Source organism: Paraburkholderia sp. J67, from assembly GCF_905220265.1.
Lineage (GTDB): Bacteria > Pseudomonadota > Gammaproteobacteria > Burkholderiales > Burkholderiaceae > Paraburkholderia.
In genome coordinates this window covers 401,746-459,416 of record NZ_CAJMZK010000001.1, presented here as the reverse complement: position 1 = coordinate 459,416, position 57,671 = coordinate 401,746, and the positions used below count along the sequence as shown (strand labels likewise).

Sequence of the window (57,671 nt, the reverse complement as noted above, 5' to 3'; positions counted from 1 at the left end):
GTCGCTAACCTACCCGATGTTTGCGTGGCTCAAGACCCATCCGACCCTTGGGTGGCTGCTCCTGCTGCAAGGCGCGGCGGGGATTTTCAAGGCTGCCTACTCCGGGCCGATGCCGGCGCTCATGTCCGAGATCTTTCCCGTACGCGTGCGCTCCACCGGGCTCTCCATTGCGTACAGTCTTGGCGTGACCTTGTTTGGCGGCTTTGCGCCGACTATCGCTGAACTGTTGATTCACTGGACTGGCGACACGCTTGCGCCAGCGTATTACGTGGCGTTTGCCGCTGTCGTCTCGGGATTGTCGCTGGTCGTGGTGGGCCTGCGCATGCGTCGGCCCGCGCCTGTGCTGACGATAGCGTGAACCGGTTTGTCTGGCGTTCGACACCTGAATTCATTGGCCCCGCCCGCTGAAGGCGATACGCAGCAGTGCTATATTCGCAGATGGCAGTGCGATGCAGCAAAGAATGCTTACGTTTTTGTCAGGAAGCGGGGAGTGATATGGCGATCGAATACCGAGGCTTTCAAATCAATGTCGATACGAAAGCGGACGCGACGGACACGCAATGGCTGTGTCGCGCGGATATCAACGGCGTGGCAGACGAGGTCCGCAATGTGGCGCTGCCTGTCGTCGAGCTGGAGTTTCCCAAGCTCAAGATCGACGTGCTGATGGTGGTCAGCATGGTCGAACACAAGGCGCGCCAGTCTGTGGACGATTGGTACGCTGCGCATCCCACTGCGGCCTGAGTGGCGTGACGGCGATCGTGCCGTCAGGTTGTCCGATGCAAACGAAGGGGCCCGCAAGGGCCCTTTGTCGTTGATACACGCAATCAATCCGGCTTCACGACATGACGCGGCTGCCCTGCATGGAAAGCGGCGATATTGTCGATCAGCTGATCGGCGAGCGCCTGCATCGCTTCGTCGCTGGCCCATGCTACGTGCGGTGTGAGAATAAAGCCCGGATGCCCGAGTATCGCCTGGAAGGGATGTTGTGCGGGCAACGGTTCTTCCGAAACGACATCGAATCCCGCCCCGGAAATCTGCCCCGACTTCAACGCATCGACCAGCGCGGCTTCGTCCACCAGACCGCCGCGCGCGGTGTTGATCAAGAGCGGTCGCCGCGTCATGCGCGAGAACGCCGTGGCGTCGATCAGATGCCGCGTGTCCGGCGTGAGCGGGCAGTGCAGCGAAACGATGTCGCTTTGCGCCAGCAGCGTGTCGAGCGGCACGTAATCGTCGTCGCCACTCGCGCGATTGCCGTGCGCGGCGAACAGCACGCGCAATCCCAACGCGCGTCCGATCGCAGCCGTTGCTTGCCCGAGCGCGCCCGCGCCGACGATGCCCAGCGTCGACCCCTTCAGATCGCGGATCGGAAAATCGAAGAAGCAGAACTGACCCGACGCGAGCCAGCGGCCCTTGCGCACGGCTTCGCGATAGGCCACGAGGCTGCGCCGTAACGCGAAGATCAGCGCGAACGTGTGTTCCGGCACGGTGTTGAGCGCATAGCCGCGGATATGGCTCACGACGATACCGCGCGCCGCGCAGGCATGCAGATCGATATTGTCCGTGCCCGTTGCGGCGACGGCGATCATGCGCAGTCGCGGCGCTTGCGCGAGATCCTGGGCCGTGATGGGCGCCTTGTTGGTGACGACGATTTCTGCGTCGCAAATGCGTTGCGCGATCTCGGCGGGCGAGGAGCGTTCGTACGTTTGCATCTGATGATCGAACGGCAGGGGGCGCAGGCGGATATGCGGGGAAAGCGTCGCGCGGTCGAGAAAGACAACGCGGGGTGGCGCGGACAAGTCGGTCATGGGCGGCTGGGGCAATAACACGCAGTAGCGAGCAGTAACGAGCGGATCGGAAACCAGGAAAACTTTTCGCCGCCATTCAGCAAGCGATGTGGACGACGAGGCATTGTGCGACGCGCCTCTGCCGAATGGTTTGCGCAATTCGCCACATGACTTTCCGATACGGAAAATCACGGCTCGAGCCCGCGAAACAAAGAGCCTTTCCATTTGCTCAACCCCGATTGAGCAACCGTCGATTATCAAAGCGCCCGATGCGGCCCATGATGGCGTCCAGAGTCAAAACCAGCCTGGAGACAATCATGTCACGACCCCTCTCGGGTATTCGCGTTCTGGAGCTTGGGCAACTGATCGCGGGCCCGTTCGCCGGCAAAATGCTCGCCGAATTTGGCGCGAGCGTCATCAAGGTCGAGCCGCCCGGCACGGGCGATCCGTTGCGCAAATGGCGCCTGCTGCACGAAGGCACCTCGGTCTGGTGGGCCGCGCAATCGCGCAACAAGCAGTCGCTCACGCTCGATCTGCGCTCGCCCGAAGGGCAGGACGTGATCCGGCGTCTCGTATCGGAAACAGACGTGCTGATCGAGAATTTCCGTCCCGGCACGCTCGAAGGCTGGGGGCTGGGTTGGGACGTGCTCAGCGAGATCAATCCGGGCCTCGTCATGCTGCGCGTGTCCGGCTACGGTCAGACTGGCCCGTACCGCGACCGGCCCGGTTTTGGCGTCGTGGCGGAAGCGATGGGCGGCCTGCGCCATTTGAGCGGCGAACCGGAACGCACGCCGGTGCGCGTGGGCATTTCGATCGGCGATTCGCTGTCGGCGCTGCACGGCGTGATCGGCGTCTTGCTTGCGCTGCGTCATCGCGAGCAACAGGGCGGTAAGGGGCAGGTCGTGGACGTGGCGCTCTACGAGTCAGTCTTTAACATGATGGAGAGCCTGCTGCCCGAATACTCGGTGTTCGGCGCGGTGCGGCAGCCCGCAGGCAGCAGCCTGCCCGGCATCGCGCCCAGTAATGCGTATCGCTGCCGCGATGGCAAGTACGCGCTGATCGCGGGAAATGGCGACAGCATTTTCCGGCGCTTGATGGAGCTGATCGAGCGTCCCGATCTGGGCGCCGATCCCGCGCTTGCGCAGAACGACGGTCGCGTCGCGCAGGTCGCGCGCATCGACGAAGCGATTGGCGCGTGGTGCGCACACCGGCCGCTCGACGACGTGCTGGCCGCGCTCAACGACGCCCGCATTCCCGCGGGCCGCATTTACGACGTGGCGGATATCGCCGCAGATCCGCACTACCACGCCCGCGAGATGATCGTCGAGGACAACTTGCCCGACGGCACGCCCGTGCAGGTGCCCGGCATCGTGCCGAAGCTGAATGTGACGCCCGGCGTCATCGAACACAGCGCACCCACGCTCGGTGAGCACACGGATGCCGTGCTGGCGTCGATCGGGGTGGACGAAGCGACGCGCACCGCATGGCGCGCGCGCGGCGTGATCTGAACAGGGAGACGATCATGATGAATCCGGCGAATCTGACGAAGCGCCTGTACCTGAACGAAGTCGCCACGCGCGACGGCTTCCAGAACGAAGCGGCGTTCGTCGACACCGACGACAAGATCGCGCTGATCGACGCGCTGAGCGCATGCGGCTACGCGAAAATCGAAGTGACATCGTTCACTTCGCCCAAGGCGATTCCCGCGTTGCGCGATGCCGAAGCGGTGATGCACGGCATCGCGCGCGTGCCCGGCGTCGTCTACACCGTGCTCGTGCCGAATGTACGCGGTGCGGAACGCGCACTCTCGTGCAACGTGGACGAAGTGAATCTGGTGATGTCCGTGAGCGAAAGCCACAATCGCGCGAATCTGCGCATGACGCGCGAGCAGTCGTTCGCACAACTGGGCGATGTGATCGACGCGGTGCAGGGAACGGGCGTCGCGATCAACGTGTCGCTTTCCACGGCGATGGGCTGCCCGATGGAGGGCGATGTGCCCATCGCGGGCGTGCTCGACTGGATGGCGCGTTTCGCCGAGCGCGGCGTGCACGGCATTACGCTCTGCGATACGACCGGCATGGCGTATCCGAATCAGGTGCGCGAGTTGTGCGAGCGCTCGCGGTCGCAATTCGGCGCGCTGGAACTGACGCTGCATTTCCACAATACGCGCGGCATGGCGCTCGCCAACACGCTCGCCGCGCTCGACGCCGGTATCGTGCGCTTCGATGCGTCGCTTGGCGGCCTGGGCGGTTGTCCCTATGCGCCCGGCGCAACCGGAAACGTCTGCACCGAAGAGCTGGTTCACATGCTGGAACTGGACGGCTACGATACCGGCGTGAATCTTGCCGCTGTGCTCGATGCGGCCACGCGCCTTCCCGCGCTGATCGGGCATGATGTGCCGAGTCAAATCCTCAAGGCCGGTCGCCGTACCGACCTTCATCCGCTGCCGGCCAGCGCGCAGGGCATGCCCGAGCAACGTGCGTTCTCATAAGGAGTCCATTCATGGCATTGATCGATCATCTCGACCATCTGGTCCTGACCTGCGTAGACCCGGAGGCGACGAAGCACTTCTACACCGAAGTGTTGCAGATGCAACTGGAGACATTCGGCGCGGGCCGACTAGCGTTTCGTTTCGGCAACCAGAAGATCAATCTGCATGTGCGCGGCGCGGAGTTCGAGCCGAAGGCACACGTGCCGGTGCCCGGTGCGCTCGATCTTTGTTTCATCGCGGCCGTGCCGCTCGATGCCGTCATCGCGCATCTGAACAAGCTCGACTGGCCCATTATCGAAGGGCCGGTCGAGCGCACGGGCGCGACGCAGAAAATCCGCTCCGTGTATGTGCGCGATCCCGATCTCAATCTCATCGAGATTTCGGAACGGATCTGACGCGCAGCCTTGGCGCGTTTCCGATCGGAGAAAAAGTTTTCTCGCTATTGCCGATCACACGTCGATCGCAATGTTCGATCTTTCGTAGCAGGCCGGGGGGCGCCGGCTCGCTGCCGAAAGCATGAGCCCGACGGCCCATGCACGGACGCGCCATGTGCGCGTCCGTCTCAGACCTCGCCCGTTCCCGCCTTCCCCTGAATATTTCCGATCCGAAACCTGCGCCTGTCACGCTACTTTCGCGTGCGCGCCGGATGCCGCACAATGGCCTGTCGCTTCGGCCTCGCTGGCAAACCTTTCCCTCGCATCATGGTCAATCCGCTTCATTTCGATCTACAGTCGCTGCGCGTGTTTCTGCTCGTTGCCGAGCATGGCAGCCTGACCAAGGCCGCCGAACACGGTCAACTCACGCTGTCCGCCGTGAGCAAGCGTATCGCGGAGCTGGAGAGCGTGACGGACTGTGCGCTTTTTATCCGGCGTGCGCGTGGCGTGGAACTGACGCCCGCAGGCATCGCGTTGCTGGAGCATGCATCGCGCGTCGTCGATCAGGTCAACCGCATGGCGAGCGAGATGGGCGACTATGCCGCCGGTGTGCGCGGCCATGTGCGCATGTGGGCCAATACGTCCGCGATCGTGCAGTTTCTGCCCGTCGATCTCGCAGGGTTTCTGAACGGAAATCCCGGTATCAAGGTCAGTCTGGAAGAGCGTCTGAGCCACGAAATCGTTGAAGCGCTGGGCGCGGGCAAGGCCGACATCGGCGTGTTCGCGGACAACGTGCCGGCACCGGGCATCGAGCGGCGGCTCTATCGGCGTGACGAACTCGTGTTGCTGGTGCCGCAGGGGCATCGTTTCGCGCAGCAGGCGAGCATTCGCTTCGCGGATACGCTCGACGAGGACTATGTTGGTCTGAGCGATGGCAGTTCGCTGCTCGCGCGCATGACCGACGCGGCGTTCGCGGCGGAGCGCTCGCTCAAGCTGCGCATCCAGGCGTCGAACTTCGATGGCGTGTGCCGCATGATCGAAGCGGGGCTCGGTATCGGCATTTTGCCGCGCGATTCGGTGAGCGACGAGCGCGGCAAGATCGGTGTTTCCAAAGTGAAACTCTCGGATGCTTGGTCCACGCGCACGCTCTGGGTGGGCATCAAGGCGGGCAGTGCACCGAGCTCCGATATCGTGAGCCTGTTCGACTACATGTCGGCGCGTAGCTGAAAACGCCAAGGCCGGGCGACGCGCACTACGCGTCGCCCGGCCTTTTGCCATGCGTGTGCGGCACCTGGCAAGCGTGCCGCGAACGCTTCAAACCGGATTGATTTCGTCCTGACTGCGGCGCGTGGTGAGCGGGCCGAGTGCACGCAATGTGATCGCGACGATGGCAAGCGCCGCCGATATCACGCCGAACATCGCCAGCGGTCCGTGCTGCATGAGCACGGGCAGCAGGATGAAGGGCAGGGCGCTGCTGACGATGCGCGAGAGCGAATAGGTACTGCCGATCGCGGTCGAACGTACGCTAGCGGGAAAGATCTCGGCCTGATAGACGTGATAGGCGTTGCTGAACACGTTCGATGCGCACGTCGTCAGGATGCCGAAGCAAATGATCAGAGTCACGTTGTTCGAGTAAGCAAAGCCCAGACCGAAAAGCGCGATCGTGATGAGCGAGGCGATGACCAGCGTGCGGCGCTCGATCCAGCCGAGCAAGGGCACGGACAGCAGCGAGCCGATCGGATAGCCAAGAAACGAGAGCGCCACGAACAGCGTGCTGCCCGTCACATCGAAACCACGACTCTTTACGACAACGCCCGCGAGCGTGCCGAAGCCGTAATAGCCGAAGCCCTGGAACAGGTGAAAGATCACCAGCATCAGATAGCGCTTGTCGTAAGGCGCCTTGCCCAGCAGCGCGATACGTTCGCGCAGGCGCAGTGGATGCTTGCGTTCGCCGGTGGCCTCGAAGCGGGCGGGCATCGCTACGCCCGCACTGTCCGCGAAACGTCGCAGCGTGGCGTAAGCGTCCTGCTCGCGGCCTTGTGCGAGCAGCCAGCGCGGGCTTTCGGGCAGGCGATGCTTCACGGCGAGCACGAAAACAGCGCCCAGGCTGCCGATCGCGAGGATCACGCGCCAGCCCGCAATCCCGTCGTAGTGCAGCGGATTGAGCCACACCGCCAGAAAGCCCACGAGCGGCACCGCGATATACGAGGTCGTGTAAGCCCATGCGGCGAGACGGCCGCGCCGGTCTTTGGGCAGAATTTCCGAGAGGTAGCTGTCCGCCACGGGGTAGATCGCGCCCACGCCCACGCCGGTGAGAAAGCGACAGATCACCAGCATGCCCGCGTTGACCGAGAACGCGCCGAGCAGCGAGAACGCGCTGTACCAGACCAGCGTGAGCAGGAAGGCGCGACGGCGCCCGATGCGATCCGCGAGACTGCCCAGACAGAGCGAGCCGAAGAACATGCCGATGAAGGCCGAGGCCAGTAGCAGCTTGAAATCGGTGCTATGACCATCGAGACCGTATTCGTTCTGCAACGCCGAACCGATCGAACTGACGAGGAAAATCTCGTACATGTCGAAGAACAGCCCGATGCCGATCACCCACACCACGAAGCGGTGCAGTGCGCCCACCGGCATCTCGTCCATGAAGGCGCCGAGCGTCGTGGCCTGCGGGGCGCGATCTGGCGTTGTGGCCATTGCGCCCGTTGGGCCGGACGCATCGCCGTGGGCAGCGTGGCCGCCCAGATCCAGAGGTTGGCTGTTCATCATGTCTCCTGGTATAGGTATGCCGCGGCTTGCCAGGGCCGACGGGTCGGGCGCATGCGTCGTCGCAACGGTCCGGCGTCGGACCGTGTGACTTCGGGCGCCTGATAGCCAGTGTCGGCGATTTTCTCCAGCGCGAAAATTGCGCATGAATCAAGCCTTCTTTCCCGCGGAGAAAGGCTGCCTGCGCCACGCGGGAAACCGCGATTCCCGCTCGCCTAGACGATCTGCATGATCTGCTCGACCGGCGCGCGGCTCGTCTTGAAGTTGTTGACCGGGTGCCCGGCCTGCGCGTAGCCGAACGAGATGCCGCACACCATGTACCGCTCGTCGCCGATGCCGAAATGACGGCGCACGAATTTCGCGTGCTGCGCGAGCGCGGCTTGCGGCGACGTGGCGATGCCGTGCGCGTGCGCGGCAAGCAGGAAGGCGCCGATGAACGCCCCGCAATCGACGGCCGCATAGGGGCCGAGTTCGGCCGGAATCGTCACGATCGCCACATGCGGGGCGCCGAACAGGCGGAAATTCTCGAAGCTCTGCGCGTTGCGCCGCTCCTTGTCGCTGCGCTCGATACCGAGCGCTTCGTAGAGCCGATAACCCGCGTCGCGCCGACGCTCGGCAAAGTGGCCCCGATATTCCTCCGGAAACGGCAGATCCGAATCGACTCCAGTGGCATGCGCCGCGTGTTCCATCAACGCGTCGCGAAAGCGCTCCGTGGATTGCGCCGACGCCACCAGCAGGTGCCAGGGCTGCGTGTTGCACCACGAGGCGGTCTTGCCTGCGATCTCGACGATGCGCTCGATCACGTCGTTGGGCACGGGCGTGGGTTCGTAGGCCCGGCACGTGTACCGGCTCGAGGTCAGGCGGCGAAGGACTTCCAGATCGGCTTCTGAAGCGGGGTTGGCGGACTGGGCATGCACGGGTCAACTCTCCTGGCAACGATGGCAATGATGGAAACAGGGCGGCGACGCAAGACTGTCACGCGGCGAACCGGACGAAACGTCTACTGAATATAGCGGGTGTTGGATCGGTAGTCGCTCGGCACCGAACTTCCGCGGGAATGCGCCAGGTATGCGCCAAACCAGAATCGGCGCAATGTATTGATGCAGGCCAATGTTTTGTAGGGTCATGCGCAGGCGCCCGCGCCCTGCGAGCCCCGCCAGGCGGGCTTATAACGGCCCCAATAAGTTGTCTATGCGAGGATCGCTATGGGAACGCATGATCCTCGATGCCAGAATGCGGGCCGCTCCGCAAGCCGCGACACTCGGTCGCCTTCGTGAGTCGCGCACGCACCTGGAGGTCCCCTCATGAAAAACCACGGCCTGTCACGGCGGGGTTTTCTCAAAGCCAGCATGCTGGCGGGCGTGGCGGTATATGTGGCGCCGTTCGGTAGCCGCGCATTCGCTGCCCTGTTCGAAGAAAAACTCCTCACACCGGTCAAATGGGATGCCGCCACGGGCGCACCCAAATTCCGTATCGACGGTATCGCCAAAGTCACGGGCTCGAAAGTCTTCGCGCGTGACATCCGCGCGGCCGACATGCCGCATTGGCCGCAGCAGCAGGCTCATGCGCTCATTCTGCGCACGACCCAGGCCGATCGCCTCTACACAGGCTTCGATCTGAGCCTGCTCGGCGACGATCTCAAGCCCGATCGCATCGTCACCGCCGACGATCTCGCGCGCGACGGCCTCGCGTTTCCCGCCTTCTATGGCGACGACATGCTGTTGCCCGTGGGCAAGACGCCCGCGTATCTGGGCCACGCGGTTGCGATCCTGATCTATCACGATTTCGCGCGTTTTCGCTTCGCGAAAGATACGCTCAAGTTCCGCGACGACGTGATCCATTATGGCGCGCAGACGGGCCCGCTCGAACGCGATCCGTGGGGTACGTTCCGCTTCGTGCGCGTGGGCGGCAAGACGCCCTATGACGACGATGTCTATTCGAGCCTCAAGGACGCGCCCATTTTCCCGAGCATGATGCGCAAGCACGCGCCGGTCTGGCCGGACGGCAACGAGCACGGCAAGCTCGACGAGCAGGGCATGTTCCACGCCGGGCGCATCGCCGACGAACTCGATCATCCGTCGGCGGACTGGCTCGTGTTCGAACGCGAGTACAACACGCAGTCGATCGACACGGCGGCGCTCGAACCCGACAACGCGAACGGCTGGTACGACGCCGCCACGCAGTCGCTGCACATGGTGGTGCCGACGCAATCGCCGCTCGAAGTGGCGGATGCCGCCGCCGGCATGGTCGCCAAGTGCCGCTTCCCGGTGAAGCAACTGTTCCTGCATCCGTGCTACACCGTGGGCTACGGTTCGAAGGACCACTACAACGTGCCGTTCTACGGGCTCGTGGCCGCGCTCTATGGCGACGGACGCCCGGTGCGCTTCGCCAACGATCGTTACGAGCAGTTCCAGACCTCGATCAAGCGCCACGCGTTCAAGATGCAATACCGCATCGCCGTCGATCGCAAGACGGGCCTGCTGCAATCGTTCAAGGGCGATTTCGAGGCCAATGGCGGTGGCCGCTGCAACTTCTCGCCGTCGGTGGCGATGGTCGGCGCAACGGCGGCGCAATCGATCTATTACTTCCCGAAGAACGACTTCGCGGCCGTGGCCATTGCGTCGCGCGCCATCGACGCGGGTTCGGCGCGCGGCTACGGCACGTTGCAAAGCATGGCGGCCACAGAGATGGCCGTCGACGAAATCGCCGCGCAACTGGGCGTCGATCCCATCGATTTCCGCATCAAGAACGCGCTGCGCTCGGGCATGAAGAACACCCAGGGCGCGATTCCTGGCGGCGCGATTCGCGTGGACGATGTGCTCGAACGCGCGAAGGTTCATCCGCTGTGGGCGCAGCGCGCGAAGCGCAAGGCCGAGTACGAAGCGGCGAATCCGGGCAAGCGTTACGGCGTGGGTTTCGCCTGCGTGCAGAAAGACTTTGGTACGGGGTCCGAAGCATCGCTGGCCAGAGTCGAGTTCGACGAGAACGGCAACATCGCGCTCTATCACACGGGCGCGGAAATTGGCACGGGCATGTCGACCTCGCAGGCCGTGGCGGTGGCGAAGTGGCTGGGCAAGCCAGCCGCCGAGATCCGCGTGGCCGTGACCGACTGGCCCGATCTGCCGGTCGTGACGAGCGGCGATCCCTACATGATGAGCCAGGCCGATCAGGACCGCGCGAGCGTGAACCCGCGCTGGACGCCCAATATCGCCTCGCCGTCGAGCGCCACGAATTCGGCGTTCTACTTCACGCATAGCACGCGCGAAGCTGCGCGCGTGCTGTTCCGCTTCGGCCTCTGGCCGGCGGCGATGTCGATCTGGGGGCAGGGCATCGGCGGTGGCCAGGCCGCGCCGCTGGTGGTGCGTATCGAGGACGCGCGCTGGGTCGACGGCAAGCTGACCGCCGCCGGACTCGAACCGCTGCCGCTCGAACAGCTTGCGAAACAGGCGCATGCGATGGGCCTGCCGACAGGCGCGGCCGTGCACGTGTTCAACCGCTGGCAGTGGGCCGAAGCCGAGTTCGAGATGGGTGGGGCGATCGAACGCATGCCGATCGACGCGCTTTCGCTGCGCTATGGCAAGGGCGATGCGAACGCCAACAACAACGCTGCGCCCACGACGCTGCCGCTCACCGCGAACGGTTATCGCGTGCTGGACCGCAAGCGCGTGTTCATCCCGCCGATGAGCCGCAACAACGCGGCCGTGACTTACTACAGCGCGGTCGGCACGCTCGTCGAACTCGCTGTGCACGAAGCGACCGGCAAGGTCGAACTGCTCACGCATCACTCGATCATGGAATGCGGCAACCAGATTTCGCCGCAGCTCGTTTCGGGCCAGTTGCAGGGCGGTCTCGCGATGGGCATCGGCCATGCGTTGCACGAATACCTGCCGCTCTACGAAGACGGCCCCGGCAACGGTACCTGGAACTTCAACCGTTACCAGCTTCCGCGCGCGTCGGATGTCGCCGTCTGGACGCAGTCCGGCGAGGTGCTGGCGCCGCTGTCCGAGACCGATCCGCCCAAGGGCATCGCCGAAGTGGTGATGATTCCCGTGGTGGGCGCGGTCGTGAACGGTATCGCGCACGCCATCGGCCACCGTTTCACCGATCTGCCGGTGACCCCGCAAAAAATCCAGGAGGTGCTCGCATGACGCAGGCCCAATCCGCTGCTTCCGCGGTGAGCGCCGGCGCCGCCGCGGCTTCCGCCAACGTTGCGTCCGCAACGTCCACGCCAACGACGCCACAGACAGCCGCGCCCGTTGAACGCCCGCTCGTGCAGTACAAGCCGAAGGCGCTCTCGCTCTCGATCAACGGCAAGACCGTCGGCCCGATGCAGGTGCCCGAAGGCCTCATGATGATCGAGTTCCTGCACGAGTACGCGGGCCTCACGGGCTCGCGTCTGGGCTGCGGGCAGGGCGTGTGCCACGCCTGCGTGGTGATCCTCGACAAGCCGGACGGCACGAGCGAGGAGATGCGCACCTGCATCACCGGTGCGCACTTCTTCAACGGCCGCACGATCCGCACGGTCGAAGGCCACGCTAAGCGCAACGACGCAGGCGAAGTCGTCGAACTCTCGCCGATCCAGCAGAAGTTTCTCGAACACTTCAGCTTCCAGTGCGGCTACTGCACGCCGGGATTTGTCAACGCGGCGACCGTGCTGATCGAGCGTCTGAAGCGCGAGCCGGTTGCGAAGGCCGATGTCGAAAGCACGATCCTGAGCGCGCTCGATGGCCACATCTGCCGCTGCACGGGCTACGTGCGCTACTACGAAGCGGTAAAGGACGTGGTGATGACGACGCCCGGACTCGTGAAGGACGCGTCATGAAGCGCGCCCTCATCAACCGCCTCGCGCTCGGCGGGCTGCTCGCCGCGTGCGCGCTCACGCTCGCGGCCTGTGGACAGGACGAATCGTCCACGTCGGGCGCGGCCTTCACGCCCACGCCCGAACAGGTCGCGCACGGCCGCTATCTGGTCAAGGCTGCCGACTGCGCGGCCTGCCACACGTCGCAGGACGGCGCGCCCTTCGCGGGCGGTGTGAAGATCGCCTCGCCCTACGGCGCGTTCTACGGCTCGAACATCACGCCCGACAAGGAGCACGGCATCGGCAACTGGAGCGCCAGCGACTTCTACGCCGCGCTTCACGACGGCAACGCGCGCGGCAAGCATCTGTATCCGTCGATGCCTTATACGTCCTACCGGCAGCTCACGCGGGCCGATTCGGACGCGATCTACGCGTATCTGATGACGGTGAAGCCGGTCGCGGTGGCGAGCCATCCGCACGACCTCAAGTTCCCGTACAACCTGCGCTTCGGCATGGCGTTCTGGGACATGGTGTTTCTGAAGGACGCGTTGCCGGATGCCTCGGCTGGGCAATCGGCGGACTGGCAGCGTGGCCGCTATCTCGCGAATGCGCTCGGCCATTGCGCCGAGTGCCACACGCCGCGTAATTTTGCCGGTCAGCTCGTCGATGCGAAGCCACTCGCGGGCGCTGCGCTCGGGCGCGTCGTCGCCCCGGACATCACGCCGGCGGGACTGGCCGGGCGCGGCTGGACGGCCGCCGATCTGCAGACCTTCTTTAGCGTCGGCATCGCGCCGCAGGGCTCGGCCTTCGGCGAGATGTATCCGGTCGTGCATCTGAGCACGCAATACCTCACGAAGGATGACGTGCGCGCACTGAGCGTCTATCTGCTCGGCGATACGCCGCCCGCCCCGCAGCCGGTGCAGGCCGTCTCCGCCGATGGCGCCGCGCTCGCGGCCGGGCGTTCGGTGTATCTGGCCGTGTGCGCGGGTTGCCACGGACTGGCGGGTGAAGGCAAGCCGCACGTCGCGGTGCCGATGAACGGCAACTCGACGCTGCGTCAGGCCGATCCGCACAATCTGCTGGTGGCGATGCTCGATGGCATCGACACGCAGAAGTTCGCGGGTGTCGAGAACCTTCAGGCGATGCCGGCGTTTTCGTTTACGCTGAGCGACGAGGAACTCGCGCAACTGGCGAATTATCTGCGCGCCACCTGGGGCGGTCAGGCAGCCCATGTCAATGCGGCCGATGTGAAGGCGCTGCGCTGAGGCGCAATGCAATGCAACGCGGCGCGGATGACGTAATCACGTCCCGCGCCGCAAATCGGTATCTGGTGTGGTGGGCAACGCCGATTCCCGGCGCTGCCCGTTCAGCCTGAACAGAAACTCAGTTAGCCTTGATCGTGACGGGTATCTGGACCTGGCTGCTCAGTCCCGAACTGTTGTTCGCGGTGACCGTCAGCGTATAGCTTCCCGCAACCGGCCTGGCCCACGCCACGACGAAGGTACCCGGGCCGCCGACGCCCAACGTCATCCCGGCCGGCGCGCCAGTGATATACAGCGTGATCGGCCCTCCCGCAGCGTTCGAGACGCGAACGTTGGCCGTAAGGGGCGAGCCCGCCACACCGTTGATCGGCGACGCCGTGATGACCGGAGCCAGCGGGTCGACCGAAATCTGCGCGCGTGCCTGCGTCGTCGAGGTTTTGCCGGACTTCGTATCGGTGACCGAAACGGCGAAGCTATAGGTGCCCGCGAGCGGCCACGGCCACGTAATCAAGCCCGTGGCGCTGATCGACACGCCCGCTGGTGCACCGCTGATGGCGAACTTCAGCGGATTCGCCGATTGCGCGATCACCTGATAGCTGAGCGGCTTGCCGGTCGTGCCAACGATCGTTCCGATACTCACGACCGGTATCGACGACGCTATCACAGTGACGGTCGAGACCGTGCTGCCAGACAGCGCGGTGATCGTGTCGGTCGCCTTGACCGTCACGCTATACGATCCAGCGACCGGTTTCGGCCACGAGAGTTGCCCCGCGGCGTCGATCGTCATGCCTTGCGGCGCGCCCGACAGCGACCATGTGACGGGGTCCTGCGCACTCACCGCGACCGAGAAGGCCAGCGCCACACCTTCGGTGGCCTGTATGCTCGCGGGCGTCACGACCGGCGCCTGTTTCGTGCTCAGATTCAGAATCGACGTCAGCAGGCTGGTGGCATTGGGCGTACCGAGCCCGGTGGGCTGGTCGTATCCCACATGCGCGTAGCAGGTCGTACAGGTGCCGTTGCTGCCGGTCGTGATATCGGAAAACGCCGACTTGTACAGACTCGCATTCGTCGAGATTTTCCCGTAGAGAAGCGGCTGCACGAGTCCTACGAAGCCAAAGCCGTTTTGCGCGCGAATCGCATTGGCGATCGCGACGATGCCGGCCCATTGCGGCGTCGAAAGACTCGTTCCGCCGACGCCGTACCAGGCGGGCGTGGACGTGCCGGGCGCGAGGGTGGCGACGTACTGGCCGGTATAGGGGTTCGCGTTGAAGGACACGTCCGAGACGGAGCGCGCCGTCAACGTGCCCATGCCGGGAACGGCCGACGTTTGATAGCCCGGCACCGGCGTGTACCGGCTGATGCCGCCGCCCGTGCCGGACCACGCAGCTTCGGTGCGGGCCGCGCCGTTATAGGTGAGGGATGTTCCGCCCACGGCGAGCACGTTCGGCGAAACCGCAGGCCATTCGACACTCGCGCCATCGTCGCCCGCGGCGGCCACGTAGGTCATGCCGGTACCGGCAAAGGCCGAATTGGTTTGTGCGGTCCATGAACCCTCGGCGCCGCCAAAGCTCATCGAGACTACGCCTGGCCCCATCGCGTTCGCGAGGCTGACGCCAGCCAGCAGCGCGTCGCTCATATTGCCCGGCGCCTGGATGAGGACGATGCGGGCGAGCGGCGCAGTCGCATGAGCCCACTGGACGTCCAGAGCGATCTCGGTTGCCCATGCCGAGTCATAGGCGGGGGCCGTGGCCGTCATGCCTCCAGCCAGCGTCGAATTGACGACGGAGAACTGACAACTGGCGCTGGGCGCCTTCGGCAAGGGGAGCGTGGCCGATGGCGAGATCGCTGTCGTCGCGCACGCGGGCAAGCCGAACTTCTGATTGAACGCCGCCAGCTCCGCGGCGATGTTCGGATCGCTCATCGCATCGACGATATAGAGCGTCTGGCCGGCGCCCATCTGGGCGAGTTGGGTCGCGCTCAATCCTGTCCACGAGGTGGGGAGCGGCGGGAGGCCATAGGCTGCCCGAATCTGGGCCGGCGTGTAGGTCGTGACGGCCGTCGCCGTGGCTGCCGGTGCGACCGCGCCACTTGCATCCGGGCCAGGTCGCGCCGCGCGCACTACGGCCTTCGTCAAACGCAATTCCTGAACGGCCGGCGTCAACTGCGATGACGCGGCGGGCGAACTACTGTCGATATCCGCGGGTGCCGGCAATTCGTTGGGCACCAGCTCGAAAGAAGGCACGACCTGGGCGCTGGCTTCGGTGCTCGACAGCGACGACAACGAAAGGACGTGAACCGCAGAGCTGCTGACTGCACTGGCCGAAGTACCTGCGTCAGAAGACGACGGGTCACCCCCGCCGCAGGCAACGAGGCACGCCGACGCCAGCGCAGTCAGAAGGTAATTACTTCGTATGGCTAAATATTTAGTAGGCGAAAAAAGGTTCATGGTTATTTTTCTTGTGAGGGTGGTTCGACCGGGATAATCAGCAAGGGCGGCGACACTGCCGAGGCGGCCGACTCAGGCACGCGGTGTTCCCAGCCTCCCGGGCACTGCCGGACGCTGGGGTAATAGCCCTCGGGCTTCGCGCACCAGAGCCTGAATTGCTCGGGGACGTGCGCGACGGGCGCTTCCTCCCGGGCTTGCGAACTGCATCCGGGTAACAGGCAGAGCATGCTGATCGCGCAAATGGCCAGTGCCGGTTTCCTGAAGATTGCCGGTTGATGCGTGCTCCTGCGGCGTGCGTCGTCGTCCATCATTTTCCGTTTCGGCGATGTTACGTAGTATTACGGCGCGTATATTGCCTTGCCATAGGGCACCGCGTTGGAAAATTTTGTCAAATCCGCATTTGACGGCTCGAGTGGGGGCAGGCGAGGCGAGGGCATTAGCGGGGCGATGGCCTGCGCGGTGCCGCGAAATCTGAAAATAAGGGACTATCCAATCAGTTTATTCTGATTGGACATTAAAGAATTCGGGAGTAAGTCTGATGTTTTTTTACTTTTGCCCGAGGGATTTGCGCGCGATCAAGGGCGATGCATGATCGCGCGAATCGGATCTGATCAGCGCCTCACCGGCGCAGATAGCGCTGCGCCAGCGCCTCATAGAGCGGCGGGGCGAACAGCTTCGAGACCTGGCTGGCGATCAGCGCGGTCGCCATCAACGAGAGCACCAGCGCGTGGCCGTTGATCATCTCGATGACGATGACAAAAGCCGTGATCGGGCTTTGCGTCACGGCGGCGAGATAACCCACCATGCCCAGCGCAATCAGCATCGGCAACTGCATCTGTCCGAACACCATGTGCAGGGCATTGCCGATCCCCGCGCCAATTGCGAGCGAGGGGGCAAAGAGGCCGCCCGGCGTGCCCGGCAGATACGAACCCACCATCGACGCCATCTTGAAGAGCGGATAGCCCACGCCCAGGTGCGAGTGTCCTTCGAGCATGTTGCGCGCTTCCGCATAGCCGCTGCCGAACAGATGTCCGCCGCTGGCCACGCCAATGATGGCGATAAAGAGGCCGCATGCCGCGCCGAACGCGACCGGGCGGTCCGTGCGCAAGGCGAGCAGTCGCGCGGGCATCCAGCGCCCGGTATTGAGCAGCAGCCAGCAGAACAGGCCGCCCGCGATACCCGTGAGCACGCCAACGAGCAGGACCGCCGCCACGAGCAGATTCGGGAAATGCCCGTCGATGGCGATGGTGCCGAAATAGACGTAATTGCCTTGCAGCGCGAGCGATACGACCCCCGCGAAGATGATCGCGGTGATCAGCACGCCGCTCGTGCGCTGCTCGAAACTGCGTGTCAGTTCCTCGATGGCGAAGACGACGCCCGCAAGCGGCGCGTTGAACGCGGCGGAAAGACCGGCGGCTGCGCCCGCGAGCGCGAGCTTGTGTTCGAGCCCCGCACCGTAGATGCTGCGAAGCCGCGCGGGATAGAAGCGGCGCAGGCTGAACATGAGCGCGGCGCCCACATGGATCGTCGGCCCCTCGCGGCCGATGGTGAAGCCACCGAGGATCGTCAGAAACGATACGAGAATCTTGCCGACCAGAATGCGCAGCGTAAGCAAACGTGGGCCGAGCGTGCGCACGTCGTGCAGCGTCGCGATGACCTGCGGGATGCCGCTGCCTTCGGACCCCGGAAACCAGCGCCGTGTGATCCAGACGCCGAGCGCGGCCACCGCCGGCGTGACGATGAGCGGCAGCCATGCGCTATGCGCGGTCATGCGCAGGAACAGGTCGTAGCCGAAGTCGATGAGCCGCGCGTACAGCACGGCCACGAGCCCCGTCGCGACCGCGCCAAGCCAGAACAGGCCGAAATACAGCCAGCGCCGCTGGCTGCGCAGGATGGCGCGACGATCGACAAGGTTCAGGATTCGCATGGGTTAGCCGGGAAAATGCGGTTTATGGCATATTGTGACATAAATTGCATGACTGCCCGGCGCGCACGGGCAAGGCGGGGTGCGCGACGCTAGTTGCCCGCTTCGTCGAAAACCCAACGGAATGCGCCGTAGAGCGCCTTATGCTGGGCCGCGAGTTCGAGCAGAAAGGATTCCCCTTTGGTGGTGAGATGGACCTGCACCTGACGGCGATCGGCGGGATCGGACCTGCGCGTCACGAGTCCCGCCGATTCGCAGCGCGACACCAGCGCCGCCGTGCCGTTGGGCGCCGCCTGCAAGCGTTCGGCGAGCTCGCCCACGGTCGCCCATTTGCGGTCGGGAAAGCCGCATACGTGCAGCAGCAGTTGATACTGGAGCGTCGTGATGCCGGCGGCGTTGGCGATCTCTTCCGAGGCGCGCAGGAATTTGCGCAGGTCGTAGCGGAAGGCCGACATGGCTTCGAGATTGTGCTTGTCGGGCAGCGTGGGGCGAGGGGGCTTGCCTGGGTTCATATGCGCTCCTTGTTGCATGGCCGGTCGGTATTGCCAGGACCGGCTGCCCGGAGGTTACCACGCAGCGATTTTCACGTCGGGGTCAGCGTAATTGCGCCTCGATCGTCCTCGTGAGCGGCGACGCCACATCGCCCGTGTGCTTTGTCTGCACGGGTTCGACCAGCATGAGCCAGCACTCCTCGTCGGCGATCGGGTTGTGCAACGTGCCGCGCGGCACCACATGCATCGACCCCGCAGGCAGATCGACCATACGGTCGCCTTCGTATTCGATCTTCAGATGGCCGCGCACCACGAAGAACAGTTCGTCCTCGTGCGCGTGGTCGTGCCAGACGAGTTGACCGCGCACCTTTGCAATCTTCACGTATTGATCGTTGACCTGCGCGACGACTTTGGGCGACCAGTATTCCGTTATATCGTCGAAGGCGGTTTCGAGATTGAACGATTCGGCAAATGGGTGTAGCGGCATGGCTATCTCCAGGTTGGAATGATGGATGCGGCGAGCAATATGCCCAGTACGAGATTGAGGATGCGCCATTGATCGGGAGTACGGAGCAAGCGTGCGAGCAACGTGCCGAGCGTGCACCACAGCACGAGCGACACGCACGCCGCGATGCCGAACGCCGCGCCGAACAGCACGGCGAGTTGGCGGGGACTGGGCGCGAGCAGCGCGAAGGAGGCGGCCGCGCCCGCCGTCATCGCCCAGCTTTTGGGGTTGAGCCAGAGCAGCAGCACACCGTTGAGTAGCGTGACCGGCTGCGCGGGTCCGTTGCCTGCGCCAGGCGGCCCGCTGTGCGTGATGCGCCACGCGAGCCACAGCAAATACGCGGAGCCGACAACCTTGACGGCCATCTGCAAGGCGGGCATCTCCAGCATCAGACTGCCGAGGCCGAGCGCAGCGACGGCGGCGAGTGTGGCTAGCCCGATCGCGATGCCCGACATCAGCGGAACCGAGCGCGTAAAGCCGAAGCGTACGCCCGACGCGGTGGCGAGTGTGGTCGCGCCGCCGGGCGTCACGGTGGCGATGGCGGCGAACCCGAGAAGCGGCAGGATCGAGTGCATCAGGCGAGAGGTGTGCAAGAGGGACTTGCACTGTACGGACGGTCGACACATCAGGAAAGGCAATAATATTGATGTGATTCATTAGGCGACATAATGCGTTCATGAACCGAAATCTCGACCTCGATCTGATTCGCACCTTCGTGACCGTTGCGGATAACGGCAGCATGACGGTCGCCGCCAATCTGCTGCACATGACGCAAGGCGCCGTGAGCCAGCAGGTGAAACGCCTCGAAGAGCTGCTCGACACGCTGCTCTTCGTGCGCAAGACGCGCAAGCTGGAACTGTCGCGCCAGGGCGAGCAGTTCCTCGTCAAGGCGCGCCAGCTGCTGCGCCTGAACGACGAAATCTGGGCCGATATGAGCGCCCAGTCGCTGCGCGGCACCTTGCGCGTCGGCGTGCCGTTCGATCTCGTGACGCCGCTTGCGCCCGCCATGAAAGCGTTTGCGCAAACCCATCCGCAAGTGGAGATTTCACTGGTCTGCGCAGCGTCGCCCGAATTGCGCGAAGCGGTGGACAGTGGGCGCCTCGACGTGTCGCTGGTCGAATATGTGGCGAGCGAAGCGCAAGGCGAGGTCGTGCGCATCGAACCGCTCGTGTGGGTGAAGGGCCGGGGCAGCGATGCGTGGCAGAAGCGGCCCTTGCCGCTGTCGATGGTGGACGAACGCTGCGCGTTCCGACCGGTGGTGCTTGGCGCGCTTGCCGACGTGGATATTCCGTGGCGCACGGTGTTCGAGAGCGGCAACATCGAGGCGACGGCTGCAACGGTGCGCGCGGGATTGGCGGTAACGACCTGGCTTGTGTCGACGGTGCCGGCCGATCTGGAGGTACTGTCATCCCAGGCGGCCGGCTTGCCGGCGCTACCACCCTTTGCGATCTGCCTGCGCGTGCCGCCCACCGTGCAGCCAGCGGCACGGGAGTTCGCACGCTACGTGCGGGAAACGATGGCGTAAGCGATGGCGTAAGCGCGGGCTGAATGCGTCGCAAACGGTTGCGCTGGGCGTTTGCGCGAACCGGTCATTTTTTCAGGTGTGAGCGCAAGGACGAGTGTTGCATGCGGGAAGATCCGCATGCCGGAGCCGCATGAGCCACAGCGGGGCGAAGCCGTTGCTGGCGCATGGATCTGGCTGGTGCAGCAGTGTGTCCATTCACGCAATTGAAATGGAAAAAAGGTAGCGACTTTATTTTAATCAGGCTCAGGAATTGTGCGTGAATTGCCCCAGAGAGAGGCATGAAACCTACCGGTAAGATTGGCCTGGTCTCCTTCCGCCAACAATACATATTTTTCCGACAATACTCACGCGGGATCCGCTATTTTTCACTATGCTGCGGCGCAGCAGTGCATAAAATAGTGTTTGTGTTTTGCGCGTGTGATGACGTTTATTGGTGCACCCCGCGGCGTCTGCCAACCCTGGTAAGGCGTTCGCGGACGCGGCGAATCTGGCGCATTACATCGCCTTACCGCTGCGCTTTACATTCTCATGACCCTGCATGTTGCATATGCATATCGAATAAAAAAATATCCGTCAATGCAGTCGACGACGTTAATAAACAGAAACATTCGTACAGCTTAACAATATCACAATCATCATACAAAAACAGACTGATCATAAAGATAGCTTGCGCCTAAGGGAGGCGGGGGAATTCGGAAACGGCTTTTTCAAGTTCCTCGTGTAGTGCTGGTCGAGTGGTTTTGTGTGACAGCGTGTCCGCCACGAACGGACAGCGCGCCGATGCCGCTCGCCATTCCTTGAAGCGGAGTGTGAGGTATGAGGGGACCTGTCATGATCAGCAAAAGCAGTGCGCAGCCTGACGCGGCGGCGCGGATAGAGGCGTGCTGCGTCACCTTGTTCGAGCGGTGGTGTGAGGGCAGGCTGGTGATTCCACTCGCCTACCTGATGTCCGTCTGGCCGCTTGCCAACCCGTCGCCTCTCTATATGAGGCGGCTTTCTCGCTCGCTCGACGATCTGGTGCGCGCGCACGGCGAAATGCTGGGCGATGACGACTGCCGTCTGATCGAAGATGCGATCGCCCATGCCGAACGGCCGCAGCGGAATTAAGTCCTTCTCGCAAACGATGCAAACCGTCAAGCAGCAGCGGCAAAGAAACGCAAGTTGCACTTCGGGTTGGCTGTGTATCGCGCCGGTTGCCGGGCAGGGCGGCGTGGCGCGTGTAGCAGCACATCCGCACAACAGGGGAAAACAAGATGGATCGCCTTTCCAATGGATTTGGTGTGGTGTCCAATCGAGCCGGGGGGCTACGCAGCACCCGCACGGTCAGACAGATCGCAATCACGTTGTTCAACGGCTTCGCGCAGCAGGAGGCTATTACTGTTGCGCGGGCATTCCAGTCGGCCAATGCCCTGTCGCGCTCCTCGCGTAGCGACAGCGCGATCTACAACGTGCGCCTGCTTTCCGCGAGCGGCGGCATGATCGCGAGTTCGTCGACGATGGTCGTCTGGACTGAGAGCATCGAGGCCTGCCATCACGGCGAGGGCTTCGACGCGCTGTTCATCATGGGCGGCGCAGGCGTGCAGCATGCGCTGTGCGACGAGCGCCTTGTCGGCTGGTTGCGCCAGGCCGTGCCGTTCTGCCGCCTGACCTTGCCGATCGCGGAGGGGCGCCAGCTGCTCGATGCAGCCAGCCGCGTGTCCGCGCATCACAGGCCGCCATCGGCCAGTGGCGGTACGCGCAACGTGGCGCCGCGTTCGAACGAAGCGTGTGCCTACGCCAACTTCGTGGGGCCGCTGCGCATGGCGCTCGATGTCATCCAGATGGACCTGGGCATGGACATCGTCAACCAGATTGCGGTGGCCGTCGCGCCCCCGGCCGAAACGCAGTTCACGGCCATCGTGCGCAAGAATGCCGAGCACTTCGTGAGCGAACGCATCCAGGCGTCGGCGCGCTGGCTGCTGGCGAATGCCAGCAGTCCGGTCGTCATGCGCGAAGCGGCGCGCGTGGCGGCGATGAGCGAGCGCAATTTCCTGCGGCGCTTCAAGATCGAGATCGGCGTCACGCCTTCCGAGTATCTGATGTACGCGCGGCTCGACATGTGTTGCCGGCTGCTGGTCGAAACGAACCTCTCTGTCGACAAGATCGCGGAGCGTTGTGGGATCGGTTGCGGCGGGCGGCTGTCGAAGCTCTTGCGCAAACATCTGGCCACCACGGCGACCGCCTATCGCGCCGACGCGCGGCGCGTGTCCGGTGCGCCGCTGCCGTTCCCGGCACAGGAGGCCGCGGCGCTGGCACTGCCGATTTCACAGGCGGTTTCAGCGCCCGTCGCGAAGACCGTCACACCGTCAGTTGTGCAGACGGTAGTGCCCGCCACGCGTGTAGCCGTTGCCGTGCCTTCGTCCGGGATCGAACCGATGACCTGATGGGATGCGTGCAACCGGGCAAAGAGAGAAACGGACGGGCGCATCATGCCCGTCCGTTAGCTTTAGAACGTGAACGAAGCGCCCGCGAAGATGGAATAACGCACGAGACTGCCAAATTCGCTGCGGCTCGGTCCGAGCGTCACCGAAGGCACGAAGTAGAGCAGCCAGTTCTTGCCGACCTCGTACTCGACGTCCGACAACAACTGCGTCGAGTGATCGTTGAGGTCCTGAATCACGCGTACGGTGAGGCTCACGTTGCGCACGAGCTTCGAGTCGACGTATTGCAGCAGCAGATAGTCGCGACGCGGATAGGGATTGGTTGGATCGAGCGTGAGCGACGAACTGCACTGCGCGATGTCATGCGTCGTGCAGCCCGCATTGTGGTGAAAGTATTCACCTGTGATCATCGCGCCGTTCATGAGCGTATAGGTCGCGCCGGCCAGCAGGTCGTAGTCGGGATGCGGGAGCACCGGATTCGTCGCGGTCGAGAGCGCCGCGCTGCCTTCGCTGTAGAGCAGCCACGCATCGGACACGTTCCAGCCGCCGAAATACCCCATGCGCCACGGCGTCGTATCGCGTTTGGACACGACCAGCGAGAAATAGGTTTTCTCGCCGGTGTAGTCGAACTTGGACGCGTAGGCCTTGTGGAATGGACCACTGGCCTCGTTGCTGTCATTGAGCCGTCCCGCGCCCGTGTTGGCGATGAACGAACCCGTAAACGACGAGTTCGGGATCGCGACGACGCGCGCATAGTCCAGCCCCGGCTGCTCGATCGCCGGATTGTTCTTGCCGTTGTTCTGGTTGAACGGATTGGACGGCGAGAGCAGTTGCGAGGGGCCCCATTGCAGATTCTCGCGCCCATAACTCACGAGCAGCTTGTCCGTGACGCGATAGCGGGCAATCCACTCGTTGATGTAGGCGGTCGCGGTTGTGAGATCGGTGCCGCCCTGGACGCCGTTCTGCACACGGTCCCAGTCCGCCTCGAAGCGCGGCTTGATGCCGAGTTCGAGTTGGCGGAAGTTCAGGCTGAAGTCGGGGCGCAGCGCGAGTTGCGTCTGATAGCGCTGGATGCCGAGCGCGTTGTTCGGGTTCAGATTCGAGTTCACCGGGTCCTGGAGCACGCCGTAACCCAGCACGTTGATGCGCGAATAGAAGCCCGCGACCAACTCCTGGGCGAGCGGCGAATCCAGCGCGGGCTCGTCAAGGCCTTCTTCGCCTGCGGCGGACGTTGCCCCGGCGGCTGGTGCGGCCGCCACGACGGACGGCGCGTCAGGGCCGCTAGCGAGCATGACGGCCTTCGAAGACGCATCCGCAGCAACGGCGGCCCCCTTTGCACCCGCCGCGCCAGCTACAAGCGGCGCGGCTGCGTTCGCGGCATCGGCTGCCACGGCGTCTTCCGGCAACGGCGACAGGGTGAGCGGAATCGGCTTGCCGTCGATGGGCGGAACCTCACTGTGGTCGTCGGCAAGACCCGGTGGAATTCGTGAGGTATCCAAATCATCGGCGCTATCTGCGTCGAGATCCTTTTTCGCACTGGCGTTCCGCGATGCATCGCTTTTCGGTGCAGGTGCGGGTGCGGGCGCATTGAGCGGCGCGTCGGAGTCCAGCGCCAAATCGTTTTCGACAGGCTGGGCGATCGGTGCGGTGAGGCCAGGCGGCGCGAGCGCATCGGCGGTCACCGGCATGGATGGCGGATCGACGGAATCCGCAGGGTCGGCGAGTACGGCGCCAGGCACGGCCAGCGTCACACCGAGCGCGAGTCCCGAAGCGATAAAGAACGGTACGGTCATAACGGTCTCCCAATCCGGTTTCCAGTCAGCTCAGCCTCACGTCTCAGAACCGGTAGTCCAGCTTGATGCTGCCGGCCTTGATCGACGTGTTCGAGGTATGCAGTAGCGTGTCGAACGCAGCGGACACCCACAACGAGTGCGTCACCCGCATGTTCAGCGAGACGCCCGCGGTGACGAGGTTGCGCGGCAGCGGCACGCCGGCTGCCGTGAACTGCGTGCCATCCTGCGCGCTCACGGACACAGCGCGATTCGTGCTGCCCACCTCGCGCGCGTAGCCCACATACGCTTCCAGGTGCGAAGGCATCGACGCGCTGCCGAACGCATAACGCAGCGCCATCTGGGCATACGGCTGCACGCTCTGGATGTTGTCGGTGCCGACCGACAGGTCCTGATTGCCCGCGCCCGACTCGCTGAACGACTGGCCGTGGAAGTACGCGAAGCGCAATCCCGCGCGCGGAATCAGCACGAAGCCGCCCAGTGAGGGCAGGGGCATGCTGGCCTGCGCGGCGGCGGTGACTTCCAGACCGTTGTGGCTGCCCGACGCGGTGCCGGTCGTGGTATCGAACGGCCGCTTCTGGTCGATGAAGTCATAGCCGAGCCCGACGGTGGCGGCCAGGTTGACCGGGCCGGTCCAAGTCGCGCCGTAGGCGGACCAACGCAGGCTGTCGGCCGTGCCGGTGTCGGGCGTTTGCGCTTCGCTCACGTCGAGATGGCTATAGGCCAGCGTTCCGCCAATGTCGTAGCTGCCGATGCGATGGTCGTAGCCCGCGATAAAGCCATACTGATGCGCCGAGTAGCCCGAGATGCTGCCGTTGTCGTCGGTGCGCGCGTAGTCGCCGATGGCCTTGATCCACACGTTGTCGGTGCCCGCGATGCAGTCGCGCGTGTTGGTGCTGCGGCACAGACGGCTGACGCGGTCGAGGATCGCCGCGTTGGTGGCCTGGGCGACCTGCGAGATCGCCGACCCCATCGCCGTATAAATGCTCGTGTCGATCGGCGAAAGGACGAGATCGACTTCATTCGCCTTGTAGGTGACGCTGGGTGTCACATAGTTCAGGTTCGCGCCGCTTTCGACGATCGCGACCGGCGAGCCCGAGAACGTGCCGTTGATGGACGATGCCGTGAGCAGCTTGACCGTGCCCGGCCCATAGACGCTGGCCGCCGCGCTGCTGCCCGCGTCGTAGACGATCGCCAGCGTTCCGGCGAGCGTGGCGTTGCCCATCACGGCGAGCTGCGAGGCGGAGGTCGGGCTGATTTCCACGGCCAGCGTGGCCGTGGAGGCCTGCTGGTAATTGCCGACGATTGTGGTGGTGCCGATCGAACCGCCGGGGCTCACGGTGCCGTCGTTGACGACGTTGCCGTCGATCGTGCCGTGCCCGCGCAGCGTGCCCGCCTGACCGACGACCACATCGCCGCCGAGCGTAGCCGACGAGTGCGAGCTGTCACCGACTTCGAGCGTGCCGGCCAGCACCTGTGTCGTGCCGCTGTAGGCCGCGCTCGCGCCGTTCAGGACGATGGTGCCGCTGTTGGCATCGACGAGCGTGCCGCTGCCCGTGAACGAGCCGCTATAGGTGTAGGTGCCACCGAGGTCGAAGACGAGCGTGCCGTCGTTGTGGGTGTTGCCCGCGAGCGCGCCGGACGTGCCGCCCTGGCCGAGCATGAGTGTGCCGCCGCCGTTGACCGTTGCGCTCACAACGGTGCCGAGCACATTCTGCATGCCGCCGCTGTTGACCACCGAACTGCTGGTCACGGCGTCGGGCATGACGACTTGCGTGCCGCCGCTGTTGATCACGGTGCCGCTCGTGAGCGCGCCGCTGTTGACGGCCTGGAGGCCAGCGGCGTTGACGGTCGTGAGGTTGGCGAGGCTGCCCGCGTTGACGCTCTGCGTGCCGCCATTGAGCGTCGTGTCGATCACGACGGACCCGTTCGTCAAGTATTGAACGCCGCCCGAATTGACCGTGGTGCCAATGGCCGTGCCGCCGCTGGTAACGTTCTGCACGCCGCCGTTGTTGACCGCCGTGACACTCGCCACGCCTGCGGATGCGATGTATTGCAGCCCGCCGCTGTTGACGCTGGTTCCGGTGGCGAGGCCTCCGGCCCCCACGAACTGCGTGCCGCCGCCCGAGAGGTTGGAGCCACTGACCGTGCCGGACAGTAGCACGTATTGCGTTCCGCCACTGCCGACCAGCGTGGCGCTGGCCGTGCCGCCGCTCGCCACGTACTGGGTGCCGCCCGAAAGCAGCGTGCTGCTGGTCGCGAGGCCGCCCACCACGTATTGATTGCCGCCGCTGTTGACGGTCGTGGAGACGGCCGTGCCCGCGCTTGCGACGAACTGCACGCCGCCATCGTCGATGCTGTTGTTGGTGGCGACCCCGCCTTCGGCAATGGTCTGCGTGCCGCCGCTTTCGATGCTGTTGCCGCTCGCTACGCCGCCGACCACGTATTGATTGCCGCCGCTGTTGATGGTCGTGGAAACGGCCGTGCCTGCGCTTGCGACGTATTGCGCGCCGCCGTTGTCGATGCTGTTGCCGGTCGCGACACCGCCACTCACGATGGTCTGCGTGCCGCCTTCGACAAAGGTGGCGCTTGCCGCGCCGCCTGCCACGTACTGATTGCCACCGCTGCTGATCGTCGTTGAGACGGCCGTGCCTGCACTCACGGCGTATTGCGCGCCGCCGCTAGTGATGCTGTTGTCGGTGGCGACACCGCTGGCAATGGTCTGCACGCCGCCATTTTCGATGGTGTTGCCGCTCGCCACGCCGCCCACCACATACTGATTGCCGCCACTGGAGACGACGGTGTCGAGCGTGTTGCCCGCGCTCGCGACGTACTGCACGCCGCCGCTAGTGATGCTGTTGCCGCTTGCGAGACCGCCGCTGGCCACGGTCTGCACACCGCCGTTATCGATGGTGTTGGCTGTCGCTACGCCACCCACCACATATTGATTGCCGCCGCTGGAGACTACCGTCGTGGACGCGCTGCCTGCGCTCGCGACGTACTGCACGCCGCCACTGTTGATGCTGTTGCTGGTTGCCACGCCGCCGCTGGCCACCGTCTGCGTACCGCCGCTATCGACGGCATTCATGTTCGCGGCCCCGCCCACCACGTATTGATTGCCGCCGCTTTCGACCCAGGTGAGATCCGCCGTGCCTGACGCCGCGACATACTGTGCGCCGCCACTATTGATCGTATTGCTGGTGGCGACGCCACCGCTGGCAATCGTCTGCGTGCCGCCGTCGAGGACATTGCTCGTGGCCGCGCCGCCCACCACGTACTGATTGCCGCCGCCGGACACGACCGTGACGACCGCGCTGCCCGCGCTCGCAACGTATTGCGCGCCGCCGCTGTTGATGCTGTTGCTGGTGGCGATGCCGCCGCTCGCGATATCCTGCGTGCCGCTGCTGTTCACATCGGTGTAGAACGCGTTGCCGCCGAGCACGTACTGGACACTGGCGGAATTGACGGAGGTGCTGGTGGCCGTACCGCCGGACCCGATGGTCTGGGCACTGTGATCGAGCGTCGTGTCGATGGCCGTGCCGCCGTGGCCAATGCTTTGCGCGCTGAGTTCGAGGGTGTTGCTGGTCGCGGTGCTCGCGTAGCCGATGAACTGATAACTGGCCGTGAGCGTGTTGCTCGTGGCCGTGCCGCCGAGGTCGACATCCTGCACGCTGCCGACGAGCACGTTGTTGCTGGTGGCGCCGCCGTTATCGACCACCTGCACGCTGCCGGTGAGCGTGTTGCTGGTGGCGGTGCTGCCGCTGCCATTGACGATCTGCATGCCGCCGATCACATCGTTGTCGAGCGTCGTCCCGCCGCTGTTGACGAGCTGGATGCCCGCGATGATGGTGTTGCTGGTCGCCGTGCCGCCGCTATCGACGAACTGTAGCGCCGCGTTGAGCGTGGCGCTCTGCACCGTGCCGCCGGAGCTGACGACGATCGTGACGCCGTCGGGCGCGGACGGCGTTGCCGAGATGCTGAACGTCCCCGAGCCGAGCGCCGCGGCCAGCGTGATCTCGGCGATCTGTGCCACGACCGGCACCGCGCCGATGCCGTTGACGACCGTGTTGGTGGCGCTGCCGCCATCGGCGATGTACTGAAGCCCCGTATAGACCGTCGTGCCGCTGGCCGTGCCGCTATCGACGACATACTGCGCACCGGCGTTGTTGACGGTCGTGCCGTCGGCGGTGCCCCCCGTCACCTGCTGGGCGCCGCCGCTGTTGACCACGGTCGAGACGGCCGTGCCGCCGCTCAATACCTGTTGGGTCGGGTTCGAGCCGGTCGGCACGACGACGCCAGAGACGGTCTGTCCGGCGCTGACGACGTACTGCGCGCCAGCGTTCGTCGACCAGCTGTGGGCCATGACCCCCGACAGGAGCAGCGCCGTGAGGCGGGAGATCCGCTGGGCGCGCCGCCCAAACATGTGCACACAGAATCTGCGGCGATAAGTGATCGATTTCATTGTGGTCTCCCTGTGTGACCCCACACAGATGCGTGTTCAACGGAGTGATGTCGCCGGGTTGTTGTGTCGCGATCTGCCGCGGCCCAGCGGCGCTTTCTGGTGCATCTCTTCCACCTGTTTTTCCTGCTGTTTAAAATTTGATTCGCATACCGAATTAATTAACATGAGGCCAACTGACGCGAAGCGATGTTGCTGTCGTGGCCTTGCTGCCGGATCAGTGGGTTAGTTTTCGCCAGGCGTGGCCAGCGTTTTGGCCGCTGCGTTGGCGAATGCGGGCAGACGCTGGATCGCCGCCTTTACTTGCGTAGCCGTGATAAGCCGCGTGCATTCGAATTGGCGCGGCGTGCCGGCGTGGCGCGGACACCAGAGGAAATCGCTATGATCGAAGCGCACGCGCGGGTCGTTCCAGCAGCTATTGCACGCGTGATAATTGATGACGCGCCCCGGCGTCGAGAATTCATTGTTCGCATTCGAGAAGCCGCTGATCAACACGATCGGCGTGCCCGCCGCCCAGGCGAGCCAGGATAGTCCGCTCGATAGCCCGACGAAGAAGTCCGCGTGCCGCAGCCATCTCGCGCGTTCGGTGATCGGACGCTCGCCGGTCTGATCCTCGGCGCCGTGCGGAATGTGATTCCAGACGATCCCATGACCGTGCACGGGCTTTTGATCGATGCAGATCACGCGATAGCCCTGGTCCTTCAGAAAGGCGACGATCTCGCGCCAGCCCTCCGGGTTGTTCCAGTACTTGCACTGCGTGGTGCTCTGCGTCGCGATGCAGACATAGCGCTCCTCGATCGGGCGTCGCTCGTCGTCGAGTGCGAGCAGGGGCGGCGTTTCGGCGGGATCGACGCCCAGGATGAAGCCCGCGGTGCGGTGCAGTCCGGTTTGGCGGAAGTCGCATGGCTGCCAGTCGCCGGCGCTGTCGTCGAAAAACAGGCCGATGTTGTAGGTCGCGTAGTAGCGCTCGGGCTGCACCGATTCCGGATCGATGAACTCGATCTCGGGATAGGCTTCTTCGAAGAGCGGAATGAGTTTGGCCGACATCGCGCAAGTGAGGCGGCAGTGATGCTGCCGCTGAAACTTCACCGCATACGGGAACCAGCCAACGATATCGCCCAGCGTGCCGACCGGAAACTGGATCAGCACGGGCAGGCTGGCGGCGTCGTAGGCATGGCTCACGAGCGCAGGGCGATCAGGACGCGTGCGGTCATGGATCTCGATGCCGAAGCGCACGAAATACTTTTTCGCGCTGGTGACCACGCCCGCGCCGATCGCCGTCTCGTAGAGCACGTTGCCGGTGTCGAGATCGGTCAGCCTCACGCGCCAGTCGCCCGCAGGCAGCGTGACACGGCAGCCCAGATTGAAGTCGAAGCGAATGCCGTCGGCAGCCTGCTGCGTGGGCAGTGGCGCCGGAGCGGGAAACGGCGCCTTGGCCACGGGCGCGGCGCTTGCGACCGCCTGCTGCGCGCGGGGCGCTGCCGATGCTTCATGGCGAGGAGCCGATGAGCGATCAAGCATTTCAGGTTGGTTAGTATTGCTCATTGTTATTCCCGTTTCGTCTGGTTGCTTTGTTTTCACCCGACATCCCCGTGAGATCACATAGGGACCGGCTGGCCCGTCACACTTTTAAAAGCGGCTTAAATACCGGTATTGAGCGTTTCGATTGCGGCGCCCGTCACGGGGCGCTCGCGCGCCAGCGAGCGGTATTCCAGAGGAGAAACAGAGAGGTACTTGAGAAAGTAGCGGCGCAGATGATCGCCATTGAAGAGCCCGCAGCGCCGCGCGATCTTGTCGACTGGCAGGTCGGTCTGCACGAGCAGGAGCTGGGCGTTTTCCAGCCGCACGCGCGCGAGATATTCGCGCGGCGTCTGTCCGACTTCGGCCTTGAAGCGGCGCAGGAAATTGCGCTCGCTCATGGAGGCGCGCCGCGCGAGTTCGGAGATCGACACCGAGCCGGCGTGATTGCTTTTGATCCACAGCAGCGAGGCTTCGATGCGCTCGCTCAGGGCGAACGTGCCAATCCCCGTGGTTCTGCCGCCGCTGCGGGTCGATGGCAGCTTCGCGCGCAGCATCTCGCTGCGAATGCGCACGAGCGTGCCGAAGTCGCGTTCCGCCATCGCCAGCACGCGTTCCACCGCGGCCACGCTGCGCGCATTCCTCGCGGCATTGCGGCTTGGCGTATCGTCCGACGTCGGGCGCACCTGCATGAGCAGCGCCTCTACGTCACTCGAAATGGCGATCAGTTCGACGTCGGGTCCGGCCTGAATCAGCCAGTCGATCACGTGCGGGGCGAAGGTGGTGTGGCCGCTGCCGACGAAGATCGCCTTGAACATGCGCGGGTCGTACGCGTCGATGTTCTCGGCGAACAGCCGGATCGACGAGGCGCAGGCGACATTGCCTTTTTCCGTGGAAAGCACGCAAACGTCGTATCGATGCGTGGTTTCGTCCGACCAGGACAGGGCGTCGTTGACAAGCTGCCACGTTTCAGCCACCGATGCCGCTTCGCTCAGCTGACACGCTTCGAGAATCAGTATCGCAATGCGGCTCGTCGTGTAGGCGGCGGGCGCAGCGTCATCATCCCGTGGCGTGTGGTTCCCCGTTTTATCGCAGTCTCTCAAGCTCATCGCGGTCTCCCGTTCAAGCGTGCAAATCTAGTTATCCGCTGCGTTGCATCATACTGGCCACGTTTTTGAGGAGTTGCATTTCGTCGGAATGGAAGGTTTTTTTGGCGGAATCTGGCATCGATGCCTTGAACGCCTTGAAAGGGTCCTTATTGCATGATGTATTCGTACTTCACGGGGTAATCCATGAGGGTGTTGTAGCTAAATCTCCTTTGCGAACGGACGTTTGGAATGCTCGGTGTGCAATGCGGAAATCGTGTCTGAAACTTTAGGGAATATGGCGGATACAACGAAATTTATCCAATACCATCCATTTAACCGGTTCGGCACTTACAAGCAGTAACAAACACGCACAAACAGGGGGAACGCCGGGGGCATCGGTATGAAGATGCGGGCCAGACGAAACGGCCACGGCGGGCAAAAAAGGACAGAAAAAGACGTTAAAGGACATTTAAGGACGTCAAAGGACATAAAGGGCGGGAGATCCACCCTGCGGTGCAACGGGGAGCGTGGCGAGCCGGGTTCCGGCAACAGGGAAGCAGGTTTCGAGGATGACCGTAAATTAATAAGGATGGCTGATCAATGAACGAGAGCCAGATTTTCATTTCGAAGATGCGCGACACGTTTAGCCAGATCGAGTACGCGGGCAGTATCGAAGATTGCCTGAGCGAGCTGGCGGTGAAGGCGGGGGACGTGCTCAATGCCGCATGCGCGATCGTCATGCTGAGCGAATCCCAGGTGGAGGAGATGGGGCTGCGACCCGGCACGGGCTTCGGCGATGTGCTGGAGGGAGGCAGCGCGGGCGTGACGCAGAACGTTGATATCGCAACGCTAGAACCGGTGGCATCGATCGTATCGTGCGAAGCATTGATGCCCGGCGCGCTCCCGGCACCGTCGCTCGAAAGCATGCGCATGTTCTCCGCGATCGAGATGCAGGGCAAGGTGATCGGTGTGATCCGCGCGCATCAGCGGCAACCGGCGCGCTGCTTCGATGCGGACGACCTTCAGCTATTCGGCCTGCTCGCGCTCGTCATCACGCGCTCGATCCAGGTCATCCATATGCAGCACATTCTCAAGTCGCGCTTCGCGCAACTGGCGCTCACGCGTAGCACCGAGAGAACGATCGGCGAGATCGTCGCCGAGTCGGCGCAATCGCCTAACCAGATGGCCCGCATTCTCGCGAAGTCGTTCTACCGCGAAATGATTAGCGCCGGGTTCAGCTTCAACCAGATCGTGTATGCGGCGACCGAGGTCATCTCGGAGCTGACCGACAACATGCGCAAGCACAAGAACGCGTACCGTCGCCGTGTGGCGAAGACGAGTGCGCCGGAGCTGGAAGGCCATGTCGGACCGGTGGGGCAGGTCGACGCCATTTGAAGTGCAGTTGCGAGGACAGTTGCGGGGGCGGGCGCACGGCCGGTGCGAGGCAGGGCTGCCTCGCCGCGTCGCGCCGCACCGCCGCGCCGCCGTACGTAAGGGGAACGCCATGAATGTGAGACCAGACGTGGGCCAGTGGCTCACGGAGCACCGCGTTGTGATGGATGGCGATGCGCTGTTGTGCCGGGTGCCGCACACCGCACTCGACTGGACGATGCTGGAAGAAATTATTCAGCATCCCATATCGAATAACGAACCTGCGCGCGATCCGTATCCGCAAGCGGTTCCCGTTCATGCGCTTACGCTCGACCATCTCGTGCCGGAGCCGATCCATCGTCGCTTCGAGGTGCGCGCCCAGCTCAATCCAGGCGCACGCGCCGTGAAATTCGGCGAGGACGAACTGACGTACGGCGAACTCGACAGTCAGGCGGACAGCCTCGCCGCGATTCTCCAGGAAGAGGGGCTGGCCCCGCGCGAAGTGTGCGCGGTGCTCATGCCCGTGTCGCTCGCGATGGTGCGCGCGATTCTCGCCGTGCTCAAGGCGGGCGGTGTTTGTCTGATGCTCGACCCGCTCAGCGAAGGCCCGCGCCTCGCAGCCGCGCTACGGGCGGCTGGCGCGAAAACCGTGATCACCCAGCGCGCGGAATTGCCGTGCTGTGCGGGCATCGCAGCCCATGTCGTGTGCTGCGACGACGAGACCGGCGCATGCCACGCCAACTGGCCGAGCGACTGCGCGGCCGATGGCGTGTCGCCGGTCTGCGCGGTCTGCCGCGATGCCGGGGGCGATGCGCCAACTGTCGTGTTCCAGCAGCATACCGACGTACTGGACCGGCTGGAGTCGATGCAGGCGATGGCGCCGATCGGTCAGGGCGACTCGCTGCTCCAGGACGCCGAGCACGGCTTCGACGAAGCTGTGTGGCAGTCCTTATGGCCGCTCACCCAGGGCGCGCGGCTGGTGTTCCTGCCGCAGCGCGAACGGATGAGTCTCGAAAGCGTGCGCCAGCTCATCGAGCAGGAGCACATCACGGTCATGCACGTCAACTTCCGTGGATAGGGGGCTTCGATGAAAACGACTCGGCAAAAATCGCTCGCGGTGATGGCGCTCACGCCCGCTTGCTGGCTCACGCCGGCAATGGCCATCGCGGCCTGCCGCGCGGGCGCCTCGGGAGTGCTGGACCTCGGTATCGGCAAGTCGCACGCGGAGGTGGAAGCCGCGCTGGCGTGTCTCAAACAGGGTGTTTCGGAGTCCGCATCGTGGGGCGTGCGCTGGGATGCGGGCAGCGACGCGTCGGGCAGTCTCGCGACCTTGTCCGCGTTGCTGGGCGACGCGCTACCGGTGCCGCTGCTCGTGCTGGCGACATCGGGCGCCGACGACGCCGCGCGGCTGGCCGGCACGGCGCGCGCGCTGGCGGCCACGGTCATTCTGGAGGTGCAGGATCTGCGCGGTGCAAAGGCGGCGCAGGACGCGGGCTTCGACGGCGTGATCGTGAAGGGCCACGAAGCGGGCGGCCGCGTCGGTCCGCACGCCTCGTTCATCCTGCTTCAAGAACTCAGTGGTCAGCTCGACATTCCCTGGTGGATCCAGGGCGGCATCGGCCTGCATACGGCGGCGGCTGCGTTGCTGGCCGGGGCAGCGGGCGTGGTGCTGGGCGAGCCGCTCTGGCTGGCCGAAGAAGGGCCGTTCAAGACGCCTGCACAACGCATGCAGTGGTCGAAGCTCGACGGCAGTGAGACCGTCGTGATCGGCACCGGCGATACGCAATATCGCTTCTTCAATCGCTCGGGACGCGCGCATCTGCGCGAACTCGACGTCGCGCTCGCGAAAGGCGAGGCCTGGCAGGATAGGCTCGCGCCGCGCATGCTCGGCGACGACGGATTGATCGCACTCGGTCAGGACATTGCGTTCGCGCCAGCTTTTGCAGAACGCTACGGCACGGTGGGGCGCATGATTACTGCGGTGCGCGAGCACGCCCTGGCCGCGATCGAGCAGGCCGCCGCGCAAACGCCGCTCGCGCCGAACGCCGCGCTCGCGCAGCAACACGGCACGCGTTACCCCATTGCGCAAGGCCCGATGACGCGCGTGAGCGACGTCGGTGCGTTCGCTACCGCGGTGGCCGAAGGCGGCGCCCTGCCATTTCTTGCGCTCGCGGTGCTGCGCGGCAAGCAGGTGCGCACGGTGCTCGAAGGCACGGTCGAGCGCATCGGCACGCGTCCGTGGGGCGTCGGCATTCTCGGCTTCCTGCCGCTGGAATTGCGCCAGGCGCAGATGGAAGTCGTGCGCGACTTCAAGCCGCCGTTTGCGATCATCGCGGGCGGGCGGCCCAGCCAGGCGCGCGAGCTGGACGAAGCGGGCACCGTGACCTATCTGCACGTTCCGTCGCCTGGCCTTTTGCGGGGCTTTCTCGCGGACGGCGCGCGGCGTTTCGTTTTCGAAGGCAGCGAGTGCGGCGGCCATACGGGCCCGCGCACCAGCTTCATCCTGTGGGAATCGGCCATCGAATTGCTGGTTAATGCGGATATCAAGGACCCCACCGCCGTGCAGGTGCTGTTCGCGGGCGGCGTGCACGACGCGCTTTCGGCGGCGATGGTTAGCGCCGTGGCCGCGCCGCTCGTCGCGCGCGGTATGAAGATAGGTGTCCTGATGGGTACGGCCTATCTATTCACGCACGAGATCGTTTCGCAGGGCGCGATTGTCGAGACGTTCCAGCGCGAGGCCGTTGCCTGCGAGAAAACCGCGTTGCTGCAATCGGGTGTGGGCGTCTATACGCGTTGCGCGCAAACGCCGTTTTGCGACGAGTTCGAGAAGGTGCGCCGCGATCTGGTCTTGTCCGCGAGTTCGGACGAAGACACGCTCATGAAGCTGGAGATGATGAACATCGGGCGGCTGCGTATTGCGGCGAAGGGCATCGCGCACCGCAGCGACGCGGAGATGGCGCGCGGCGACGACGGCTATGTCGACGTGGACGAGGCGACACAACGCAACGAGGGCATCTATATGCTCGGCGAAGTCGCGCGGCTGCGCACAGCCACGTGCAGCGTGGCGGAGTTGCACGAGAACGTTTCGGCCGGCAGTGAGGCGCTGCTGCGCCGCCGTGCGCGACCGGCGTCGTTGCCGTCCCGCGCGCGCCGCGAGGACATCGCGATCGTCGGCATGGCGTGCCTGTTCCCGGGCGCGCAAAACGTACGCGAATACTGGCAGAACATCCTGCGCGGCGTGGATGCGATTCGCGAAGTGAGCGACGAGCGCTGGCGGGTGGCCGATATGTTCGATCCGAAGCGCGGCACGCCGGACAAGATCTATTCGAAGTGGGGCGGCTTTCTCGACGATATCGCTTTCGATCCGCAGCGTTACGGCATCGCGCCTGCGAGCGTCGCCTCGATCGAGCCGGTGCAACTGCTTTCGCTCGAAGTCGCGCGGCTCGCGATGGAGGACGCCGGGTTCGATCGTCGCGGCGTTGCGCGCGAGAAGACCGCAACGATCTTCGCTGTCGGCGGCATGAACGATCTCGGCACGATCTTCAATTTCCGCGCGCTGCTGCCGCACTATCTGCGCAACGTGCCGGGCCTGTCCGACGAGGCGCGCGAGCAGCTCCTCGCTTCGATGTACGAAGACGTGCTGCCCAAATGGACCGAGGATACCTTCCCCGGCATTCTCGGCAACGTGATCGCCGGGCGCGTGGCGAACCGGCTCGATCTGGGGGGCGCGAATTTCACGGTCGATGCCGCTTGCGCCTCGTCGCTCGCCGCGCTCGACGTGGGCATGCGCCAGTTGCGCAGCCACGATGCGGATGTGGCGCTGGTGGGCGGCGTGGACGGCACGAACGGGCCGCTCGGCTTTATGTGCTTCGCGCAGACCTATGCGCTTTCGCCGCGCGGGCGCTCGCGTCCGTTCGACGACAGTGCGGACGGCATCGCCATCAGCGAAGGCGTGGGCGCCGTCGTGCTCAAGCGGCTCGCCGACGCCGAGCGTGACGGCGACCGCATTTACGCCGTGATCAAGGGCATCGGCAGTTCGAGCGATGGACGCAACCGCAGCCTGACCGCGCCGCATCCGCCCGCCCAGGTGCAGGCGCTCAAGCGCGCCTACGCGGAAGCGGGCGTCAATCCCGCCGACGTGACGCTGATCGAAGCGCATGGCACCGGCACGGCACTGGGCGACAAGTCGGAAATCACCGCGCTCAATCTTGCGTTTGGCGAAGCCGGCATGGGCACTCAGGTGTGCGCGGTCGGTTCCGTCAAGTCGATGATCGGGCACACCAAGGTCGCGGCCGGCATGGCGGGGCTCATCAAGGCCGCGCTCGCACTGCGCCATCGCGTGCTGCCGCCCACCATCGGCGTGGACAAGCCCGCGAGCGGCATCGACTTCGAAACGTCGCCGTTCTACGTGAATACGCAGACGCGGCCCTGGTTGCGCGGCGCGCAGGCGCAACCGCGTTACTGCGGCGTGAGCGCGTTCGGCTTTGGCGGCACCAATTTTCATACGGTGCTGGCCGAGTACACGGGCGGCTTTCGCGATTCGGATGCGCTCGACCTCAACCCGCGTGACGCGGAAATCTTCGCCTTCGCCGGGCCGAACCGCGCCGCGATCGAGAAGGCCGTCCTCCAGATGCAGCAGGCGCTCGATCGCACCCAGTCGGTCAATCTCGCGCAACTGGCGTGGTCGCTGTGCCGCGAACAATCGGCCGTCAAGCGCGTGAATGGCTCGCATGCCTGTCGACTCGTGGTGCTCGCCACGTCCGTCGCGGATCTGCGGCAGAAGCTGGCGCGCGTGCTCCAGTTGCTACCGGACCACGCCGAGATCATGGCGCCCCCGTCGCTCTTTTACGCCGAGCGCAAGGAAGGCGCGGGCGGAGTGTGCTTCCTGTTCCCGGGGCAGGGTTCGCAGCGCGTGAACATGCTGCGCGATCTTGTTGCGACCATACCGGGCGTGCAACGCTTCTTCGAGGAAGCGGCGCCGCAGGAAGGCGAGTCGGCCCCGCCGCGCATTGCGTCGCGTATCTATCCGGTGCCCGTATTCAGCGATGCCGAGCGCGATGCGCAACAGGCGGCGCTGAACGACACGGCCGTGGCGCAACCGGCGCTGGGCATGACCGGCATGGCGGCGTTCGACGTGCTCACACGTTTCGGTCTACGTGCGGATTTTGTCGCGGGGCATAGCTATGGTGAATACGTCGCGCTGTGCGCAGCGGGCGCGCTGTCGTTCGATGCGCTGATCCGCCTTTCGAAGGTGCGCGGCAAGCTGTCCGCGGCGGCGCCGCTCGGCGCGATGGCCGCACTCGAAGCCGACGGCGAGCATGTGGCCGACACGATCGCCAGTCGCGATTTGAAAGTTAGTATTGCGAATCTCAATGGACCGGATCAGACCATCGTGTCCGGCACGGTTGAAGCCATCGACGCCGCGTTGCCGGTGTTTGCCGAAGCGGGACTGCGCGTGAAGAAGCTGCCGGTGAGCGCGGCGTTCCATTGCGACATCATGGCGGGTCCGCGCGATGCGCTGGCCGCGGAACTGGCGGACGTCGAATTCAGCGCACCGCACGTACCGGTGTACAGCAATACGACGGGCGAACCCTATCCGCAATCGGGCGAGGCGGTGCGTGCGCTGCTGGCGCGCCATATCGCGGAACCGGTGCGCTTCGCGGAAGAAATCGAGGCGCTCTACCGTGCGGGCGCACGGGTGTTTATCGAGTGCGGGCCGGGTCTCGTGCTCGGCGGTCTGGTCGATCGCATTCTCGGCAGCCGGGCGCATGCCACCCTCGGTCTCGATGCACCCGGCCGCCCCGGCGGTTTGCAGCTCGCGCAATTGCTGGCGCAGGCCCAGGTCATCGGCCTGCTGGTGCGGCTCGATGCGTGGTTCGCCCATCGCGGGCTGAAGGACTGGAGCGTCGACGAGGTGTTCGCCGATGCCGCGACGCGCGACGCGCCCGGTCCGCTCGTGTGGCGCGTGAACGCCGCGCGTGCGAAGCCGTGGCACGCGCCGCAACCGCGCGCGGCCGCGCGGCGGCAGGCGGCGCCGGCCGTGGCTGTCGCGCCTGCGCCTTCCGTATCGCCTGCACCGTCTCCCGACGTGCGGCCTGCCGCTGTAGCCGTACCCAATCCCGCACCCGTCGCGGCTGTTCCAGCCGCTGCGCCCCGCGCGCCTGCCGTTGCCGATCCGGCGCCGGCCATCGCCGCAGCAGTGCCTGCCTTTGCGCCGGCGCTACCGCTTACGCCTTCCATCCTCAGCGACAGGAGAACCACGATGAAAATGGAGAACCTACCCGGCGAAGGGCCCGGGGCGATTGCGCGTGGTGCGCCGCCCGTCGAGCGCTGCTCGGAGACCGAATTTGCCCAGATCCAGTTCGGCGTGAGCCGGCTGCTGGAGTTGCAGTTCGAGCAGCAACGCAGCTTGCGGCACTTCCTGGAGTTCCAGGCGCAGCTCGTCGCCATGCCGCGCCAACGCTCGGCTATTGCCGATCCGCTGCAACAACCGTCCCCCTATGCGATCCTGGGCGCGGTGCCGCTGGCCGCATCCGCTGCGCCTCTCGCTGCGCCCCAGCAGGCCGTGCTGCCCGCGCAAACACAGCCGCAAGCACCGCTACAGGCGCAGCCACAAGCGCAACACCAACCCCAGCCCGTGGCGTTCGCGACGACGCTCGACGCTGTGCCGCCCACGCCGGTCCTGCCGCGCCAGATCACGGCCGCCACGGTGGCTGCAACCGCGCCCGCAGTCGTGCCGGCCACTGTGCCTGCGCCCGCGCCGCAGCGCGTCGCACCCGCATCCAGCGCGCCGATCGAGGCTCCGCATGCACTGGCGAGCGCACCCAGCACGGCCGACGCAGCCACCCACGCGTCGCCCGAAGCTTTCAAGGAGCACCTGCTGCAAGCGGTTTCGGAGCGCACCGGCTATCCCGTCGAGATGCTCGATCCCGACGCCCATATGGAAGCCGATCTGGGCATCGACTCGATCAAGCGCGTCGAAATTTTCAGCAACCTGACGACGAAGTTCAACCTGCTCGGCGAGCGCGACGAGGAGGCCGTGATCGAGGCGCTTTCGGGCCTGAAGACGCTCAACGAAATCGTGGCGTGGTACGCGGACATGACCGGGGTCGCAAAGAGCGAGGCGAATGTCGCCGCTGGAGGGCATGCGCCAAAAAAAGCCTCGGCTCCACCGACTTCGTCCAATGAAGCGGTGGAGTCCGATGATGATGTCGCGCACGTCGACCCCGTGCAGTGCTATGCGCTGGAGGCGGTCGCCGCCGGGCTCGACGAGGCGGCCGAGCCCGGCCATCTGTTCGCGCACGCGGGCGTGCTGCTGGTCGGGGCCGGTCCGCTCGCCGACGCCTTTGCCACCGCGCTCGCGGGGCAGGGCGCCGAGGTGCGCCGCATCGTGCCCGGCACGCACACGCGTGCCGTCGACGATCAGCAGTACGAAGTGGACCTCTCGTCACTCGAGCCAGTGCGGCAACTGCGCGAGCTCGTCGCTGCTGCGTCTGCTGCGCCACCCGTCGCGCTGATCAACGTGATGGGCGCCGATGCTCACGCGCCGCACGCCCATCGCCACGACGCCCGTGCGCTGTTCCTGCTGCTCAAGGCCTTCGAGCCGGACCTCAAGGCCGGCGCGCAAGGGGGCGCGTGGATCGTCAACGTGACGGCCTTCGACGGGCAGTTCGGCCTGAGCCGCTCGCGCGCGTTCGAGGTCGAATGCGCGGGCGTGCTGGGCGTGGCGAAGTCGGCGGCGCGCGAGTGGCCGGGCGTGAAGGTCAAGTGCGTGGACGTCGATCCCGCGCTCGCACCGGCCACCCAGGCGGCGCGGGTGATTGGCGAACTGTGTAGCGGGCAGCCCGGCGTCGAGGTGGGCTATACCGCCGAGGGGCGCTGGCGGCTCGATCTGCGCCACAACGGCGTCGTGCGCCAGGATTTGTCGCGGCTCACGCTCGATCCCGATGCGGTGGTGCTGGTCACGGGCGGCGCGTGCGGCATCACGGCGGACGTGACCCGGGCGCTGGCTGAGCGCTATCGTCCGAAGCTCATCCTGGTGGGCCGCAGCCCCTTGCCCGGCGACGAGGACGAATCGACCGCCGGTGTCGAGGACCAAGCCGCGCTCAAGCAGATCCTGATTCGCGAGCGGCGCGCGCAGACGGACAAGGTCACGCCAGCGGAGATCGACCGCATTTACACGCGCATTCTGCGCGATCGCGAGATACGCGCGAATCTCGCGGCGATGCGCGCGGCCGGAGCGAGTATCGAATATCACAGTCTGGACGTGCGCGACGAAAAATCGTTCGAACAACTGATCGATAACGTCTACGAACGATACGGCCGCATCGACGGCGTGTTGCATGGGGCGGGCGTGATCAGCGACAAGCTGATCGCCGACAAGCCGCTCGATGCCTTCGAGGCCGTATTCGACACCAAGGTCACGCCGGCGCTCGTGCTCGAACGGCGGCTGCGGCCCGAGCAACTGAAGTTCATCGTGTTTTTTTCGTCGGTCACGGGGCGCTTTGGCAACGTGGGCCAGTCCGATTACAGCGCGGCGAACGAAGTGCTCAACAAACTCGCCGACCGAATGTGCCACACATGGCCGCATGTGCATGCGCTCTCGATCAACTGGGGACCGTGGGACGCGGGGATGGTGAGCAACGAATTGCGCCGCCTGTACGCACTGCGTTCGATACGCCCCATACCCGTCGAACTTGGACGACGGCACTTCATGACCGAACTGGAGCGGGGGGCGAGCGGGACGCCCGAACTCGTGATCTCGTCGAGTATCCAGCAGATCGCCGCGCTAAGGCTCGGCCCGGACGCACGCAAGGCTAACCAGGGGAGCACAGTCAAATGAATACATTCGCCAAGCCCGTCCTCGCCAACTTCTGGCCTGCCCAGGTCGCCAAGCCGGTGGCGCAGCGCATCACGCTTGAGGTGAGTTCATACGCTCTTGCAATGGGCTTTTGCCGCACACACGATATCCAGTCGCGCGACGGCATCCGGCAAACCGTGCGCGATTTCAGGGATAAATTCTCGCGTTACGCGGTGACGCCCGATCAGATTCGCCGCCGTCAACTGGTGTTCTTTCCGCGTTTGCGTGATATCCGCTTCGTCGACGGCGAACTCGTGCTGGCCGATCCGGCGCCGGAACATCGGCATCTGCGTCTGCATTCGCAGGATCTGAAGGACCCGAAGGGCGCGAATATTCGCGAACGCCACGAGAGCTATGCGAAGGTCGTGGGCGACTGTCTCGCCGAGATGTACGACGGCGACCCGGATGCGCCCGACGACATGATCCACGTGACCAGCACCGGCTATCTCTCGCCGAGTCCCGTTGAGCGCATGGTGGCGCACAAGGAATGGTTCGACACGACCGTCACGCACAGCTATCACATGGGCTGCTACGGCGCGTTTCCGGCGATCCGCATGGCGCACGGCTTTCTGTCGTCTTCGCATTTCGGCGTGACGGCGCCCAAGCAGCGCGTCGATGTCGTGCATACGGAATTGCTCTCGGCGCACCACAACCTGGAGGACGGCAGCGCGCAGAACATCGTCGCGATGACGCTCTTCGGCGACGGCTTTATCAAGTATTCAGTGTGCTCGGACGAATACGTGCGAACGCACGGTCTGCGCGGTCTGCGCGTGCTCGCCTTCGACGAGCATCTGCTGCCCGACTCCGCCGACGAAATGACCGAGATTCCGGCGCCGCATCAGTTCCAGATGACGCTCACGATACGCGTGCCCATCGTCATCAAGCAGCATGTGCGCCGTTTCGTGACCTCGCTGTTGCAGAGCGTGGGCATCGACTTCGAGCGCGAGAAACACAGCATCGTCTTCGCGATCCATCCGGGCGGCCCGCGCATCGTCGAGCACGTGCAGGACGAACTGGGATTGCGCGACGACTATGTCGGCATCAGCAAGGACGTGTTCCGCGACCACGGCAACATGACGTCGGCGACGATTCCCTACATTCTCAAACGCATCGTCGAAGAGAAGTCGATCGCACCAGGCACGCGCGTGGTCTCGCTGGGCTTCGGGCCCGGCATGACCGTGACCGGCCTCGTGATGGAGAAAGTGTGATGCTCAATCACCACGACCACGGCATGCCCATCGTTGCGCGGCTCCATGAAGTGCGCGCCGCGGCTGGACTCGCGGCCGAAGAGGGGCTCGCGACTCACGAAGGGACCGCTGGCACACAGGAAGCCGTTGCCGAACGCGTATTGCCGTTCGTCGGCGACGTGGTGCGTCACGAACCGGGCGTGGCGGTGAGCATCGAGCGGCGGCTTTCGCTCGACGAGGACCTGTTTCTGGCCGATCACCACTTCGTTCAGGCAGACGGCGTGAAGCCGCTCTCGGCGTGCTTTCCGGTCGTGCCGATGACGGTGAGCCTGGAGATCATGGCCGAGGCCGCGGCGTGTCTGGCGCCGGGCTACGGACTGATCGGCTTCGAACAGGTCAGTGCCGCGCGCTGGATCGCACTGGCCGATACCGATTCGCTCGCGCTGCGGATCGAGGCACGCGTGCGCAGTCTGGATGTGGCGCGCGAGATCCGCCGCATCGACGCTGAGATCTATGTGCACGGTGAGATCCGGCCGTCGATCAGCGCGACCGTGCTGTTCAGCTCGCACTATCAGCTCGATCTGAATCTGGGATTCGGTGTGCTGAATGCTCCGCGTTCTTTGTCCGCCGGACATGTCTACGAGGAGCGCCAGCTCTTTCACGGACCGCGCTTCCAGTGTCTGACCGGCGAGATGCTGGTGGGCGAACGCGGCGTGCAGGCCGATCTGCGTGTCAATTCGCCGGCCAACCTGTTGCGCTCGACTGAGCAGCCGCAACTGCTGATCGACCCAGCGCTGCTCGATGCGGTCGGGCAGGCGATGGCGGTCTGGACCTTGCAGCAGGGTGGCATCGTGTTTCCGATCGGCCTCGGCAAGCTGGAGTTGTATCGCGCCACGCCCGCGCCGGGTACGCGCGTGCCGATGCGCATCGAGATTACGAGCGGCGCGGGCAAGACGCTTGCCGCCGATGTCGAGATCGAGGACGGCCAGGGCGGCGTGTGGCTGCGCGTGAAGGACTGGCGTTCGTGGCGTTTCCAGTGGGACCGCAAGCTGGTGGCGTTTCGCCGCCAACCCGAGAAGCATCTGCTGAGCGACGAGCTTGTCCTGCCGCCCGGGGCAGTCGATGCGGACGCAACGGGGCGGCGCGTGACGAAAGCCTGCCTCGTGGGCTTCGATCTGGAGCTGCTCGCGCGCCACTACCTGAACGCAGACGAAATGCGTGTGTTCGCAAGCCACGCGCAGCCTGGACAACAGGCGGGGCGGCAGCGCGCCTGGTTGCTCGGCCGCATCGCGGCGAAGGACGCGTTGCGCGCGTGGCACGCACGCGAACACGGCCTTGAGGCGGCGCTGCATCCCGCGGCGTTTGGCGTCGCCAACGACGCGCGCGGCAAGCCGGTCGTGACGGGCTGGCCCGAGCCGAACGCGCCCTCGCTCACGATTGCGCACAGCGGCGACGAAGCCGTGGCGATCGTGCAGCGCGCGCCGGTGGGCGTCGATATCGAGCGCATCGAAAGCCGCGACGAGCCTTTCCTGCGCGCGATCGCGGGCGACGCTGAACGCGCCTTGCTTGACGACCTCGTGAGAACCGACGCGCTGACGCCAGCGCAGCGCGATGCCTGGGTCACGCGGCTGTGGTGTGCGAAGGAAGCGCTGGGCAAGTGGCTCGGCACCGGCGTGGAGGGCGCACCGCATCAGTTCGAAGCGACGGCGCTCGAATCGGGAGGGCATCTGCACATGCGCCATCGGGGCAGCGGGCGCGAAGCGCAGGTGAGCACCTTGCAGGACGGCGCGATGATCGTCGCCGTGTGTCGTGAATGCGGACGTGAAAAATCCGGGTCCTGAAAACAGCCGCCCATCGACATATTGATCGAGGAGCCTCACATGACCGTAGTCAACTTGACTCAGGCAAACGAGCCGCTCGTGGAGATGCGCCAGGTCGTCAAGTGTTACCAGCTTGGCGAGTCGCAGATCATGGCGCTCAAGAACGTCGACGTGTCGATCCAGGCGGGCGAGTTCGTCGCCGCCTGGGGGCCGTCGGGTTCGGGCAAGTCCACGCTGTGCAACCTCATCGGCCTGCTCGATACGCCTACCTCGGGCACGGTGCTCTTCGAAGGCCGGGACGCCGCCACGCTCAGCGACGATGCCCGCAGTCGCGCGCGCAACCGCAAGATTGGCTTCGTGTTTCAGGGCTTCAATCTGCTGCCGGTGCTGTCCGCGCTGGAAAACGTGATGTTGCCGTTGCAGGTTGGCCGGCGTGCTTCGCGCGCGTGTGTCGATGCGGCCGAGCGTCGGCTCGCCGATGTGGGGCTCTCGAGCTTCGCCTCGCATCGCCCGTCGAAGCTCTCGGGCGGCCAGCAGCAGCGCGTGGCGATCGCGCGTGCGTTGATCGCCAATCCGCGGCTGGTCGTCGCGGATGAGCCGACCGCCAATCTCGACTCGGACAACGCGCGCCGGATCATCGACCTGATGCGCAGCATCAGCGAGCGCGAGGGCACGACGTTCGTGTTTTCCACGCACGACGAGCGCCTGCTCGAACGAGTCGATCGCCGCATCATGATGCGCGACGGCTCGCTGATCGAAGACCGCAAGCACACGCCGACGGTCAACTACGCGATGGGGAGATACTGATGATGACCTGGTTCAAGCTCGCGCTCAGGAATCTATGGCGCAACGGGCGCCGATCGCTCTTCACGATACTTGCGATCGGCATGGGTTTTCTCGCTGTCAACACGCTCGGCGGCTTCACGCAGTACATCTTCCAGAGCCTCAAGGACAGCTATATCTACGCCGAGGCCAACGGCCATCTCACGGTGTTCAAGCAGGGCTTCCTGTTGCACGGCAAGCTGGAGCCGACGAAATACCTGCTTTCGGAAGGCGACGTGAAGGCAATGCGCGCGATCCTGGCGCGCCATCCCGAGGTGCTCGTCGTGACGCCGCAACTGCAAATATCGGGACTGCTGAGCAATGGCAAGGTCTCCACGATCTTCTTTGCGCCAGGGCGCGTGCCGGGCGATATCCAGGCCATCGCCAGTCACGCGGTGGGGGTAATGGGGCGCGCGAAGCTCTATGACGGCAAGCCCTTGTCCGATCGGCTCGACTACGGCATTGGCATTACGCACGGGCTCTCGCAGCAGTTGAATCTGAAGCTGGGTACAGGCGCGGTAGTGATGTCGCCGACGATATCCGGCCAGATCAACGCACTGGACGCGCAGATCGTGCAGCTCATCGACGCGCCCGATGAAGCGCTGGAAAACTCCTTCGCTGCCGTGCCGCTCAAGTTCGCGCAGAGTCTTTACGACACGAGCGACGTGGACCGTCTCACCATCCTGCTGCGCAACGACACGCATACCGTCGCCCTGCGCGACGAGCTGGAGCGCGAGTTCACCGCAGCGGGACTGGCCGTCGATGTAAAGACGTGGAACGAGCTATCGCCGTTCTATACGAAGGTGAAAAAGATGTTCGACGTGATCTTTCTTATCACCTTCCTGATCGTCTTCACGATCGTCGTCATGAGCATCGTCAACACGGTGACGATGGCGATCATGGAGCGAACGCGCGAGATCGGCACGCTGCGCGCGCTGGGCGTGCGCAGGCGCGGCATTGTCGGCCTGTTCGCGCTGGAGAGCCTGATGCTCGGCGTGTTCGGTGCGTTGCTCGGCGCGGTGCTCAATCTGGGCGTGCTGTGGGCGGTCGCGTGGTTCCAGCCGACCTGGGTGCCGCCGCAGATCAGCCGCGAGGTGCCATTGCAGATCTACTTTGTGCCGCACTACTGGGTCTACAGCATCCTCGCGCTGCTATTGCTGTCGCTGTTTGCTTCGCTGATGCCGGCACGCAAGGCCGCGCGCATGGTGATCGTGAATGCGCTCGGCTATGCGTGAATGCCGTGGAATCAGGCTGTTCTTTTGATGAGGAGAAGGACCATGAAGCGGGCGATAAAGCACATTGTCAGTGTCGCTGGGCTGCTTGCCAGTCTGGCGATCGCGGCCGCGGCGCAAGCGTCGCTCACGCCGCACGAAATCCTCAAGGCCGCCGACGAGGCGCGCGGCAACGTTGCGGGCGTGTCCTGGCAGGTGACCGTCCAGTCCACGGAAAACAACGAAGTGCTCGACGATATGTCGTACGAGATCAAGGCGCGCGGCTTCGACGTCTCGGGCCTCTCGCTTGCGCCGCCGAAGTATCGCGGACAAAAGCTGCTGATGCTCAGTTCGAGCATGTGGTTCTACAAACCGGGCCTGTCGAAGCCGGTGCCGATCTCGCAGCGTCAGAAGTTGCTGGGCGACGCAGCGTATGGCGACATCGCCTCGACCAACTACGCTGAGGACTACGACGCGAACCAGCTTGCCGATGAAACCGTGGATGGCGAGGATTGCTACGTCTTCGACCTCAAGGCGAAGAGCGACAAGACGACCTACGACCGCATCAAGTACTGGGTGTCGAAAAAGCGCCTGCTGGGCGTCATGGCCGAGTACTACACGGTCTCCGGCAAGAAGTTCAAGTCCTCGACGATGGATTACGGCAATCAGATTCGCGTCGATGGCGAGGTGCGTCCGTTTATTTCGCGCATCACGTTCCACAGCACGCTCATGAATAGCGATATCACGTATCTGAATCTGAGCAACCCGCGGATTTCGGCCTTGCCGGACTATGTGTTCGATTTGAATCTTTTCATGCGTTGAGCGCACGAGCGGCGTCAGTCACACCAAGGCATAGCAAGACCTAAAACAGCACGCATCGAGCAGTACACCAGCTAGCGGTAATCGACCAGACAGTCGAACCAGTCAATCGCAACAGGGGACACGCGTATGGATACGCCAATTGCAATTGTGGGGATGGCTTGCCGGTTTCCAGGGGGCGTGAGCAGTCTGCATGATCTATGGGAGCTATTGATCGGGGAGACGGACGCCGTCACGCACATTCCGGCTGAACGCTTCGGCACGGATTTTCATCAGCATCCCGCGAAACGCGAACCGGGGAAAAGTTATACGTTCGCGGCGGGCGTGCTCGACGATGTCATGTCGTTCGACGCGGGTTTTTTCGGCGTCTCGCCGCGTGAGGCCGCGCAAATGGACCCGCAGCAGCGCCTGCTGCTCGAACTCGCCTGGGAGACCTTCGAGGACGCAGGGCACCCGCCCACGCGCTTTGCGGGCAGCCAGTGCGCGGTGTTCGTGGGCGTGTCGAGCCAGGATTACGGCAACCGCAATCTGGACGACCTGAGCATCATCGACGCCTATTCGGCCACCGGGAATACGTCGAGCATCGTGTCGAACCGCATCTCCTATCTGTTCGATCTGCGCGGCCCGAGCATGTCGATCGATACCGCGTGCTCGTCGTCGCTCGTCGCCGTGCATCAGGCCTGTCTCGCGCTGCGCGCGGGCGAGGCCGACTCCGCGCTCGCGGGCGGCGTGAACCTGCTGCTGCATCCGTTCCCGTTCATTGGCTTTTCGAAGGCTTCGATGCTCTCGCCGGGCGGCCGTTGCCGTGCGTTCGACGCGTCGGGCGACGGCTATGTGCGCTCGGAGGGCGGCGCGCTGATTCTGCTGAAAACACTCGAACGCGCGCGCGCCGATGGCGACACGGTGCATGCCGTGATCGTGTCGTCGGGCGTGAATTCGGATGGGCACTCGCAGGGCGGCATCAACGTGCCTGCATCGGCCACTCAGGCGGCGCTGCTCAAGGATGTGTATGCCCGCGCGCGCATCGACCCGCGCGAGGTGCATTACGTCGAGGCGCATGGCACGGGCACGGCCGTGGGCGACCCCGTGGAGGCGCGTGCGCTGGCCGATGTGCTGGGCAGCGGGCGCGCGGCGGACAAGCCGTTGTTGATCGGCTCGGCGAAGTCGAATCTCGGCCATCTGGAGCCCGCCTCGGGCATGGCCGGTCTCTTCAAGACCGTGCTGGGCCTGAAGCATCGCGCGCTGCCCGCGTCGATTCATTTCCGGCAGCCGAATCCCGGCATCGACTTCGCGGGTGGCGGGCTGCGCGTGGTGGATCGCTTTACGCCGATGGATACGCACGCCGGGCCGCTGGTTTTTGGTGTGAATTCGTTTGGCTTCGGCGGCACCAACGCGCACGTCGTGCTGCGCGAGACCGAGCCTGAGCCTGTCGCTCCGTCGCAGCCTCACGCGGCGGTCGTGCCGTTCGAGCACGCCCATCCGCTGCCGCTCGTGCTGAGCGCGCGCTCGCCGCAGGCGCTGCGTGCACTCGCGCGTGCCTACAGCGCGCGGCTCGGGCGTGGCGATCACTGGAACGCGCTGGCGACCGGCGCGGCCCGTAAGCGCGAATGGATGTCCCATCGCGCGGTGCTGGGGCCGACCACGGCGGGCGAGGGCGCGGCCTGGCTCGACCGGCTGGCCGAAGGCGACGACGCCGCGCCGCTCGTGACCGGCACCGCGCCGGCGGGTGCGGGCAAACTCGCGCTGGTGTTCTCGGGCAACGGCGCACAGTGGGCTCAGATGGGGCGACGCCTGCTCGAAGAGGATGCGGGTTTTCGCACGGCGCTCGCCGAACTCGATGTGCTCTGGCAGAACGATGGCAGTTCTTCAGTTGTGGCGGAGTTGCGTGAAGGCGTGAGCGCCGAGCGGCTCGCGCTGACCGAGTGCGCGCAGCCGCTGCTGTTCGCGGTCCAGGTGGGGGTGGTGCGTGTGCTCCAGGCGCGTGGCGTGCGCTTCGATGCGTGCGTGGGCCACAGCGTGGGCGAGGCGGCGGCCGCGTGGGCGGCGGGTGCGCTCACGCTCGAGCAGGCGATCCGGGTCATCAAGGTGCGCAGCGGCGCGCAGGCGCGCACGCGCGGCACGGGCAAGATGGCGGCGGCCGGGCTGAGCGAAACGTCGGCCCGCCAACTGCTCGATACCTTGGGCTTGGCGGATCAACTGGAAATCGCGGGCATCAACAGCCCGCAGTCGGTGACGCTTTCGGGCGCGCCGCAGGCGTTGCAACGGGTGCAGGAACACGCGTTGCAGAACGGCCAGTTCTTCCAGATCCTCGATCTCGATTACGCCTTCCATAGCGACCGCATGGATCCGATCGAAGCGCCCGTCGTTCAGGGCCTGGCCGATCTCGCGCCGCGCGCGACGCACTGCCTGTTCGCCTCGGCGGTGACGGGCGGGATGCTGGACGGCGAGGCGCTCGGCGCGACCTACTGGTGGCGCAATATTCGCGAACCGGTGCGCTTCGAGGCCGCCACCCAGGCGTTGCTCGACGCGGGCGTGACGCTCTTTCTCGAAGTCGGCCCGCATCCGATCCTGCGCACCTATCTCACGCAGACCATTACCCAGGCCAAACGCGCGGGACGCGCCTTGCCGACGCTCGCGCGCAATCAGGACGGCGCGGCGGATCTGCGCGCCGCGCTGCATGGCGCGATCGCCAACGGTGCGGCGCTCGATCTCGACAAGGCCTATCCGTCGAGCGATGCGGCGCAGGCTTGCTGCCTGCCGACCTATCCGTGGCAACGCGAACCGCACATGACGCCCGCGACGGCCGAAGGCTATGGCCTGATTCATCGGCGGCGTGTGCATCCCTTGCTCGGCTATCGCCTGCGCGAGCACGCAGCGGCCTGGGAGAACCAGATCGATCCGCTCAAGCTGCCGATGCTGGCCGATCACGTCGTCGATGGCGCGGTCACGTTCCCCGGCGCGGGCTATGCGGAGATGGCGCTGGCCGCGGCGCGGATTCACTTCGGCGTGCAGGCGTGCGCGCTGGCGAATCTGGAAATCCATACGCCGGTTGTGTTCGAAGAGCAACGTGCGCGTCTTTTTCGCTTCATGATCGATCCGCAGACGGCGAGCTTCAAGATCGAAACCCGCCCGCGCATGAGCGAGGAACCGTGGACGCTCAATGTCACGGGTCGACTGCTCGCGGGTGGACCGGGCGCGAGCGGGGCGTCGCTCGCCATGCTGGAGGCCTTCGAGCGGCAACCCGCGCAAGACGCTGCGACGCTGTATGCGAGCGCAGCGCAGATCGGCCTGACTTACGGCGCGACGTTCCGTTGGGTGAGCGCGCTGCGCGTGGATGGCGATGCCGACGCCGCGCTCGCCGAACTCGCCGTCCCGGCGGCGCTGGCGGAGACGCTGGGCGACTACGTGCTGCATCCGGCGGCGATGGACAGCGGCTTTCATGCGCTCTTCGCGATCCTCGCACGCGACCATGCCGCCGACGATGAGGCGCAGCCCGCCTATGTTCCCGTGCAACTGGCGCGTGTCGACTACTACGACGATGGCGACGCAAACCACGTGGTGCGCGCGCTGGCGCGCATCGTGCGGCGCAATCCGCATTCGCTGGTGGCCTCGTTCACATGGTTCGACGCCAATGGCAGGATCATCGCGAAGATGGACGGCTGCCGCTTCCGGCGCGTGAACTTCTCGCAGCCGCGTGGCACCGGACTGATGCGCCTGCGTTTCGTGGCCGAGGCGCAGCCTTATGCGGCGCAGGCGAGCGCGGCCGCGCTGGCACAGCCCGCCGCGTTGCTCGACGCCGGCGCGGCCACTGCGGCGGCACGTAACGACGTCCAGCAGCGCGAACTGCGACTGGACCAGGTGCTGCCGCTCTTCGACGTGCTGTCGGCCTGCTACGCGCTGCGTGCGGTCGAGGCACTGGGCGCGGTGGGGGCTGCCGCACTGCCTGATACGTACAACGAACCATTGTTCAGACGTCTTGTCGCGATGCTGGTCGAAGATGGCGTGCTCGCGGTCGCGAACGGTCGCATCGAGCGTGGCACCGAAACCCTGCCGCCTACCGAGGAGCTTTGGCGCACGCTGCTTGCGCTATCGCCCGCGCACGCAGCCGAATTGACGCTGATTGCGCTCTGCGGCGCGGCGCTCCCCGCGGTTCTCAAGGGCGAGGTGGCAGCAGGGACGGTGCTGGCGCCATCGAGTAGCGATCTCGTCGGGCATCTGCACGAATCGTCGCCGGGCTGGCTGCATGCGAGTGCACGGGTGCACGGCGCGCTCGAAGCCGCGCTGGAAAGCTGGCGCGAGCCGCGCAAGCTGCGCGTGCTCGAACTTGTTCATCCGGGCACGGCGCTGGTCGCGCCGATTGGCGTCGATCTGGCGGCGCGCTGCGATTACGCGCTGGCAGGCAGTGCCGACGAAATCGGCGCGATCGACCTGAGCGCCACGCCGCTCGTGCGCAGCGTGCGGGTAGAAGCTGGCGGAGCGAGCGGCGAACCGGTGCTGGTGACGGAGCCGGGCCGGCCCGACCACTACGACATCGTGATCGTGCGCAACCGGTTGCGCGCGGGCGCACAGCCCGAGCAACTGCTACGCGCCGTGCGCGAGTGGATGACGCCGGACGCGACGCTCATCGTCGCGAACAGTCTGCCGGGTCGCTTCGAGGACATCGTATTCGGACTCGACGTGGCCGCCTGGACCGGCGAGCGCGCCGACCTGCTCGGCGAACCGCAGATCGAGGCGCTCGTGCGCGCAGCCGGCTTCGAACACCTGGCTTGCGAGACCGAAGGCGAACGTCGCGAAGGCGTGCCGGTCGTGCTGGCCGCGCGCCGTGCGGCCGACGTCGCGCCGACACTCGACACCGCACCGTCGAGCGACACCCGCGCGACGAACTGGCTCGTGCTGTTCGATGGCGCGCAGCGTGAGTCTTTTGCCGAAGCGATCGTGCAGGCGTTCTATGACGCCGACCAGCAGGCGAGGGCGTGTGCGTTGTCGGTGTTCGAGGCGCAAGCGGCCATGCTCACCCAGAACGGTGCGCGGCGTAACGTCGTGTTTGTCGGCGCGAACGATGTGTCACTGCCGCCCGACGCCGATGGTGCGATGGTGATGGCGCAGCAGGAAGGCACGGTGATCGCGCTGGCGCGGCTCGCGCGTTGGCTCGCGACGACTGCCCAGGAGGTTCACGGCGGACTCTGGGTGGTCACGAGTGGCGCTGCGCCGGTTGCTGGCGTTGCCACCCGCGCGCAGTCGATCCGCCCGGATCAGGCGACGCTGTGGGGCCTGGCGCGCGTGCTGATGAACGAGCATACGGAACTGGGCGTGCGCCTCGTCGATATCGAGCCAGGCGTCGAGGGCGCTGCCGCCGCGCTCGTGCGGGAACTGCTGGCGCGCGACAGCGGCGAGGACGAGGTGATGCTGGGCGCGCGTGGGCGCTTCGTCTCGCGCATGCTGCCGGTCGCGCTCGACGAATTGCGCGCCGGGCGCGCGCAGTCCGCTTGCGGCGCGGTGCTCGGGCTCGGCGCGCAGGGGTCGCTGCGCAATCTCGAATGGTTCGCGCAGCCGCCTGTGCCGCTGCGCGACGACGAAGTGGAAATCGAGCCCGTCGCGGCGGGCCTGAACTTCCGCGATGTGATGTACTCGATGGGTCTGTTATCCGACGAGGCTGTCGAGAACGGCTTTGCGGGGCCGACCATCGGCATGGAGTGCGCGGGCCGTATCGTCCGCGTGGGGGCGGCGGTCGATGGCTATGCGCCGGGCGACGCCGTGCTCGGCTTTGCGCCCGCCACCTTCGCGTCGCGCGCGCGCACCTATGCGGCGGCCATCGTGCGCAAGCCCGCGGGCATGACGTTCGAAGAGGCCGCCACGATCCCGACCGTCTTTTTCACGGTCTATTACGCGCTCTGCGAACTGGCGCGCCTGCGCGCGGGCGAGCGCGTGCTCGTGCATGGCGCGGCGGGTGGCGTCGGCATCGCCGCGGTGCAACTCGCCAAGCACCTTGGCGCGGAGGTGTTCGCCACGGCGGGCAGCAACGAGAAACGCGAGTTCGTGCGTCTGCTGGGTGCCGATCACGTGCTCGATTCGCGAACGCTTGCGTTCGCCGAAGAGGTCATGCAGCGCACCGGCGGCGCGGGCGTGGACATCGTGCTCAACTCGCTCGCGGGCGAGGCGATGGTGCGCAGCATCGACGTGCTGAGGCCGTTTGGCCGCTTCCTCGAACTGGGCAAGCGCGACTTCTACAACAACACCCACATCGGCCTGCGGCCACTGCGCAACAACATCAGCTACTTCGGTATCGACGCCGATCAGTTGATGAGCGTGTCGCCGGAATTGACGATCAGGATCTTCGGCACGCTGATGCAGCTGTTCGAGGCGGGCGCGCTGTCGCCGCTGCCGTATCGCGCGTTCGCGGCGGCGCGGGCGGGCGATGCGTTCAGCTACATGCAGCAGGCCCGCCAGATCGGCAAGATCCTGATCGATCTGCGCCAGGGCGCCCCCGCGCCGCAGGCGGCCAGTACCCCGTTATGGCAGGCCTCGGCGCAGGCGACGTATCTCGTCGTAGGCGGCACGAGCGGGCTGGGGTTCGCCACTGCGGGATGGCTCGTGCGGCAAGGTGCGCGCCATCTCGTGCTGGCGAGCCGCAGCGCGAAGCTCACGCCCGAAGGCGAGCGCGAAGTGCAGCGCTGGCGCAACGAGCACGGCGTGACGCTCATGCTGGCCGCGTGCGATGTGGGCGATGCGGCGGCGGTCGAGGCGCTCGTCGCGCGCTGCGACAGCACGCACGCGCCGCTCAAGGGTGTCGTGCATTCGGCGCTCACGATCGCCGACGGGCTCGTGGCGAACCTCGACGACGACAGCATGCGCCGCGTCATGGCGCCGAAGGTTGCGGGCGCATGGAATCTCCACCAGGCCACACGCGGGAAATCGCTCGATTTCTTCGTCGTGTATTCGTCGGCAACGACCTTTCTTGGCAACCCGGGGCAATCGAACTATGTCGCCGCGAACACCTTCCTCGAATCGCTGGTGCTGCTACGCCGCGCATCGGGCCAGCCTGCGACTTTCATGTCGTGGGGACCCATTGACGATGTCGGCTTCCTCGCGCGCAACCAGAAGACACGTGACGCGCTCGAGGCTCGCATCGGCGGGCGCGCGATTACCTCGCACGAGGCGATGAATGCGCTCGAACGCGTGCTCGCGCAAGGGCTGGCGGGTGAGGCGTTATTGCGCGTCGACTGGAGCGAACTCGCGCGCGTGATCCCGGCAGCGCGCGCGCCGCGCTACGTGGAAATGCGCAGCCGCGAGGCCGGCGACGCGCAGGGCATCGCGGGCGCCAGTCTGCGCGACGAGGTCTTGGCGCTCGCGCCAGAGGCGGCGCGCGAGCGCGTGGCCGAGGCCTTGCGCGCCGAGATCGGCCGCATCCTCAATCTCGCCATGACGAAGATCGAACTGGAGCGCCCGGTGCTGGAGATGGGCTTCGATTCGCTGATGGGCATGGAGTTGCGCATGGCGGTGGAGGAGCGTTTGCAGGTGAAGCTCTCCGTGATGATGCTGGCGCAAGGCGCGACGGTGAACTCGCTGGCGCAGCGCATCGTCGAGTTGATGCAGGCGGGCGGTGGTTCGGGCAGCGCGCCTACCGGTGTGGAGGCGTCGCTGGCGCAGCAGGCGGCCGCGCTGGAGCAGGCGCATGCCGTCGAGGTGAGCGCCGAGGCGCTGCAAGCGGTGGCGCAAGCCGCGGGTGCAGCGGACAAACGCGCCGCGTCGGGGCAGGCTAGCCCGGCCTGACGTAGTCGGGAAAACAACGTAGCAGCGATACCAGCACGTACGCCAGGCGCGCACGGACGGCGTCCGGCGCGGACAAAATCCGAGGAGATCGACATGGGAATGGGGCAACAGATCCGGCAGCAGCTTGCCGCCAAGGCGCTCAAGCGCCAGCTCGACCGCGTGGCCGATGGCGTGAGCGGCGTCGCGCCCGGCATGCTCGACGCACCGGCGAAGAGTTCGTCGTCGACGCCCGAGCGCCTGCGCAATGTCGACCAGATGCTGTGCCGCTTCGACACGATGCCGGGTTATCAGCAGGTGGCGATCATGCGGCAGATGCGCGAGCGCTTGCAGCTAGAATCGCCGTTCTTCAAGGTGCACGAAGGCTGCGCGAGCGCCACCACGCAGATTGGCGGCAAGACCTATACGAACTTCGCCAACTACAACTACCTGGGGTTTTCGGGCGATCCCGCGGTGTCGGCGGCGGCGAAGGCCGCGATCGACCGCTACGGCACGTCCGCTTCCGCGAGCCGGATGGTGGCGGGAGAGCGGCCAGTGCATCGCGAGCTGGAACAGGCGCTGGCGAAGCTGTATGGCGTGGACGATTGCGTCGCGCTGGTGAGCGGCCATGCGACCAATGTCACGGTGGTGGGCTCGCTGTTCGGTGCGTCGGATCTGATCGTTCACGACCAGCTTGCGCACAATAGTCTCGTGCAGGGCGCGCAATTGAGCGGGGCGAAGCGGCTCGTGTTCGCGCATAACGACTGGCAGGCGCTCGATGAATTGCTCACGCGTGTGCGGCATCAATATCAGCGCGTGCTGATCGCCATCGAAGGTCTCTACAGCATGGACGGCGATTTGCCGGATCTCGCCCGATTCGTGGAGATCAAGCGCCGTCATTCTGCATTCCTGATGGTCGACGAAGCCCATTCGCTCGGCGTGCTGGGCGCGACGGGACGCGGCATTCACGAGCATTGCGGTATCGATGCGCGCGAGGTGGATATCTGGATGGGCACGCTCAGCAAGACGCTCGCGGGCTGCGGCGGATTCATTGCGGGCGACCAGGCGTTGATCGATATCGTGCGCCATCTTGCGCCCGGCTTTCTCTACAGCGTGGGGCTCGCGCCCGCGCTTGCGGCCGCAGCGCTCACATCAATCGAATGCATGCTCGCCGAGCCGCAGCGCGTCGCGCGCCTGCACGAGCGAGGCCGTCAATTCCTCGAAGAGGCGAGCCGTCTCGGCCTGAATACCGGCCGCAGCGCGGGCTATTCCGTTGTGCCGGTCATCACGGGCAGTACGGTGAAGGCGGTGCGCTGGTGCAACGCGCTCTTCGAAGAAGGCATCAACGTCCAGCCGATTTTCTATCCCGCAGTCGAGGAACGGCTCGCGCGATTGCGATTTTTCATCTGTTCGACGCATACGCCAGAACAGATCAGCGCGACCACCGAAGCGCTGGCGCGCGTAAGCGGCAAGTAGGGGAGCGTGGCGGCAGGTTGATCGCAGTGCCTCTTCAGGAGCCGTTCATGGACGAATGCATGACGCGGCAAGTGCAGCAGATACAGCATATGCAACTCGCCGCAGAAGTCGAGCAGTTGTGCGGTGTGCTCTTCGAACGGTGGTGCGCCCGGCGCTGCGTCGTGGCGCTCGGCTGCCTGATGCGGTACTGGCCGATCGTTTCGCAGTCTGCACAGGGCTTGCACAACCTTTCATCGTCGCTTGAGTACCTCGCTGACTTCGAACAGGACGCACTCGATTTCGACGAGCGGGAATTGATTCTACAAATAATCTGCATTACGAATCATATCGTTTGATCCTGCGCTGCACCCGCACGGGCCGCGTGGACGGGGAGGTCGTATGTGTGTGCGTTACGCGCGGGGGGGCGCCGCGTTCGACTATGTTGCTCCGCTGATGTCGCGCTCCAGCGGCGGTGTCGCGCCCGAGTTCAGGCCGAGCTGGAACGTCCTGCCCGGCACGCGCCAGCCGGTGATTGGCCCGTCGGGCACGGTGCATCGCGTGTACTGGGGGCAGCCCTGTCACGGGGTGCCACGCGCGCATCGGCAGACGGGGCGGCACATGCGTACGATCGTGGACACCTCGGCGGGCGGCGCGGACTCGCCCGCCTGGAGCGCGGTGTGGGCGCATGGCCGCGTGGTCGTGCCTGCCGACGGTTGGTTCGAATGGTGCCCCGCTGTAG

General features: G+C 65.1%; 36 protein-coding genes (2 of these 36 only partly in view). 24 read left to right on the top strand and 12 right to left on the bottom strand.

Going from position 1 to position 57,671, the window contains the following annotated elements:
• A protein-coding gene (locus tag U5782_RS01970; RefSeq protein ID WP_322042184.1) for an MFS transporter crosses the window boundary here: on the top strand, positions 1-358 show its 3' end. The gene continues 986 nt to the left of window position 1, outside the view; 358 of the gene's 1,344 nt are visible here — the last part of the coding sequence; its start codon lies off the left edge, out of view; its stop codon occupies positions 356-358.
• Between the two features lie 137 nt (positions 359-495).
• Positions 496-741, top strand: coding sequence for a hypothetical protein (locus tag U5782_RS01965; RefSeq protein ID WP_322042183.1), 246 nt, complete (start codon positions 496-498; stop codon positions 739-741).
• An 83-nt stretch (positions 742-824) separates the two neighbouring features.
• On the opposite strand, the gene U5782_RS01960 is transcribed toward U5782_RS01965, so the two are convergent.
• Positions 825-1,805, bottom strand: coding sequence for a D-2-hydroxyacid dehydrogenase (locus U5782_RS01960; protein ID WP_322042182.1), 981 nt, complete (start codon positions 1,803-1,805; stop codon positions 825-827).
• 296 nt (positions 1,806-2,101) lie between these two features.
• On the opposite strand from U5782_RS01960, the gene U5782_RS01955 reads away from it, so the two are divergent.
• The 4 genes from U5782_RS01955 to U5782_RS01940 all read left to right on the top strand — a co-directional run bounded on the left by U5782_RS01955 (position 2,102) and on the right by U5782_RS01940 (position 5,876).
• A complete protein-coding gene (locus U5782_RS01955) occupies positions 2,102-3,292 on the top strand; it encodes a CoA transferase (RefSeq protein WP_322042181.1) in 1,191 nt (396 codons plus the stop codon).
• 14 nt (positions 3,293-3,306) lie between these two features.
• Positions 3,307-4,275, top strand: a complete 969-nt coding sequence (locus tag U5782_RS01950; protein ID WP_322042180.1) for a hydroxymethylglutaryl-CoA lyase — start codon at positions 3,307-3,309, stop codon at positions 4,273-4,275.
• Positions 4,276-4,286: 11 nt separating this feature from the next.
• The gene (locus tag U5782_RS01945) at positions 4,287-4,670 is read left to right on the top strand and encodes a VOC family protein (protein ID WP_322042179.1); all 384 of its coding nucleotides are present in this window, start codon (positions 4,287-4,289) and stop codon (positions 4,668-4,670) included.
• A gap of 306 nt (positions 4,671-4,976) precedes the next feature.
• A complete protein-coding gene (locus tag U5782_RS01940; RefSeq protein ID WP_322042521.1) occupies positions 4,977-5,876 on the top strand; it encodes a LysR family transcriptional regulator in 900 nt (299 codons plus the stop codon).
• 87 nt (positions 5,877-5,963) lie between these two features.
• Here U5782_RS01940 and U5782_RS01935 read toward each other — a convergent pair whose 3' ends face one another.
• Positions 5,964-7,415, bottom strand: a complete 1,452-nt coding sequence (locus U5782_RS01935; protein WP_322042178.1) for an MFS transporter — start codon at positions 7,413-7,415, stop codon at positions 5,964-5,966.
• Between the two features lie 215 nt (positions 7,416-7,630).
• Positions 7,631-8,332, bottom strand: a complete 702-nt coding sequence (locus U5782_RS01930; RefSeq protein ID WP_322042177.1) for a nitroreductase — start codon at positions 8,330-8,332, stop codon at positions 7,631-7,633.
• Positions 8,333-8,719: 387 nt separating this feature from the next.
• Here U5782_RS01930 and U5782_RS01925 point away from each other — a divergent pair, with 387 nt between their 5' ends.
• The 3 genes from U5782_RS01925 to U5782_RS01915 are packed head-to-tail and all read left to right on the top strand — an operon-like array spanning position 8,720 to position 13,478.
• Positions 8,720-11,563, top strand: a complete 2,844-nt coding sequence (locus tag U5782_RS01925) for a xanthine dehydrogenase family protein molybdopterin-binding subunit (protein WP_322042176.1) — start codon at positions 8,720-8,722, stop codon at positions 11,561-11,563.
• Positions 11,560-12,237, top strand: coding sequence for a (2Fe-2S)-binding protein (locus tag U5782_RS01920; protein WP_322042175.1), 678 nt, complete (start codon positions 11,560-11,562; stop codon positions 12,235-12,237). The genes U5782_RS01925 and U5782_RS01920 overlap by 4 nt, the downstream gene beginning before the upstream one ends.
• Positions 12,234-13,478: a cytochrome c gene (locus tag U5782_RS01915; protein ID WP_322042174.1), complete on the top strand. Its 1,245-nt coding sequence runs from the start codon at positions 12,234-12,236 to the stop codon at positions 13,476-13,478. The genes U5782_RS01920 and U5782_RS01915 overlap by 4 nt, the downstream gene beginning before the upstream one ends.
• 118 nt (positions 13,479-13,596) lie before the next feature.
• Here the strand turns inward: U5782_RS01915 and U5782_RS01910 are convergent, their stop codons facing one another.
• The 5 genes from U5782_RS01910 to U5782_RS01890 all read right to left on the bottom strand — a co-directional run bounded on the left by U5782_RS01910 (position 13,597) and on the right by U5782_RS01890 (position 19,416).
• A complete protein-coding gene (locus U5782_RS01910; RefSeq protein ID WP_322042173.1) occupies positions 13,597-15,756 on the bottom strand; it encodes a S53 family peptidase in 2,160 nt (719 codons plus the stop codon).
• A gap of 784 nt (positions 15,757-16,540) precedes the next feature.
• Entirely contained in the window at positions 16,541-17,848 is a 1,308-nt protein-coding gene (locus U5782_RS01905; RefSeq protein ID WP_322042172.1) for a chloride channel protein, read from the bottom strand.
• An 89-nt stretch (positions 17,849-17,937) separates the two neighbouring features.
• On the bottom strand, positions 17,938-18,357 hold the full coding sequence (locus U5782_RS01900) for a MarR family winged helix-turn-helix transcriptional regulator (RefSeq protein WP_322042171.1): 420 nt from the start codon (positions 18,355-18,357) through the stop codon (positions 17,938-17,940).
• 82 nt (positions 18,358-18,439) lie between these two features.
• A complete protein-coding gene (locus U5782_RS01895; RefSeq protein ID WP_322042170.1) occupies positions 18,440-18,823 on the bottom strand; it encodes a cupin domain-containing protein in 384 nt (127 codons plus the stop codon).
• Between the two features lie 2 nt (positions 18,824-18,825).
• Positions 18,826-19,416 carry a LysE family translocator gene (locus U5782_RS01890; protein WP_322042520.1) on the bottom strand — a complete coding sequence of 197 codons (591 nt, stop codon included), beginning with the start codon at positions 19,414-19,416 and terminating at the stop codon, positions 18,826-18,828.
• 101 nt (positions 19,417-19,517) lie between these two features.
• Between U5782_RS01890 and U5782_RS01885 the strand changes: the two genes are divergently transcribed.
• The 3 genes from U5782_RS01885 (at position 19,518) to U5782_RS01875 (ending at position 22,789) form a co-directional block, all read left to right on the top strand.
• On the top strand, positions 19,518-20,366 hold the full coding sequence (locus U5782_RS01885; RefSeq protein WP_322042169.1) for a LysR substrate-binding domain-containing protein: 849 nt from the start codon (positions 19,518-19,520) through the stop codon (positions 20,364-20,366).
• An 831-nt stretch (positions 20,367-21,197) separates the two neighbouring features.
• Entirely contained in the window at positions 21,198-21,473 is a 276-nt protein-coding gene (locus tag U5782_RS01880) for a hypothetical protein (protein WP_322042168.1), read from the top strand.
• Positions 21,474-21,619: 146 nt separating this feature from the next.
• On the top strand, positions 21,620-22,789 hold the full coding sequence (locus U5782_RS01875) for a helix-turn-helix domain-containing protein (RefSeq protein ID WP_322042167.1): 1,170 nt from the start codon (positions 21,620-21,622) through the stop codon (positions 22,787-22,789).
• Between the two features lie 62 nt (positions 22,790-22,851).
• On the opposite strand, the gene U5782_RS01870 is transcribed toward U5782_RS01875, so the two are convergent.
• From U5782_RS01870 to U5782_RS01855, 4 genes are all read right to left on the bottom strand, one after another.
• Positions 22,852-24,579, bottom strand: a complete 1,728-nt coding sequence (locus U5782_RS01870; protein ID WP_322042166.1) for a hypothetical protein — start codon at positions 24,577-24,579, stop codon at positions 22,852-22,854.
• Positions 24,580-24,622: 43 nt separating this feature from the next.
• Complete coding sequence (locus U5782_RS01865) at positions 24,623-29,038, bottom strand: AIDA repeat-containing protein (RefSeq protein ID WP_322042165.1); 4,416 nt, start codon at positions 29,036-29,038, stop codon at positions 24,623-24,625.
• 222 nt (positions 29,039-29,260) lie between these two features.
• Positions 29,261-30,580 (bottom strand): autotransporter strand-loop-strand O-heptosyltransferase, encoded by a 1,320-nt coding sequence (locus U5782_RS01860; protein WP_322042164.1) that lies wholly within the window; start codon positions 30,578-30,580, stop codon positions 29,261-29,263.
• Positions 30,581-30,675: 95 nt separating this feature from the next.
• Positions 30,676-31,662 carry a helix-turn-helix domain-containing protein gene (locus tag U5782_RS01855; protein ID WP_322042163.1) on the bottom strand — a complete coding sequence of 329 codons (987 nt, stop codon included), beginning with the start codon at positions 31,660-31,662 and terminating at the stop codon, positions 30,676-30,678.
• Positions 31,663-32,241: 579 nt separating this feature from the next.
• Here U5782_RS01855 and U5782_RS01850 point away from each other — a divergent pair.
• From U5782_RS01850 to U5782_RS01795, 12 genes are all read left to right on the top strand, one after another.
• Positions 32,242-33,036: a hypothetical protein gene (locus U5782_RS01850; protein WP_322042162.1), complete on the top strand. Its 795-nt coding sequence runs from the start codon at positions 32,242-32,244 to the stop codon at positions 33,034-33,036.
• Positions 33,037-33,145: 109 nt separating this feature from the next.
• The gene (locus U5782_RS01845) at positions 33,146-34,090 is read left to right on the top strand and encodes an AMP-binding protein (RefSeq protein ID WP_322042161.1); all 945 of its coding nucleotides are present in this window, start codon (positions 33,146-33,148) and stop codon (positions 34,088-34,090) included.
• Between the two features lie 9 nt (positions 34,091-34,099).
• Positions 34,100-41,854 carry an SDR family NAD(P)-dependent oxidoreductase gene (locus tag U5782_RS01840; RefSeq protein ID WP_322042160.1) on the top strand — a complete coding sequence of 2,585 codons (7,755 nt, stop codon included), beginning with the start codon at positions 34,100-34,102 and terminating at the stop codon, positions 41,852-41,854.
• Entirely contained in the window at positions 41,851-43,080 is a 1,230-nt protein-coding gene (locus tag U5782_RS01835; RefSeq protein ID WP_322042159.1) for a 3-oxoacyl-[acyl-carrier-protein] synthase III C-terminal domain-containing protein, read from the top strand. Before U5782_RS01840 ends, U5782_RS01835 begins: the two co-directional genes overlap by 4 nt.
• Positions 43,080-44,900 carry a polyketide synthase dehydratase domain-containing protein gene (locus tag U5782_RS01830; RefSeq protein ID WP_322042158.1) on the top strand — a complete coding sequence of 607 codons (1,821 nt, stop codon included), beginning with the start codon at positions 43,080-43,082 and terminating at the stop codon, positions 44,898-44,900. The genes U5782_RS01835 and U5782_RS01830 overlap by 1 nt, the downstream gene beginning before the upstream one ends.
• Positions 44,901-44,939: 39 nt before the next feature.
• Positions 44,940-45,686, top strand: a complete 747-nt coding sequence (locus U5782_RS01825) for an ABC transporter ATP-binding protein (RefSeq protein WP_322042157.1) — start codon at positions 44,940-44,942, stop codon at positions 45,684-45,686.
• Positions 45,686-46,936 carry an ABC transporter permease gene (locus U5782_RS01820; protein WP_322042156.1) on the top strand — a complete coding sequence of 417 codons (1,251 nt, stop codon included), beginning with the start codon at positions 45,686-45,688 and terminating at the stop codon, positions 46,934-46,936. The genes U5782_RS01825 and U5782_RS01820 overlap by 1 nt, the downstream gene beginning before the upstream one ends.
• 42 nt (positions 46,937-46,978) lie before the next feature.
• Entirely contained in the window at positions 46,979-47,734 is a 756-nt protein-coding gene (locus tag U5782_RS01815; RefSeq protein WP_322042155.1) for an outer membrane lipoprotein-sorting protein, read from the top strand.
• A gap of 126 nt (positions 47,735-47,860) precedes the next feature.
• Positions 47,861-55,501 (top strand): SDR family NAD(P)-dependent oxidoreductase, encoded by a 7,641-nt coding sequence (locus U5782_RS01810; RefSeq protein ID WP_322042154.1) that lies wholly within the window; start codon positions 47,861-47,863, stop codon positions 55,499-55,501.
• 93 nt (positions 55,502-55,594) lie between these two features.
• A complete protein-coding gene (locus tag U5782_RS01805; RefSeq protein ID WP_322042153.1) occupies positions 55,595-56,953 on the top strand; it encodes an aminotransferase class I/II-fold pyridoxal phosphate-dependent enzyme in 1,359 nt (452 codons plus the stop codon).
• A 47-nt stretch (positions 56,954-57,000) separates the two neighbouring features.
• A complete protein-coding gene (locus tag U5782_RS01800; protein ID WP_322042152.1) occupies positions 57,001-57,288 on the top strand; it encodes a hypothetical protein in 288 nt (95 codons plus the stop codon).
• A gap of 43 nt (positions 57,289-57,331) precedes the next feature.
• Positions 57,332-57,671 carry the start of an SOS response-associated peptidase gene (locus U5782_RS01795; RefSeq protein ID WP_322042151.1) on the top strand. Its footprint extends 374 nt past the window's final position, so only the first 340 of its 714 coding nucleotides appear in the window; its start codon is at positions 57,332-57,334; the stop codon falls past the right edge of the window.

What these genes read in the sequence shown, in the direction of transcription:
- U5782_RS01890 (WP_322042520.1), bottom strand. Translation starts at nt 19,416, where the DNA reads ATGCACTCGATCCTGCCGCTTCTCGGGTTCGCCGCCATCGCCACCGTG.
- U5782_RS01905 (WP_322042172.1), bottom strand. Translation starts at nt 17,848, where the DNA reads ATGCGAATCCTGAACCTTGTCGATCGTCGCGCCATCCTGCGCAGCCAG.
- U5782_RS01895 (WP_322042170.1), bottom strand. Translation starts at nt 18,823, where the DNA reads ATGCCGCTACACCCATTTGCCGAATCGTTCAATCTCGAAACCGCCTTC.
- U5782_RS01825 (WP_322042157.1), top strand. Translation starts at nt 44,940, where the DNA reads ATGACCGTAGTCAACTTGACTCAGGCAAACGAGCCGCTCGTGGAGATG.
- U5782_RS01945 (WP_322042179.1), top strand. Translation starts at nt 4,287, where the DNA reads ATGGCATTGATCGATCATCTCGACCATCTGGTCCTGACCTGCGTAGAC.
- U5782_RS01925 (WP_322042176.1), top strand. Translation starts at nt 8,720, where the DNA reads ATGAAAAACCACGGCCTGTCACGGCGGGGTTTTCTCAAAGCCAGCATG.
- U5782_RS01820 (WP_322042156.1), top strand. Translation starts at nt 45,686, where the DNA reads ATGATGACCTGGTTCAAGCTCGCGCTCAGGAATCTATGGCGCAACGGG.
- U5782_RS01845 (WP_322042161.1), top strand. Translation starts at nt 33,146, where the DNA reads ATGAATGTGAGACCAGACGTGGGCCAGTGGCTCACGGAGCACCGCGTT.
- U5782_RS01885 (WP_322042169.1), top strand. Translation starts at nt 19,518, where the DNA reads ATGAACCGAAATCTCGACCTCGATCTGATTCGCACCTTCGTGACCGTT.
- U5782_RS01935 (WP_322042178.1), bottom strand. Translation starts at nt 7,415, where the DNA reads ATGAACAGCCAACCTCTGGATCTGGGCGGCCACGCTGCCCACGGCGAT.
- U5782_RS01875 (WP_322042167.1), top strand. Translation starts at nt 21,620, where the DNA reads ATGGATCGCCTTTCCAATGGATTTGGTGTGGTGTCCAATCGAGCCGGG.
- U5782_RS01870 (WP_322042166.1), bottom strand. Translation starts at nt 24,579, where the DNA reads ATGACCGTACCGTTCTTTATCGCTTCGGGACTCGCGCTCGGTGTGACG.
- U5782_RS01940 (WP_322042521.1), top strand. Translation starts at nt 4,977, where the DNA reads ATGGTCAATCCGCTTCATTTCGATCTACAGTCGCTGCGCGTGTTTCTG.
- U5782_RS01860 (WP_322042164.1), bottom strand. Translation starts at nt 30,580, where the DNA reads ATGAGCAATACTAACCAACCTGAAATGCTTGATCGCTCATCGGCTCCT.
- U5782_RS01915 (WP_322042174.1), top strand. Translation starts at nt 12,234, where the DNA reads ATGAAGCGCGCCCTCATCAACCGCCTCGCGCTCGGCGGGCTGCTCGCC.
- U5782_RS01880 (WP_322042168.1), top strand. Translation starts at nt 21,198, where the DNA reads ATGATCAGCAAAAGCAGTGCGCAGCCTGACGCGGCGGCGCGGATAGAG.
- U5782_RS01865 (WP_322042165.1), bottom strand. Translation starts at nt 29,038, where the DNA reads ATGAAATCGATCACTTATCGCCGCAGATTCTGTGTGCACATGTTTGGG.
- U5782_RS01960 (WP_322042182.1), bottom strand. Translation starts at nt 1,805, where the DNA reads ATGACCGACTTGTCCGCGCCACCCCGCGTTGTCTTTCTCGACCGCGCG.
- U5782_RS01815 (WP_322042155.1), top strand. Translation starts at nt 46,979, where the DNA reads ATGAAGCGGGCGATAAAGCACATTGTCAGTGTCGCTGGGCTGCTTGCC.
- U5782_RS01830 (WP_322042158.1), top strand. Translation starts at nt 43,080, where the DNA reads ATGCTCAATCACCACGACCACGGCATGCCCATCGTTGCGCGGCTCCAT.
- U5782_RS01850 (WP_322042162.1), top strand. Translation starts at nt 32,242, where the DNA reads ATGAACGAGAGCCAGATTTTCATTTCGAAGATGCGCGACACGTTTAGC.
- U5782_RS01855 (WP_322042163.1), bottom strand. Translation starts at nt 31,662, where the DNA reads ATGAGCTTGAGAGACTGCGATAAAACGGGGAACCACACGCCACGGGAT.
- U5782_RS01900 (WP_322042171.1), bottom strand. Translation starts at nt 18,357, where the DNA reads ATGAACCCAGGCAAGCCCCCTCGCCCCACGCTGCCCGACAAGCACAAT.
- U5782_RS01950 (WP_322042180.1), top strand. Translation starts at nt 3,307, where the DNA reads ATGATGAATCCGGCGAATCTGACGAAGCGCCTGTACCTGAACGAAGTC.
- U5782_RS01800 (WP_322042152.1), top strand. Translation starts at nt 57,001, where the DNA reads ATGGACGAATGCATGACGCGGCAAGTGCAGCAGATACAGCATATGCAA.
- U5782_RS01805 (WP_322042153.1), top strand. Translation starts at nt 55,595, where the DNA reads ATGGGAATGGGGCAACAGATCCGGCAGCAGCTTGCCGCCAAGGCGCTC.
- U5782_RS01840 (WP_322042160.1), top strand. Translation starts at nt 34,100, where the DNA reads ATGAAAACGACTCGGCAAAAATCGCTCGCGGTGATGGCGCTCACGCCC.
- U5782_RS01955 (WP_322042181.1), top strand. Translation starts at nt 2,102, where the DNA reads ATGTCACGACCCCTCTCGGGTATTCGCGTTCTGGAGCTTGGGCAACTG.
- U5782_RS01810 (WP_322042154.1), top strand. Translation starts at nt 47,861, where the DNA reads ATGGATACGCCAATTGCAATTGTGGGGATGGCTTGCCGGTTTCCAGGG.
- U5782_RS01965 (WP_322042183.1), top strand. Translation starts at nt 496, where the DNA reads ATGGCGATCGAATACCGAGGCTTTCAAATCAATGTCGATACGAAAGCG.
- U5782_RS01835 (WP_322042159.1), top strand. Translation starts at nt 41,851, where the DNA reads ATGAATACATTCGCCAAGCCCGTCCTCGCCAACTTCTGGCCTGCCCAG.
- U5782_RS01920 (WP_322042175.1), top strand. Translation starts at nt 11,560, where the DNA reads ATGACGCAGGCCCAATCCGCTGCTTCCGCGGTGAGCGCCGGCGCCGCC.